The organism is Allobosea sp. P1_B10 (assembly GCF_056406735.1).
The window spans coordinates 888,501-945,186 of the sequence record NZ_JBFTZP010000001.1 but is presented as its reverse complement, the minus strand read 5'-3'; the positions used below and the strand labels follow the sequence as shown (position 1 = coordinate 945,186).

Below are 56,686 nucleotides of genomic sequence, written 5' to 3'. Positions count from 1 at the left end.
CGTAGCGAGCCGGCACATCCGCCCAGGGCGCACCCGACCGCAGCACCCAGAAGATGCCGTTCAGAACCCGGCGGTCATCGACACCGGGCACGCCGCGCGGCTTGTTGGGAAGATGCGGCTCGATCGCAGTCCATTCGAAATCACTGAGTTCGTAGCGTCCCATCGCCAAGCTCCCCTTTCAGAGCTTGAATCACGAAATCGCCGCCGCTGGAATCGGCCGGACGCGCTTATGGGTTTACGGCCTAGGTCATCCTGCACATGCTGCGGCTCGGCGCTACGCAGGCCTATGTCGATCCGTTGGCCGCCGGCATTAACGATCTCCAAGAGTTGTCGAAGACGCACGAGACGATCTCAAAGGCCAAGACGCAGACCTGGCACCGCATCCTGACGCATTACCTGCCGCTGTATTTCCCGGAGATCGGCCGCTTCGCTGGCAATGGCCGCTCCGATTGGTTCCTGGCACTGATCGAGCGTTTCCCGACGCCCGGCAGCATCACCGCACTGGGGCGGGAAGCGTTCGTGGCCGAGGCATGGCCTTTGGTCGGCCGCAAGGTCTCCAAGGCGCGGCTGATCAACGACATCTACGACACGGCCTGCAGCTCGATCGCCTTGCCGGTGCCGGAGGAGAGTGTGGCAATCACAACGTTCCGCATGATCATTGCCCAGGCGCGAGGGCTGATCTGGGAGCGCAACCGGATCGAGGAGATCGCACAGGCCACATTGGCAGATCATCACGATTGCCAGTTGCTCCGACGGATTCCGGGTCTCGGACCAATCAACGCCCTGACAATCTTTGCTGAAGCTGGCGATCTGCGGCGGTTCGGCCACCATCGCCAGTTCCTGAAGTTCTGCGGCCTCGACCTCGCTACCTGCCAGTCTGACACACCCGCGGCCGGACCAAGCCGTCGAAGTACGGCAATGCCCGCCTGCGCCGGACGTTCTGGATGGCGGCGCGGGCACACGGTCTAGTTCGCGAGCGACCCGAAGCCCCGATAGTGAGGTATCGGCAACGAGCGCGAGGTTCTCGTGCGTGGAGTCATCCACGATGGTTAGTATCCGGAAGCGGCGGCCATCGGTGAACTGGTCGGAGACAAAGTCGAGCGACCCGCGCTCGTTGGGCCCGAGTGGCACCAGCATCGGCACTCTGATGCGGATGGCCCGTTTACGCCCACCGCGCCGACGCACCGTCAGCTTTCCCACGCGATAGAGCCGGAAGAGCCGCTTGTGATTCACGACATGGCCTTCGCGTTTGAGCAAAACATGCGGACGCCGGTAGCGGGCTCATCCCGCTAGTCGCGCGCAGGCGCTGACCAGGCCGGAACGATTCAACGCGCCGCCCGTTCGCGACTCCAGTTGCGTTCGGAGCTGCGTCGTGTGTGCGTCGCTTGTTGCGGTCCGGCCCTGCGGCCGAGACGATTGCCAGCCCAGTGGTGTCCCGCCGCGTCAACCGGCGTCAGCGCGGGCTCCAGCTGGAGGCATCGCGGACTTCAGAGACAGTCTCTGTTGATACGCTAGCGCTAGCATATTCCTTTGCATGCGCAAGAAGTTGATTCGATTTATACATCGATAAAATCGCAGAGCCGCTTTCACTGCTGCGGATTATAATAGTAAGAATTATATTTTCGAGGTGAAATATTCCTTCATTATATATAATGATTTCAAATAAGAAAGTTACTCGTGTGCGCCATTCAGGATTAAATCAGATTAGAAAATTATAAAGTTATCGATTAAAATATATATTGATTTAACTTACTGCTCATGGCGATGTCGATCAGCGTAATTTGTAGGAATAAAATAATTAGGCGACGCCTTGACGAATTGAGAAATATGTATCCGCTTTTGTCTGTATTGATTGAAGGGCTGAGAGAGAAATTTAGACCGATGTATTATTTTAAATTCATTGACATTAAGGGTAGGTCGCGATTTGTATGGTGGATTGTTTAGGAATATCAGATTGTTGGAGTTGCGGTAAGCGTTATCAAGCCGTTTTTGCCTAGAAACGCTCCGCTATGCCTCAGGACTAAGACGAGGTCGTCAATATGCGTGCTGCGCGCACGTTTCCCGCGCGCATGCCCCCCCGAGTGCCCGAACGGGAGGCAGGGTCACCGAGCGCATACGCGCACAGGGTGGCGCAATTAGATTTCTGAACCAGAAATGGGACAGCGTCCTCGCACAGAACGGTATGTCGCCCGCCAAATACTACCGAAGCTGCGCGGCCGTCTGCTTCCCAGAGGGCGCTAAGTTATTCGCAGATGCCAAATGCGGCTCCGTCGAGGCCCCCTGGCGTTCTGCGCCCTCCTCGCGCCGATGATCTGCCCATGATTGGCACGAACCTTTGCGTAACGTGTGCGGAATGTTCGTGGCAAAAGTGCCGATGGCTATGGAGGTTTCGGCCGCAGCACTTCGCTTACACTGATAGCGTCGTCGAATCATTTCTTCGTAAGCGCTGAGCCAGAGGCATGCCGCTTGCTCCAGATGCGGGGGAACGGCGGAACTTGACTTCAATGGCTTAACACCGCTTCCCAAGCTGACGTTCGCGGGTTCGATTCCCACTTCCGGACCCAAAGAGGGTGTGCCGAAGTGGGAAAGCTACCCGTCGAATCCGGAACAAAACGACGGAGTGTTTTCGTTTCCCACTAGGTGCTAAGGCATTGATTCCGCCTGCTTGAGGTTCCCGGGGAGAAGGTTGCGTGACCAGGCATCGTGACCTGGCGCGGCGAACGCCCTGGGCCGCTGAACTCTCAGGCAACAAGTACCTTGAGCGCTTCGCCGCTCGTGGCGCTTGCCGTCATGAAGAGGCCTCGTCGGGGGAGGTGGGTAAGGGCGGCGTCGAGCCATTAACCGTTTTGCACTGGCTACGGATCGTTTCGCTTTCGTCCCGTTCTGTTCCCGGTGGGACGTGCAAAACACAATCATGTGCCTGTCTGGCTTTTCGCGGGAACCGCATTAGCGGCGCTTAAGCGCAACAGCCTTCCGCAAATCAAAGACGCCGGCAGTCGCGGCGTTGATCGCGGGCTCCGCTCCGCGCATATGAGGGGACACGCCCGTTTCGACTGCCGATGCCGTCCCACGAAGAGGTGATCCCGACCATGATCCGTGCTTTCGACGCAAACGTCCTGCCGGCCACGGCGACCCATATTGCGGCCGATACTGCCGCGGCGACGGCCAGGGCGTTGGGAGCACTTCCGGAATGGGACCTCAGTCACCTCTATCCCGCGATGGATTCGCCGGTCTTCACGGCCGATCTCGACAAGGCGCTGACCGAGGCACAGGGCTTCGCGGCGCTCTATCGCGGCAAGCTCGCCCCCCTCGTCGACCGTCAGGACGCGGCCGTCCAGCTCACCCAGGCAATCAAGGCTTATGAAGCGCTCAGCGATCTGCTCGGGCGTATCGGTGCCTATGCCGGGCTGGTCTACTCCGGCGACACCACCGATCCCAAGCGCGCAAAGTTCTATGGCGACACACAGGACCGCCTGAATGCCGCGGTGACCGAACTGCTGTTCTTCGAGCTCGAACTGAACCGCATCGACCCCGCCATCATGGCCGGCATCGCCTCGCAGGCTCCGCTCTCGCACTGGAAGCCCTGGCTTGACGATCTCGCCAAGGACAAGCCGCACCAGCTCGAGGACAGGATCGAGGAGCTGTTCCACGAGAAGTCCATGACCGGGCAGGCCGCCTGGAACCGCCTTTTCGACGAGACGATCTCCTCGCTCCGCTTCAATGTGAACGGTGAAGAGTTGATCCTCGAACTCACCCTCAACAAGCTGCAGGACCCCGACGGCGCCGTCCGCAAGGCCGCGGCTGAGGCACTCAGCCTGGTCTTCCGGCAGCAGCTGCGCACGTTTGCGCTGATCACCAACACGCTCGCCAAGGACAAGGAGATCTCGGACCGCTGGCGCAAGTTCGAGGATGTCGCCGATTCCCGCCACCTCGCGAACCGTGTCGAGCGCGAGGTCGTGGACGCTCTGGTTTCGGCCGTGCGCGAGGCCTATCCGCGCCTCTCGCACCGCTACTACAAGCTCAAGGCCAAATGGTTCGGCCGCGAGCAGCTCGACTTCTGGGATCGTAACGCGCCGTTGCCGCAGGTCGAGCAGCGCACCATCCCCTGGTCGGAAGCGCGAGACACCGTGCTCGACGCCTACAACGCCTTCTCGCCTGAGATGGCCGGCATCGCCCGTCGCTTCTTCGACGAAAGCTGGATCGATGCGCCGGCGCGTCCGGGCAAGGCGCCGGGTGCGTTTGCTCACCCCACGGTGCCATCCGCGCATCCCTATGTGCTGGTGAATTACCAGGGCAAGCCGCGCGATGTGATGACGCTCGCCCATGAACTGGGACATGGCGTGCACCAGGTGCTGGCCGGGCCCAATGGAGCGCTGATGGCGCCGACGCCGCTGACGCTGGCAGAGACCGCCAGCGTGTTCGGCGAAATGCTGACCTTCCGCCGCCTGCTCGACGGGACCACCGATCGCAAGCAGCGCAAGGCGATGCTGGCGGCCAAGGTCGAGGACATGATCAACACGGTCGTGCGCCAGATCGCGTTCTATAGCTTCGAGCGCAAGGTCCATGAGGCGCGCCGTGCTGGCGAGCTGACCGCGGAGGCGATCTGCGAGCTCTGGATGAGCGTGCAGGCCGAGAGCCTGGGCCCGGCGATACGGCTGTCCTCGGGATATGAGCCCTTCTGGTGCTACATCCCGCACTTCATCCACTCGCCGTTCTACGTCTACGCCTATGCCTTCGGCGATTGCCTGGTGAACTCGCTTTACGGCGTCTACCAGAATGCGCCGGAGGGATTCCAGGATCGCTATTTCGCCCTGCTCTCTGCCGGCGGCACCAAGCATCACGCCGAATTGCTGGCGCCGTTTGGGCTGGATGCGCGCGATCCCGCCTTCTGGCAGATCGGCCTGACGATGATCGAGGGCATGATCATCGAGCTGGAAGGGATGGAGTAGGGCGGGGCACCGACGCACTATCCGTCATTGCGAGCGAAGCGAAGCAATCCAGCCTCGCAGCGCTCGACGTCTTTCTGGCTTGCTTCGCTTCGCTCGCAATGACGGTGAGCGATATCGCCTCGTCCGGCCAGGCGAGCGTCAGAACTGCAGCCGCAACCCGACCTGCGCGATATTCGCGGTGTAGTCGGAGTTCGGCGAGGTCGAGTTCAGGCGCTCATGGGTAAAGCTCGCCCGCACCGAGAACGTCCGGGTCAGCTTGTATTCCACGCGTGCGCCGATATTGGCGAAATCCTCGCGCAGGCCCTGGCCGTCATAATCGGTGCGCGTAAAATTCGCGAAGCCGGTCACGGTCAGGTTGCGCCGCAGCGCATGGGCGATCTCGATCGTGCCGCGACGCACCGTGGTGCCCGACGAGCCGGCGATCGTGGTGTCCCCGAGCTCGGAAGAGCCGCGCAGCGTCACGGTGGTCAGGGGTGTCGGTGACCACAGGATCGCGACATCGCCGACGATGCCACGCAGGTTCTTGAGGCGATCATCCTCGTATTTGCGGTCCTGGTAGCCGACCGAGACCTCGCCGGTGAGCTGCCGGCTGATCTCGACGGTCGAGCCGACGCGTCCAGTCAGCCCGAGCGACGAGCGCTCGTAGCCGTTGCTATCGACCTTCTCGTCAAAACGCCGCGTGTCGACCTCGCCCTGGACGAAGGGCCTGACGCCGGGGGTGAGTTCGTAGGAGGCGCGAAGGCGCAGGCCGTATTGCGTCTGGTTGCGGTCCTGCTGGCTCAGGATGGAACCGCTGCTGAGCCGTGCGTCTTCATATTCGCTGCGGTCGACGGAGCCGCGCAGCGTCAGCTGCAGGCGGTTGATGTCATGCGTCACGCCGGCCGAGGCGCCGTATTGATAGACCAGCGGGCGCCCCTTCACCGGCGCGTTCAGGTCGGGCGAGCCCGGCCGCTGGGTATCGAGGCGCAAGCGTGTCTCGAGCAGAATGCGGGTATCGCGCGTGGCGTCGAGCCGCAGGTCGAGCAAGCCGGTGGCGTCGGGGCGGGAGGCGTCCTTGTTGCGGAAGAACTCGACATAGCCGCCTCGCAGCGAGCCCTTGAGTTCATGCACGTTCCAGTCGGACTGGAGCGTGAATTCGCCTTCGTGGCGGCTGAAGCCCGACGCATCGCGATTGGGTCCGCTGACGCGCTGCGGATTGCTGTCGTGGCCGACTGAATTCTCGATCGACGGCCTCAGCGTCACGCCACCCAGCCGCAGGCCCAGAGCCTCATAGGGGTCGTCCTCGACGCGCACCCGGCGGCGTTGCGGGGGCGGCGGGGTCTGGACCGGCGGCAACCCGGTAACGACGGGCTGGGGCGCCCGGAACTGGCGCTGCGTCACGCCACGCGTCGCGGCAGCCTGGACGGGGCGGCTGGCACGTGGCGGCGGGTTGCGCGACACCACGGATGCTGGATTCTGGGCGAGGGTTGCAGGGTCGGGGATGCCGGTCGTCGCAGCATCCGGGTTGGCGGGCTCTGCGGGCGGCCTTTGCTGAGCGACATAGGCAGGTGTCGCCGTGCGCAGGCCGGACGCGCGAGACTGCTGTGCCTGCGCCTGCGAGGCGGCAAGCGTCATCAGAGCCAGGGCGACGCCGGGTCGCAGCAGAATCGACACGCGTGCGGACACGGGAACGCGCTAGCTCCAAGCAAGAACAGGCGCGCCGGCTGGCGCGCCTGGTTAATGGAGTTAGAACGAAGACGGTTAATGGGCCGTCAATGGCCCGGCAGATCAGCTCAATCGCGCTGATAGAGCAGGCGCGCGCGGATGGTGCCGTCCAGTGCCCGGATCTCGCGAAGCACGTCGATCGCCTCGGCGCCGACGCTGTCGGCCTCCATCACGACGTAGCCGACCTCGCCATCGGTCTGGTAGTTCTGCGCCGAGATGTTGACGTTGCGGTTGGCGAAGACGTCGTTCAGGCGGCGCAGCATGCCCGGCACATTGCGCTGGACATGGATGAAGCGTGTCCCGGCCGGGCGCGGCGTCAGCTGCACCTGCGGGAAATTCACTGCGCCCACAGTCGATCCGATATCCGAGTAGTCGATCAGCTTGCGCGCGACCTCGGCACCGATGCGCTCCTGCGCCTCTTCCGTCGAGCCGCCGACATGAGGGGTGAGGATGACGTTGTCGAGCCCTTGCAACGGAGACACGAAGCGGTCGTTGTTCGAAGCGGGCTCGACTGGGAAGACATCGAATGCCGCCCCGCCGAGATGGCCGCTGCGCAGGGCTGCGGCTGCCGCCTCGATATCGACGACGGTGCCCCGCGAATTGTTGATGAGATAGCTGCCCTTGCGCATCAGCGCGATCTCGTGCGCGCCGATCATGCCGGCCGTTGCCGGGGTCTCGGGCACATGCAGCGTGACGATGTCGCTGGAGGAGAGCAGTTCGCCGAGGCTTCCGACCGACTCGGTGTTGCCGTGGCGCAGGCGGTCGGTCTGATCGAAATAGATCACCCGCATGCCCATCGCCTCGGCGAGGTTCGAGAGCTGGCTGCCGATGTTGCCGTAGCCGACGATGCCAAGCGTCTTGCCGCGCACCTCGAAGGAGCCGATTGCGGACTTGTCCCAGCCGCCGGCATGTGCGGAACGCGAGCGATCCGGAACCCGGCGCAGCAGCATCACGATCTCGCCGAGCGTCAGTTCCGCCACGCTGCGCGTGTTGGAGAACGGCGCGTTGAACACCGGCACGCCGCGCATCCGGGCGGCGTCGAGTTCGACCTGGTTGGTCCCGACGGAGAAGCAGCCGACGGCGAACAGCCGCTTGGCCTGGGCAAAGACCTCGTCGGTGAGGTGCGTGCGCGAGCGGATGCCCAGCACATGCACACCCTCGACGGCCTTGAGCAGGGCCTCATGGTCGAGCGCCTTGGGCAAGCGCACCATGTTGGTGTAGCCGGCCTGGACCATCAGGTCTGCGGCGGAATCGTTGATGCCTTCGAGCAGCAGGACCTTGATACGGTCCTTCGACAAAGACAGGCGTGGAGTGGTGTTCTGCATGGCGATCGGGCTAGTTCCGGAAGGCCTTCGCTATAGACCTGCTGCGGCAGCGCACAAACAAAAAATCCGCGCAATGCCGCACTGCAACCGATCGCACGCGCCGTCATTGCGAGGAGCGGAGCGACGAAGCAATACAGGAACGGCAGAGCGCTACGTCCCCCTGGATTGCTTCGCTACGCTCGCAATGACGCTATGCCTTCTCGACGATCAGCGTCGCACCATCGACCCGCACCACCCGGACCTCGCTGCCCGCGAGCAGCTCCGGCCCGGTGACGCGCCAGGACGAGTCGCCCACACGAATGCGGCCTTCGCCGCCGGTCATGGTCGCGTCGAGGCGAAACACCTTGCCGATGAGCTGGCGGCCGCGATCGTTCAGCCCGGAGGCGGCGTCCGGTTCCTGGTCGCTGCGCCGCGTCAACCTGCGGCCCGCTAGCACGCTGACGACGCACAGGCCGGCGAAGACCAGCGCCGCGCCCTGCCAGCCGATGGCGCTGGCACCGACGATAGCGCCGGTCGCGAGGGCTGCGACCCCGAGCCAGATCAGGAAGATGCCGGGCAGCAGCATCTCGCCGCCGATCAGCAGCAGGCCGACGACGATCCAGGCCCAGCCGCCCAGCGATTGGAGAGCGTCAAGCATCGGGCAACCCTCAGCCGCCGCTGCGGCCGGTGGACGGCACGGAGACGGTTCTGCGCGCCTCGCCTGCGTCGTCCCCGAAGACAGCGCGTGTCAGCTGCGCGATGCCACCGACCGTTCCCGCCAGCGCGGCCGATTCGATCGGCACGATCACGACCTTGCTGTTGGGTGCGCTCGCGATCGCCCTGAGCGCATCGGTGTAGCGTTCCGCGATCAGGAAGTTCGCTGCCTGGATGTCGCCCTTGCCGATCGCCTCGGAAATCATCGCGGTGGCGGCAGCCTCGGCTTGGGCGGAGCGCTCGCGCGCCTCGGCGTCGCGGAAGGCAGCCTCCTTGCGACCTTCCGCTGCGAGAATCTGCGACTGCTTCATGCCCTCGGCCTTGAGGATCTCGGCCTGGCGCATGCCGTCGGCCTCGAGCACGGCGGCCCGCTTCTCGCGCTCGGCCTTCATCTGCCGGTTCATCGCGCCGACGATGTCGGCCGGCGGCAGGATATCGCGGATCTCGATGCGGGTGACTTTTACGCCCCAGGGAGAGGCCGCAGCGTCCATCACGCGCAGCAGCCGCTCGTTGATTTCGTCGCGATGAGACAGCAACTGGTCGAGGTCCATGGAGCCGACGACAGTGCGGATATTGGTCATGGTCAGCGTGATCAAAGCTTCGTCCAGCGCCGAGACCTCGTAGCGCGCCTTGGCGGCGTCGAGGACCTGGTAGAAGGCGGCGGCGTCGATGCGTACGCCGGCATTGTCCTTGGTGATTGCCTCCTGCGAGGGAATGTCGAGCACCTGCTCCATGACATTCACCTTGTGACCGATGCGGTCGATGTAAGGCACGATCAGCCCAAGACCCGCGCCGAGCGTGCGCGAATAGCGGCCGAACCGCTCGACGGTGTAGTTGTAGCCCTGCGGCACCGTGCGGACGCCGAGCGCGATCGTGAGAATGACGAGCGCCACCAGCACCACGACGACGATATCGTAGCCGTACAGACTCATCACATTCTCCCCCATGCGCCCCGACAGCTGGGGCCGCCGGGACCGTAGAGGATGGGGCAGGGCGATGGAAGCGCTGCCGGACGGCCTAGCGCCCCATCACATATTGCGGCAGCCAGGTGGTCAGCGGCGGCCAGAGCGTGATGGCGACAAGGACGGCGAGCAGCGGCACTAGCCAGGGCACGATTGCCCGCGACATCGCCTCGAAGCTGATCTTGGCGATCTTCGAGGTGACGAATAGCACGACGCCGACCGGCGGCGTGATCGTCCCGATCATCAGGTTGAGCACGAAGATCAGCCCGAACTGGATGGGATCGATGCCGAACTGCGCCGCAGCCGGCGTCAGGATCGGGATCAGGATCAGCATCGCCGCGAGCGCTTCCATGAAGCAGCCGACGAAGAGCAGCAGCAGGTTGACGATCAGCAGGAACATCAGCGGACTGCCCGCGAGATCGACAAGCATCGGGCCGACTGTCTGCGGGATGCGAGAGATCGACAGGCACCAGCCGAGCGCCGCAGCCGTCATCACCAGCGCGAGCACGACGCCGGTGGTCTCCACCGTCTGCACCACCAGTTCGGGCAAATCGTCGAGATCGAAGCTGCGATAGACGAAGAGACCGAGCACCAGGGCATAGGCGGTGGCGACGGCAGCCGCCTCCGTCGGGGTGAAGATGCCGAGCATCATCCCGCCGAACAGGATGACCGGTGTCATCAGCGCCCAATGCGCCTCCTTGTAGGCGACCCAGAGCTGCGCCGCGCCGGGGAAGGGGTGGCGCGGCAGGTCGCGCTTCCTGGCGATGTAGACGACCATCGTCATCAACGCGCCGGCCATCAGCAGGCCCGGGATGACGCCCGCGAGGAAGAGCCCGCCGATCGAGACGTCGGCCGAGACGCCGTAGATCACCATGGGCAGGGACGGGGGAATGATCGGCCCGATGGTGGCCGACGCCGCCGTGATCGCGGCAGCCGTCTCCGCGTCGTAGCCCTCGTCCTGCATCGCCTTGATCTCGAGCGTGCCGACGCCGCCGGCATCGGCCACCGCCGAGCCCGACATTCCGGCAAAGATCACGCTGGCGAGGATGTTGGCGTGGCACAGCCCGCCGCGCAGCCAACCGACGCAGGCCGTGGCGAAGGCGAAGATGCGGTCGGTAATCCCCGCCGAGTTCATGATGTTGCCCATCAGGATGAACAGCGGAGCCGCCAGCAGCGGGAAGGAATTGGCCGATTGCGCGATCTTCTGCGGCACGATTCCGAGCGGGAAGCCACCGAAGACGGCGAAGGCGATCGCCGCCAGCCCCATCGAGACGAAGAGCGGCACGCCAATCAGCAGGGAGGCAAACCAGACCGGCAGGATCTGGAACATCAGGGTGCTCATAGCGGCTGCGTCCCCGGTTCGGGAGCCTCGAAGCGGCGGCCGGCCAGCACGTCGGCGATCTCCGCCAACGCCTGCACGATCAATGCCAGGCCCGCGAGCGGCATGACGATGTAGAGCGCGGCGGCAGAGACCGGCAGCGCGATCGACTCGACGTCCCAGTTCCTGTCGATCAGTCCGATCGAGTAGCGCATCAGCATTGCGGCGAAGACGATGATGGCAACCTGCGTCAAGATCTCGAGCACGCGCCCGGCACCGGCCGGCAGGCGCTCGGCGAAGACCGTGATGCGGATATGCGAGCGCCGGCGCGCCGCGATGATCCAGCCGACGAAGCCGGTCCAGACCAGCAGGTATTGCGCGAGCTCGTCGGTCCAGGCGAGCGGTGCGTTCAACTGCCGCGAGAGCACGCCCAGCAGCACGGCCGCGAGCAACGTCAGCAGCAGCGTCACGGCCGCGTAGCGCACCAGACGGTCACAGAGTTGGAGAAGGGATTTCACGGTATCAGGACCATTTCGAATGACTCCGATGAAACACGCGGGTCATCCCGGGCGCAGCGAAGCGGAGACCCGGGATCCATTCCGGAGTGCCTTCCAGCAAGGCCCCGGAATGGATCCCGGATCGGCGCCGCTAAGCGGCTTGTCGGGGATGCCCCTTCAACTGGACAGCGCTTGCTGCCGCCTCACAGCGCCGCGAGCGCGTCCCAGGTGCCCTTGCCCCATTTGCTCTCGAACTGCTTGGGCAGTGTCGCGAGCACCGGCTTGCTGAAGCTCTCCAGATCCGGCTCGGTCACGGTCATGCCGGCCGCCTTCAGCGTGGCGACGAGGCTGCCTTCCTGGTTGGTGAGTTCGGCATCCTGCCAGGTCACGCCGTTGGCGATCGCGGCTTCGAGCACCGTGCGGTCGGCCTCCTTCAGCCCCTTCCAGAAATCGCTGTTCACGATGACGAGGCGCGGCGTGATGATGTGCCCGGTCAGGATCAGGTGCTTCTGCACCTCGTGGAGCTTGGCCGAGTGGATGGTGGGCAGCGGGTTCTCCTGCCCGTCGACCGCGCCCTGGCTCAGCGCGAGGTAGAGCTCGTTGAAGTTGACCGGCGTGGCCTTGCCGCCCCAGGCCTCGACCATGGCGCGGAAGGTGTCGACAGGTGGCACGCGCAGCTTGAGGCCGGCGACATCGGCGGCGCTCTTGACGGCCTTCGAGCCGGTGGTGAGGTGGCGCTTGCCGTAATAGGTCACGGCAGCCATGCGCATGCCGCGCTTCTTTTCCAGCTCGGCGTTCATCTGCGTGAAGACCGGCGCCTTGGCGACCTTCGACATATGCGCGGCGTCGCGCCAGAGATAGGGCGCCTCGACCACGGAGAGCTGGGGCAGGAATGAGCCGAGCGCGGCGGCGCCGTCGGTGGTCATGGTCAGAGCGCCGGAGGCGACCGATTCCATCATGTCCTTGCCCGAGCCGAGCTGGCCCGCCGGGAAGGTCTGGATGTCGACGCGACCTGATGTCTTCTCCTTCACCTCCTTGGCGATGCGTTCCACCATCTGGACCTGCGGATGGGTGGCAGGCAGCATTTCGCCCCAGCGCAGCACGGTCGCCTGGGCGCGTGCGATCGCGGGCATGAAGACGGTGGCTCCCAGCGCCGCAGAACCGGCCAGGAACTCTCGTTTCGTGATGACTGTCATGGTATTCTCCCTCCCTGATGCGGCCGGTTTCCGGCTCGGTATGGTCAGTGCAAGCTGTGTCGCAAATGTCGTCCTAGTAGGTCATGGCCCGGTTGCGGGCATTGCCGATATGCACGCTCATCTCTTCCGCGGCCCGCTGCGGGTCGCGGCTCTCGATGGCGGTGATGATCTTGAGGTGGTCCTGCATCACCGGCACCAGGATGTGGTTCTGGATGCGGGTCTCGTATTGCCGGATCAGCCTGATTTTCAGCCAGGTGACGCGGAAGGCCTGGCTGACGATCTCGTTGTCGAGATGGTCGATGATGGCCTCGTGCAGCATCCGGTCGACGTCCTCGGCATCCTCGATGATGCCCTCATCCCCGCCGGCTTCTGCGCGGGCGATGATCGCCTCGTGCCGCGCGCGCTGCTCGGCGATCTCCTCGTCGGTGGCGTGCTCGGTGTAGAGCGCGGTCGCCTCGCGCTCGAGGAAGAGCCGGAACTGGAAGGCGTTGCGGATCAGGTTGAGGTCGACATGGGCGATCTGCATGCCGCGTTGCGGCACCGTCTTGATCAGCCCCTCCGCCTCTAGACGGGGCACGAGCTCGCGGATCGCGCCGAGCGGAAACCCGGTCATCGCCACGAGTTCGCGCTGGGTGACGAACTGGCCCGGCTTGATGTCGCGCGCGAGAAGACGCTCGGTGAAGCTGGCATAGGCCCGCTCCCGCAGTTTCAGCGGTTCACCTTCGCGCTCCGGCTCGGACTGGGTCAACGCCTTCTCCCTTTATGGTTTCGGGATCACGCCGCCTTGGCGCGGGTGATCGTGTCGTAGGACGCAAAGAGCCGATTGCGCTGCGATTCGTCGAGCGCCAGCAGCGGTGCGCGCATCGCCCCATAGCCGGCATCGCCGTGGATGTGCCCGACCAGCGCCTTCACGGCCGCCATTACCGGATAGGAGCAGATCTCGTCGACGAGCGCGTTCACGAGGGGGTTGTCCTTGCCCTCATAAACCATCGGCCGCAGCAGGCCCGGCACGAGATTGGCGACGCCGCAGATCGAGCCCTGCGCGCCGGCACGAACCGCCTTTGCGAGCTGGCGTTCATCGCCGACCAGGATCGCGAGTTCGCCATGGGCCTTCAGCAGGGCTTCGGTATTGGCGTAGCTGCCAGAGGAATCCTTCACGCCGGCGATCAGGCCGGGAAACGCGGTCTTCAGCCGCTGCACCAGCCCGACGCTGATGTCGACGGCGGTCACCGAGGGGATGTGGTAGAGGATGACATTGCGGGCGCTGCCGCCGAGCTTGTCGAGGAACTGCGAGAACCAGGCGAACAGGCCCTCGTCGCTGACGCCCTTGAAGTAGAAGGGCGGCGCCACGAGCAGGCCCTTCGCGCCGGCATCGAGCGCGACCCGCGCCTGCTCGACCGCTTCGTGCAGGGAGGAGGCGGCGATGCCGGCATAGATCTGCTTCGCGGGATCGATGCCGTCTCCGATCAGCGCGCCCATCATCGCGGTGCGCGCCGGCAAGCCCAGCGCCGCGCCTTCGCCTGTGGTGCCGAACAGGGTGACGGAGTCGCAGCCTTGGGCGAGGACGTGGCGCGCGTGTTTGACGAGGCGGGGCAGGTCGACGCCACCGCCTTCTCGCATCGGCGTGGTGATCGCGCAGGAAAGGCCGAAGCGGTTGGGGTCGATGCTCATGGAAGCCTTCTTTCAGAACACTCTGCTGACTGACATGTTAGGATGAGGTCACTCGCCCCGCAAGCGGTGGCACGGCCCCGGTCTTCGCGAAGGTCACCCGTCCTTGAGGCCGCCCGCCGATAATCCGGCGACGATCTGGCGCTGGGCCAGCACGGTCACCAGCAGCACCGGCAACGTGACTAGCAGGGCCGCCGCGGCCAGAGGGCCCCAGGAAATTTGCTCGAAGGTCAGGGAGTTGTAGACCGCCGAGGGCAGGGTCCGGCTGTTCTTGCCGCCCAGCACCACCGAGAAGATGAAGTTGTTCCAGGAGAAGATGAAGGCGAGGATGCCGCCGATGACGATGCCGGGCTTGGCGAGCGGCAGCGCGACGTGGCGAAAGGCCTGCCAGGTCGTGGCGCCGTCGATCCGCGCCGCGTCCTCGAGTTCCATCGGGACGTTCTCGAAGTACCCGATCATGATCCAGACGATGATCGGGATCGTGATGACGAGATGGGTGATGACCAGCGCCGTGATGGTGCCCACCAACCCGGTGATCTGGAACAGCAGGAACAGCGGGATCAGGTAGGACAGGGCCGGTGTCATCCGCGCGACCAAGATCAGGATGGCGAATTTCGCCGCCTTGCCGCGCGCGATCCCGTATCCGGCCGGCACGCCGACCAGGAGTCCGACCAGCACGGCGCCGCCGGTGACGAGGATCGAGTTCCAGAGATACAGCGCGAAATTGTTCTGCGCGAAGACGTCGACATAGTTCTTCAGCGTCGGCGGGTCCGGGATGAAGACCGGCGGGAAGGCGGTATTGTCGAGCTCGTTCTTGAACGACAGCGAGATCATCCAGAGGAAAACCAGGATCGCCGGCGAGACCAGCACGAAGACCGAGGCGTAGAAGCCGAGCTTCTTCAGGAGGCGGATCATCGCGTGGCCCTCGCCGTCATTGCGAGGAGGCGCAGCCCACGAAGCAATCCAGGGACAACACGCAATCCTGTCGGATTGCTTCGCTGCGCTCGCAATGGCGGAGACAGGCTCATCACGCGTTCCACTTCGACTTCTGCCGCGCATAGAGCAGCAGCAGCGAGAGCATGATGACGATGATGAAGAAGATCACCACGACGGCCGAGGCGTAGCCGATCTTGTAGAATTGGAACGCCTGCAGATAGAGGAAGATGTTCAGCGTCTCCGACGCCGTGCCGGGGCCGCCCTGCGTGATCACGAAGATCGTGTCGAAGGCCTTCAGCGCATCGATGGTGCGGATCACGATCGCTACCATGATGAAGGGCCAGACCAGCGGCAGCGTGATGTGGCGGAACATGTGCCAGTCGCTGGCGCCGTCGATCAGCGCGGATTCATAGGGCTCGCGCGGCAGGCCAGCGAGCCCGCCGAGCACGATCAGCATGACCAGCGGCGTCCAGTGCCAGACCTCGACCAGGATCAGCGTCGGAATGACGGTGTTGGGGTCGTAGACCCAGCTCTGCGGGCCGATGCCAACCAGCGAGAGCAGGTAGTTGAGCACGCCGAGCTGCGGATGGAACATCATCGTCCAGACCAGCGCGACCGCCACCGGCGTCGCCATCATCGGCATGATGAAGACCGTGCGCAGGATGCCCCGGAACGGGAACTCGCGGTGGAAGACGAGCGCAGCGGCCGTGCCGAACAGGATTGGCAGCACAACGGCCAGCACCGTGAAATACAGCGTGTGCCCCATCGACTCGATGAAGCGCGCATCCTTGAAGAGCTCGGCGAAATTCTGCAGGCCGACGAATTCCGGCCCGCCGCCGATCTTCCAGTCCTGCGTCGACATGTAGAGCGTGAACAGCCAGGGGAAGACGATGACCGCCGCGATCACGAACACCGCCGGCACCGCGAACAGCCAGTAGCGCGGCGTGAAATCCGCCGAGTGCTGGAACGGAGCCGGGTGGAGCGGGGCCGCCGTGGTCGCTGAAGGCAAGGTCGTGGCTGTCATTGGGTCATAGACGATCTGTTGCAAACTCGACGCCTCTATCCTTCTCCCGGATGGGAGAAGGTGGCGTGGAGCGCCGGATGAGGGTGTGCCCGAACACCAGCCGAGCCGAACCGTCGCGCTCTCATCGGCGAGGGCGGTCCCTCATCCCTACCCTTCTCCCACCCGGGAGAAGGGTTCCCCGCGCACATCTTCCGACAGGAGCAGTCTTCAGCCCTGCTCGCTCTTGGCCAGGACCGGAGCAAACGTCTCCGTCGCTTTCTTAAGTTCCGTAGCGACATCGGTGCCGCCGAGCGCGTTGGTCAGCGCCACGCCGAAGACATCGCGGAACTCGGTGACCGGGATGATCTGGGGCAGGGCGGCGCGCGCCACCTTGGCCGAGCCGAGCAGGCAGTCGAAATACTGCTTGCCGAACTTCGACTGGGTGATGGTCTCGGTGTCGAGATAGGCCGACGAACGGGCCGGCGCGCCGGCGCCCGCCTTCAGCATGGCGAGCTGCTGCGCCTTGTTGGTGATGAACTGGATATAGAGCCAGGCCGCTTCCTTCTTGGCAGAGCCGCGCGAGATGCCCATGCCGTCCCCGAACATGCCGGCGTGATGCGCCTTCGGGCCGGGCGGCGTGATGCCGTAGCCGACCTTGCCGACGATCCGCGACTTGGTGGGGTCCTCCAGCGGCGTGGCGAAGCCGATGCCGTCGAGCCACATCGCGGCGCGGCCCTGCATGAAGGTGGTCTGGCACTCGTTCCAGTTGAACCCGACCTGGCCGGCGGGACCGGAGTCCTTGTTGAGCTTCTTGTAGAGTTCGGCTGCCCAGATCGCTTCCGGCGTATCCGTCAGCAGCTTGCCTTCCGCCGAGGTGAGCTCCATGCCCTGGCCGAGTTGCAGGCAGGCCCAGACGGGGACGTTGGCGTTCTTCAGGCCGCGCGAGACGAAGCCGGCTATGCCCTTGGCCGGATCGTGCAGCTTGGCGGCTGCCACGGCCATTTCGTCCATCGTCTTGGGGTACTCGACGCCCTTCGCCGCGAACAGCTCCTTGTTGTAGTAGACCATCCAGTAGTCGACGAAGTAGGGCAGGGTGTCGAGCGCGCCATCGCTCTGGCGGGCGTAGGCTACGGCGCCGGCGCCGAAATCATCGAACTGGAAGTCCGGCGAGGTCAGCGAGGCGTCCTTGATGAAGGGCGTCAGGTCGGCGAACCATTTGCCCTTTGCCGCCATGCGCTTCTGGACGTGCAGCGAAATGGCGCTGACGTCGAAGCTCGGCTTGCCCGAGGCGAATTCGATCACGGCCTTCTGGCGCTGCTGCTGTTCGGGAACCTGCTCGGCCGAGACCTTGATGCCGGTGAGCTCCGTGAACTCCTTCTCCGCCGCTTGCATCAGGTCGGAGCGCGGGTTCTTGACCAGCAGCACGTCGATCGTCGTGCCGGCGAAGCGTTTCCAGTTGAAAGCCGCCTGAGCGTGCGACTCGCGCAGCACCAGCGGCGAGACGATCGTGCCGGCGGCGCCGAGCGCTGCGGCGCCACGCATCAGGCTACGGCGGGTCGGCTTGAGGATGTCGTCGGTCATCAGTGTTCCCCTCCCTTGGGATATGCCTCGACCGGTTTTCCGGCCTGTCTGTTGACGAGCGCCGCGATGATGGCGAGGCTCGATCTTGATCGGGAGGCTATTCCACTTCAAATGCGGTTGCAAGCTAACATGTTGGCGTGCACATAGGTCGGGATGCCTCACGGAGCGCGCGCGATGACGGTTGCCAATCTGCCCTCCAGCACCCGCAAGCTCGGCCGTTCGGGACTGGATGTCTCGCCGCTGGGCTTCGGCGGTGCGCCCCTCGGCGATCTCTATGGCCTGCTCGATGAAGCGCAGGCGGTTTCCGCCGTGGAGACTGCCATCAACGGTGGCGTCACGCTCATCGACACCTCGCCGCTTTACGGTCACGGGCTCTCCGAGCACCGCATCGGCGCGGCCCTGCGCCGCGTGCCGGGCAGGGCTGTGGTGCTCTCGACCAAGGTCGGCCGCGTCGCGGAACCTTTTGGCCCGCGCGGGGATGGATCGGGCTATCGCGGCGGCCTGCCGCATGCCTTGCGCTTCGACTATTCCTATGACGGCGCGATGCGCTCGCTGGAGCAATCGGCGCTGCGGCTCGGGGTCGATCATATCGACATCGTCCTCATCCATGACGTGGACGTCTGGACGCATGGCCGGGACGCGATCGAGGCGCGCTTTGGCGAGGCCATGGATGGCGCCTACCGCGCGCTGGAGAGCCTGCGCGCGGCAGGGGCGGTCAAGGCGATCGGGGTTGGCGTCAACGAGGCCGACATGTGCGAGCGCTTCGCCCGGGCCGGGGATTTCGACACGATGCTGCTGGCCGGCCGCTATTCGCTGCTGGAGCAGCCGGCGCTTGAGCGCTTCATGCCGCTGGCGCTGGACAAAGGCATAGGCCTGATGCTCGGCGGCGTCTTCAACTCCGGCATCCTCGCTACCGGGCCGGTCGAGGGCGCCAAGTACAACTACCAGCCGGCACCGCCCGGCATCAGGGCGCGGGTCGGTGCGCTCGAGTCCGTCTGCCGGCATCACGGCGTACCCTTGAAGCGCGCGGCGCTGCATTTCGCGCTTGGCCATCCCGCCGTCGCCAGCCTCGTCATGGGCGCGGTTTCCAGCGCGGAGGTCAGCGACCAGATCGCCGAGTTGGCTACGCCTGTGCCGGCCGCGCTCTGGGCCGACCTCAAGGCGCAGGGACTGCTCGACGCCGACGTGCCGGTGCCCGCGTGAGCGGCGCGCGCATCGATGCCCACCAGCATTTCTGGACGCTTGCGCGGGGCGACTATGATTGGCTGACGCCGGAGTTGGGGCCGATCCATCGCGATTTCGGGCCTGCGGACCTGGCGCCGCTACTCGCCCGCCACGGCATCGGCCGCACCATCCTGGTCCAGGCCGCGCCGACGCCGGCAGAAACCGCGTTCATGCTCGACATCGCCGCCGCGACCCCGTTCATTGCGGGGGTTGTCGGCTGGAGCGACTTCGAGGCGCCCGACGCCCCCGCTGCGATTGCGAAGCTGGCAGCGAACCCGCTGCTCGTCGGGCTCAGGCCGATGGTGCATGACATTCCCGACAGCGACTGGCTGGCGATGCCCTCGCTGGCTCCTGCCTTCGAGGCGATGATCTCCAATGATCTGGTCTTCGACGCCCTGCTCAGGCCGCCGCATATCGCGCCCATGCTGAGCATGCTTGAACGTCATCCCGGCCTCAGCGTCGTGATCGACCACGCGGCCAAGCCCGACCTCACGAGCGGCGACCTCGCATCCTGGCGCGAGGGTCTCGCGGCGCTGGCGGCGCACCCCAACACGGTCTGCAAGCTCTCGGGGCTCGTGACCGAGGCTGCGCCCGGCTGGACGATTGCGACCCTGCGCCCGGTCGTGGAACACCTGCTCGAAACTTTTGGGCCGGAGCGCCTGCTCTGGGGCAGCGACTGGCCCGTAGTCACTCTGCGTGCCGACTATGCGCGGTGGTTCGATACCGCCGAGAACCTGCTTGCGGGACTGTCGGCCGTGCAGCGCGAAGCGGTGTTCGGCGGCAATGCGAGGCGCATCTACCTCGCTCACAGGGGGCGTGACTGACATGCTGGAGCGACCATGCTGAAGGGGATCGATCCCGTCCTGAGCGCCGATCTGCTCTGGCTGCTCGCGGCAATGGGCCATGGCGACGACCTCGCTCTGGTCGACGCCAACCACCCGGCCGAGACGATCGCGCGGGCGACGACCAGTGGCCGGCTGATCCGGCTGCCGGGCCTGACCCTGGAGCGCGCCGCGCGCGCCATCCTGTCGGTGCTGCCGATCGACGATTTCGAGCCATCGCCGGTGCGGCGGATGCAGGTGGTCGGCGACCCCGCCGCGATTCCCGACGTCCAACTGGCGGTCCAGCGCGAACTCGACCGCGCTGCCGGGGCGCCGCTGCCGCTCGTCGGCATCGAGCGCTTCGCCTTCTACGACGCGGCGCGGGCGGCGTTCGCCGTCGTCCAGGTCGGCGACCCCCGGCCCTATGGCTGCTTCCTGCTGCGCAAAGGCGTCATCGCCGGCGAGCCGGGTTGAGGCTCGCCCGGGATCAGGGCGCCGCGCCGACGAGCCCGAGGTTTTCGCGCGCGTGCCAGCGCCAGAGCATCAGCACGGCGACGATGGCGAGCGCCACCGCCAGTCCGATCCAGATGCCGATGCCGGCGAGCGGCGTCCAGAAGCCGAGCGCGGCGGCCAGCGGCAGGCCGATGACCCAATAGCCCAGCCCGGCATAGATCATCGGTATGCGGGTATCGCCGAGGCCTCGCAGGATGCTGGAGCCCACGACCTGGGCCCCGTCGGCGATCTGGAAGATCGCGGCGTAGAGCAGGAAGGACATGGCCAGCGCGGCGACCTCGGCGGCCCCGGGCTTGGCGATGTCGAGGAAAGGGCCGACCAGGACCTGCGGCGCAAACAGCATCACCAGCGCCGTCAGCGCCATGAAGCCCAGTCCCAGCGCTATCGCCGTGCCGCCGGCCCGCGCGATGCCGTCCCTGTCTCCCGCGCCAAAGGCCCGGCCGACCCTGACGGTCGCTGCCTGGCCGATCCCCATCGGCACCATGAAGGTGAGCGAGGCGATCTGGATGGCGATCGCATGCGCTGCCAGCGAGGTCGGGCCAATCAGCCCCATCAGCATGGCGGCGCCGTTGAAGATCACGACCTCGAAGGCCAGCGTCGTGCCGATCGGCAGCCCGAGCTTCCAGAAGGCGCGGAAACGCTGCCAGTCCGGCACCCAGAACCGGCCAAACAGCCGGAACCGCCGGAACCGCCGATCGCGCATCACGACCACGGCCATGCCGACGAACATGAACAGCGAGGACAGGCTCGTCGCCAGCCCCGACCCTGGCAGGCCCAGCGCAGGGAATCCGAGCGCGCCGAACATCAGACACCAGTTGGCAAGAGCGTTGAATGCAACCGCGATCAGAACCACGACCGACGCAGTGAACGGCCGCTGCAGCGCAGCCACGAAGCCGCGCAGCACGAGGTAGAAGAAGAACGGCAGCAGGCCCCATTGCAGCGTGTGCACATAGGAGGCAGCGGCGCGCGAGAGCGCCGGGTCCTGGCCCATCGCGCGCAGGATCGCCTCCGCCTGCCAGAGGAACAGCCACATCGGGCCGACGATGGCGACCGCTGCCCACAGGCCCTGCCGGACGGTGCGGCGGACATCGCGCACCGCATGCCGGTTGCGTCCGAGCTCGATCGAGATCATCGGGGGAACTGCTGCCATAACGCCGATCCCGAAGATCAGCACAGCCATGTAGAGATTGGCGCCGAGCGCCCCCGCTGCCAGCGCCTCGGGGCTGAGATGGCCCATCATCACGACATCGGTCGCCGTCATGGCGGTCTGGGCGATGTTCGTCAGCACCATCGGCCAGCTCAGTGCGAGCATGGCCTTGGCCTCGGTGAACCAGGGGTTCACCTCTCGGGTCGTGGGTGCGAAATCGGACATGGGGAGCCGCTTCTAGCGGCATTGCTCCGGTAACGACAGCCGTCTGCGCGCCTGTCCGACTTGCGTGCGATGCGTTCTGAGAACGAGGCCCTGCCAGGAACAGGCTGGCGGAGAGGCGATGCTGCGGCCATCATCGTCGCAATCCGAAGGCTGGGAAGACCATGACGAACCCGACACAACGCAGCGGCGTCAGCGCCACCGATATCGCGGCGCTCGACGCGCTCGACCTCTCGCGAACGATCCATGATCGCAAGCTGTCCTGCGTCGAGGTGATGGCGGCGTTCCTCGACCAGATGGATCGCTACAATCCGATCGTCAATGCCATCGTGGCGCTGCGGGAGCGTGCCGACCTGCTGAAGGAAGCCGCCACGCTGGACACGGAACTGGCGGCCGGCCGGTCTCGTGGCTGGATGCATGGCTTCCCCCAGGCCATCAAGGATCTCACCGCCACCAAGGGCTTTGCCACGACGCAGGGCTCACCGCTGTTCAAGGATGCGATCTCCGAGACGGACGCGATCTTCGTCGAGCGGATGAAGGCGGCCGGGTCGATCATCATCGGCAAGACCAACACGCCGGAGTTCGGCCTGGGCTCGCATACCTTCAACCCGGTCTATGGCGCGACGCGCAACGCCTATGACCAGAGCCGCACGGCCGGCGGCTCCAGCGGCGGCGCGGCGGTCGCGCTCGCGCTGCGCATGCTCCCGGTGGCCGATGGCAGCGACCATGGCGGTTCGCTGCGCAATCCTGCTGCCTTCAACAATGTGCTGGGCCTGCGCCCGAGCTATGGCCGCGTTCCCGCCAACAGCGACGAGGTTTTCATCCCGCAGATGGGCGTTGCCGGGCCGATGGCCCGCAAGACGCGCGATCTCGCGGCGCTGCTTGCTGTCCAGTCGGGCTACGATCCGCGCGTGCCGCTGTCGATCCATCAGGATCCGGCCGGGTTTCTCTCGCCGCTCGAACGCGATGTCGCCGGCCTGCGCATCGGCTGGCTCGGCGACCTCGAGGGCCATCTGCCGATGCAGGACGGCGTTCTGGCCCTCTGCCGCGAGGCGCTGAAGGCGTTCGAGGGACTCGGCGCGGTCGTCGAGGATGCGAAGCTCGGCTTCGACCCCGAGTCGATCTGGCAGAGCTGGATCAAGCTTCGGGCCTTCCAGGCCGGCGGCAATCTCGCTGCGCTCTATGCCGATCCCGCCAAGCGCCCCCTGCTGAAGCCGGAGGCACAGTTCGAGGTCGAGCAGGGCCAGAATCTCTCGGCCTATGATGTGATGAAGGCCTCGAACCTGCGCTCGCGCTGGTACCAGCATGTCCGGGGCCTGTTCGACCGCTACGACATCCTGGTGCTGCCCAGCGCGCAGGTCTTCCCCTTCGATGTCGAGATGCGCTGGCCGCAGGAGATCTCCGGCCGCGCCATGGACACCTATCACCGCTGGATGCAGGTGGTCATTCCGGTGACCATGTCAGGCTGCCCGGCGATCAGCGTGCCGGCTGGCTTCAATGCGGCGGGATTGCCGATGGGGATGCAGCTCTGGGGCCCCAACCACTCCGAGCGCCTGCTGCTGGAAGTCGCACAGGCTTACGAGGATGCGACCGGCTGGGTGGACAGGCGCCCGCCCGGCTTGCTCGCGGGCTGAGTGGCCTGCATCCTGCTTACCTGGCTGAGCCTCTGGAGACCTGACCTATGAGTTCCAACCTGCGGATCGATGGCGCGAGGCTCGTCTCCCGCCTGGCCGACCTCTCCAGGATCGGCGCGACGCCCGAAGGCGGCTGCCGGCGCCTTGCGCTGACCGACGAGGACAAGCAGGGCCGCGACTGGCTGGTCGGGCAGATGCAGGCGCTAGGGCTCGACGTCAGGGTGGATGCGATCGGCAATATCGTCGGCATCCTCAAGGGGCAGGAGGACGGGCCGGCTGTCGTGCTCGGCTCGCATATCGATACCGTCGGCACCGGCGGGCGCTTCGATGGCGCGCTTGGCGTCGTCGCCGGCGTCGAGGTGCTGGCCGCGCTGCGCGACGCCGGCCTCAAGCCCAAGCGCGACATGGCCGTGATCGCCTTCACCAATGAGGAAGGCGCCCGCTTCCACCCCGACATGCTGGGCTCCTATGTCTGGGCGGGCGGGATGAGCGTCGCTGCCGCCCATGCAGAGGTGGATTCCGACGGCGTCGGCCTCGGCGCGGAGCTGAAGCGCATCGGTTATGAGGGCGCCGAGCAGCCGGGCTTCCTCAAGGCGCATGCCTATCTCGAACTCCATATCGAGCAGGGACCGGTGCTGGAAGGCGAGGGCGGGGGGCTTGGCGCCGTCACCGGCATCCAGGCGATCACCTGGCTCGAACTGACCCTGAAGGGCCGGCCCAGTCATGCCGGCACGACCCCGATGGCCTATCGTCGGGACCCCGGTCTCGCCGCCGCGCGGATCAACATTTTTGCCAATGAGCTGACCAAGACCATTCCCGCGCAGCTCGCCAATTGCGGCGTGATCCGGGTCCAGCCGGCCAACGTCAATGTCGTGCCCGAGACGGTGGTGATGACGCTCGACCTGCGCAATCCGCAGGATGCGCCGCTGGCGCAGGCCGAGGCTGCCCTGCGGACATTCTGCGCCGAGCTTGCCGAGCGGGACTCGATCTCGATCGCTTTCCGCGACCTCGCCCGCTTCCCGGCGACGCCCTTCACCGAGGAGCTGATCGCCGCCGTCGAGCAGAGCGCTGGGGATCTCGGCCTGCCGATCCGACGCATGATCTCCGGCGCCGGGCATGACGCACAGATGATGGCGCGGCTGTGCCCGACAGCGATGGTCTTCATCCCCTCGATCGGTGGTCTCTCGCACAACCCGGCGGAGTTCTCGACCGACGAGGACATGGTGGCGGGCGCCAACGTCCTGCTCGGCGCCGCCTGGCGCGCGGCAAACGCCTGAGCCATGCCACCCCGGCTGACCATTTGACTTCGCTTCGGAGACTCTCATGACGACGATCGCCTCGCTCTCCGCTGCCGAACTCGGCCCGCTTTTCGCGAGCGGCGAGCTCTCCCCGGTAGAGGTCGCCAGGGACGCGCTTGCGCGCATCGAACGCTTCGAGCCCGAGATCAACGCCTTCATTGTCCGCGACCCTAACGTCACGCTGGCCATGGCCGAGGCCGCGCAGGCGCGCTGGCTCAAGGGGGAGCCGTTGGGACCGCTCGACGGCGTGCCGGTCACCATCAAGGACAACATCGCGGTCGCGGGCTGGCCGATGCGGCGCGGCTCCGCGCTGGCATCCGATGCGCCATCAACGGAGGACGGCCCTGCCGCTGCCCGGCTGCGCGAGGCAGGGACCGTGTTTCTCGGCAAGACCACCATGCCGGAATATGGCTGGAAGGGCGTCGGCGATTCACCTCTCTCGGGTATCACCCGCAACCCCTGGGACACGGCCACCGGCCCCGGTGGTTCCTCGGCTGGCGCCGCCGCCTGTGCGGCGCTCAATCTCGGCTGCATCCACATCGGCACCGATGGCGCGGGCTCGGTGCGCATTCCGGCTGCCTTTACAGGCGTGGTCGGCCTGAAGCCGACCTATGGCCGCGTGCCGGCCTATCCGATCTCGACGATGGGTTTCCTTGCCCATCTGGGACCGCTGACCCGCACGGTCGCCGACACCGCGCTGGCGATGAACGTCATCGGCCAGCCCGACAACCGCGACATGACGGCGATGACCGACCAGCCGCCGGACTATCTCGAGGCGCTGACAGGCGGCGTGAAGGGCCTGCGGCTCGCCTGGTCGCCGCGCATGGGCGTCGACATAGCGGTCGATCCTGAGATCGCGGCACTGACCCGCGCGGCGGCGATGGCCTTTCGCGAGCTGGGGGCGACCGTCGAGGAGGTCGATCCGGGCTTCGCCGATCCGATCGAGACCCTGATGACGATCTGGTCTGCCGGGGCGGCTCTGGCGCTGTCCAGCACCGACGCCCAGGGACGCTCGCAGATGGACCCCGGCCTCGTCGCGGTCGCGGAAGCCGGCGAGCGCGTGGCGGGGTCGGCCTATGTCGAGGCGCTGCTCAACCAGCGCAATACGCTGGCCCTGCATATGGCCCGGTTTCACGAGCGCTTCGACCTGCTGCTGACGCCGACCCTGCCGCTGCCGGCTTTCGCCGTGGGTGCGAACACGCCCGCCCATGGCGCGTATGGCGATGACTGGACGCGCTGGACGCCGTTCACCTACCCCTTCAACATCACCCAGGCGCCGGCGATCTCGCTGCCTTGCGGCCTGACCAAAGCCGGCTTGCCGGCGGGCCTCCAGCTTGTCGGCGCATTCGGCCGAGACGATCTCGTTTTGCGCGCCGCTGCAGCGTTCGAGGCGGCACGTCCGTTCGCGCGCGTCGATGCCCCCGTGAAGTCGATCTAGGGATCATCTGTTCGCATCTTTCTGCGTTGTTGCCCGCGAACGACGCAGAGAGTGCGGAAATCCTCCGTCTCCTCGCCTGCTTCTACGCCTTGGCACGAAGCGTGCACCCTCCCTTACGGCAAGTGCCGGCCGATCATGCGAGTTGTCAGGGCTGAAATTTCTGCCCAAACTCGCGCCAAGGTCGCCCGCTCAGAGGTTGCCGCTACAGGGGAGAGAATGATGGATCGCAGGACATTTCTGAAATCCGCCGCCGGAACCGGCATCGTTGCGGCCTCGAGCGGGCTCGCAATGCCGGCGCTGTCTCAAGGCGCGGCGGCAAAGACCCTGCGCTTCGTGCCGCAGGCCAATCTCGCCAATTTCGATCCCATCTGGGGCACGCAATATGTCGTCCGCAACGCGGCGGCACTGGTCTGGGACACGCTTTACGGCATCGATTCGAAGTTCCAGCCGCAGCGCCAGATGGTCGAGGGCGAGGAGGTTTCGTCCGACGGGCTGGTCTGGACCTTCAAGCTACGCTCCGGCCTGAAATTCCATGACGGCACGCCCGTGCTCGCCAAGGACGTGGTGCAGAGCCTGAAGCGCTGGCAGGCCCGCGACCCGATGGGCCTGATGATTAAGGCGATCGAGAACGAGTTGGTGGCGGTTGATGATCGCACTTGGAAGTGGTCGCTGAAGCAGCCCTATCCCAAGATGCTGCTGGCGCTCGCCAAGAACAACGCGCCGTGCTCGTTCATCATGCCCGAGCGCATCGCCAAGACCGATCCGTTCACGCAGATCACCGAATATGTCGGCTCCGGCCCGATGAAGTTCGCCCGCTCTGAGTGGGTGCCCGGCGCCAAGGCGGTGTTCGAGAAGTTCGCGGATTATGTGCCGCGTTCCGAGAAGGCTGACTGGCTCGCTGGCGGCAAGAGGATGCTGATCGACCGGATCGAGTGGGTCATCATTCCCGATGCTGCGACGGCGTCCGCCGCGCTCCAGAACGGCGAGGTCGACTGGTGGGAGACGCCGCTTTCGGACCTTGTGCCGACGCTGCGCGCCAACAAGAACCTCAACGTCGACATCGGCGATCCCCTCGGCAATATCGGCGCCTTCCGCATGAACCACATGCACCCGCCCTTCGACAACGTGAAGGTGCGCCGCGCGGTGCTGACCGCGCTGAACCAGGAAGACTACATGAGGGCCATCGTCGGCGACGACGACAAGCTCTGGAAGCCGCTTCCGAGCTTCTTCACGCCCGGCACCCCGCTCTATACCGAGGAGGGCGGCGAGGTCCTGAAGCAGCGCAATGTCGAGGCGGCCAAGAAGCTGCTGGCGGAGTCCGGCTACAAGGGCGAGCCGGTCGTCTGCGTCGTGGCGCAGGACATGTCCGCGACCAAGGCGATGGGCGACGTCACCGCCGAACTGCTCAAGAGCATCGGCATGAAGGTCGATTTTGTCGCCACCGACTGGGGTTCGGTCGGTTCGCGCCGCGCCTCTAAGTCTCCTCCCGGGCAGGGCGGCTGGAGCATGTTCCACACCTGGCATGCCGGCGCCGACTGCATCAATCCGTCCTCCTACACGGCCGTGCGCGCCAATGGCGACAAGGCCTGGTTCGGCTGGCCGAATGTCCCGGCGGTCGAGGAGCAGGTCACCAACTGGTTCAACGCCAAGGATATCGGCGAGGAGAAGGTCGCCATGGCCAAGCTCAACAAGGCGGCCATGGAAGAGGTCGTCTACGCACCGACTGGCTTCTATCTGGGCTACCAGGCCTGGCGGAAGAATGTGACCGGTGTCGTCAGCGGGCCGCTGCCGTTCTTCTGGGACGTGGCCAAGAGCTGAGTACTGCTACGCCGGGTGTTCGCACCCGCCGTCATTGCGAGCGCAAGCGAAGCAATCCAGCATCGTAGGGTTCTACGTCGCCCTGGATTGCTTCGTCGCTTTCGCTCCTCGCAATGGCGAAGAGACGCTCGTCCGACTTGTCGTCACCTGTAAGGATTGTCGCGCCAGGATGCTCGCTTTCATCGTCAGACGGATATTCACCACCATCCCGGTGATGATCTTCGTCGCACTCTTCGTCTTCTCTCTGCTCTACATCGCTCCCGGTGACCCCGCCGCGGTGATCGCGGGAGATCAGGCCTCTCCGGCCGATGTCGAGAAGATCCGCCAGAGCCTCGGCCTCGACCGCCCCTATCTCGTGCGTTTCGGCGAGTGGTTCTTCCGCGTGCTCCAGGGCGATCTCGGCACCTCGATCTTCACCTCGCTGCCGGTGACGCAGTTGATCGGCCAACGCATCGAGCCGACCGTCTCGCTGATGGTCCTGACGCTGATCCTCGCGGTCGTCGTCGCGGTCCCGATGGGCGTGGTCGCCGCCTGGAAGGCCGGAACCTGGGTCGACCGCTGCGTCGTCGGCTTTGCCGTCTTCGGCTTCTCCGTGCCGGTCTTCGTGATCGGGTATCTCCTGGCCTATGCGTTCGCGCTGAAGCTCGATTGGCTGCCGGTGCAGGGCTACACGCCGCTGTCGGAGGGCTTGTGGCCGTGGCTGCGCAACCTGATCCTGCCGGCGATCACGCTCGGCTCTGTCTATATCGCGCTGATCGCCCGCATCACCCGGGCGACAATGCTGGAGGTGCTGCAGCAGGACTACGTCCGCACCGCCAGCGCCAAGGGCGTCGAACAGCGCAATGTCCTCTTCGTCCACGCCCTGAAAAACGCGGCGGTGCCGATCGTCACGGTGATCGGCATCGGTGTCGCGCTGCTGATCGGCGGCGCCGTCGTCACCGAGAGCGTCTTCGCGATTCCCGGCCTGGGACGGCTCACGCTCGATGCGATCCTGCGGCGCGATTATCCGGTGATCCAGGGCGTCGTGCTGATCTTCTCCTTTGTCTATGTGCTCGTGAACTTGGCGGTGGATCTAATCTACACGCTGGTCGATCCGAGGATCCGGTATTGACAGTCCAGTCCAACCCCTTCGCCGGCCCGCTTGCCTCCGAGCCCGTGCTCCCGCTGCGCAAGCGCTCCTATCTGCGCCGGCACCCCGCTGTCGCCGTCGGCGGCTTCCTGATGATCCTGATGATCCTGGTCGCCGTGTTCGCGCCCTGGCTCGGCACCGTGGACCCGACCGCGATCGCGCCGGCCCGGCGCACCCGCATGCCCTCGGAGCTCTACTGGTTCGGCACCGACATGCTCGGCCGCGACATCTATTCGCGTGTCATCTATGGCACGCGGGTCTCGCTCACGGTCGGCTTCAGCGTGGCGATCCTGGCCTCGGTGATCGGGCTGGCGATCGGCCTATTTGCCGGCTTTGTGCGCTGGGCCGACGGCATCGTCATGCGCATCATCGACGGCATGATGTCGATCCCGCCGATCCTGCTCGCCATCGCCCTGATGGCGCTGACGCGCGGCTCTGTCGGCAATGTCATCGTCGCGATCACGCTGGCCGAGATCCCGCGCGTCGCGCGCCTCGTGCGTAGCGTCGTGCTCAGCCTGCGCGAGCAGCCCTATGTCGAGGCGGCAGTGTCGCAAGGCGCGCGTATCCCGCGCATCATCTTCCGGCACATCCTGCCCAACACGGTGGCCCCGATGATGGTGCAGGCGACCTATATCTGCGCCAGCGCCATGATCGTCGAGGCGATCCTGTCCTTTATCGGCGCGGGCGTGCCGCCCGCGACGCCGTCCTGGGGCAACATCATGGCCGAGGGCAGGGCGCTCTGGCAGATCAGGCCGCACATCATCTTCTTCCCGGCGCTGTTCCTGTCGGTGACGGTGCTGGCGGTGAACCTGCTGGGCGACGGCCTGCGCGATTCCCTCGACCCGCGTCTCGCCAAGAGTCTGTGAGGTCCCGTCTGCGAGGTTCTGCCGGGCCCGCCCCGGCAGGCTTTTTCAGCAACCCTCACCCTTCTCCAACGACGCTTGACGGGTAGCCTCCGTCAAGCCGAGCATCGCCACCATGACTGAGCATTCGACCATGCCGACCTCTGCCGCGCGCGACTTCATCGCCAATCCCCATCTCGACCGCGCAAGGCCCTATGACGGGCCGCTGAAGGCGATCCTTTCGCGGGACGCGGCGCAGGTTGCTCACAAGGCGATCTCTGGCTGGGACGGCTATGCGCCGACCCCGCTGCGGGATCTGGCCGCGCTGGCCGGCCAGCTCGATCTCGGCCAGATCCTCTACAAGGACGAAGGACTCCGCTTCGGGCTGAAAAGCTTCAAGGCGCTCGGCGGCGCCTATGCTGTTGATCGCCTCGTTGCCACCAGAGGCGCTACCGGGCTGACGGTCGCATGCGCGACCGACGGCAACCATGGCCGCTCCGTCGCCTGGGGTGCGCGCCGCGCCGGCGTCAAGGCCGTGATCTACGTGCATGAAACCGTCAGCGAGGGGCGCGCCGAGGCGATCCGCTCCTATGGCGCGACCGTGGTCCGCGAGGGCCGGACCTATGATGACAGCGTGCGCGCCTGCACGCAGGCCGCCAACGAGAATGGCTGGCAGATCGTCTCCGACACCTCCTGGCCGGGCTACGAGGATGTGCCAAAGGACGTGATGCAGGGCTATGCCGTGCTCGCCATGGAAGCCGAGGCTCAAGGTGCGCATCCGACCCATGTCTTCGTGCAGGGTGGCGTCGGCGGCCTGGCCGCTGGGGTGCTGTCGTACCCCTGGGAGGCCATGGGTGCCGCGCGGCCGATCTTCGTCGTGGTCGAGCCCGAGAACGCCGCCTGCCTGTTTGAATCCGCAAAGGCGGGGACGGTGACCGCCGTCGGCGGCGATCTCGACACCATCATGGCGGGCCTTGCCTGCGGCGAGCCCTCGATCCTGGCCTGGCGCATCCTGCAGCCGGGTGCCGATGCCTTCATGACCATCCCCGACACGGCTGCTGCCGACGCGATGCGCCTGCTCGCGACGCTTGGTGTGGTCGGTGGCGAATCGGGCGTGGCCGGCCTCGCCGGGTTGATCAAGGCGGCCGGCGATCCCTCCCTTCGCAAGGCGCTGAACCTCGACGCGGCTTCGCGCGTGCTCTGCTACGGAACCGAAGGCGCGACCGATGCCGAGGTCTATGCCGGCATCGTCGGCCGCACCCATGAGGACGTCGCACAATGAGCCGTATCATGACAGTCGGCGCGGCCCAGATGGGGCCGATCCAGCGCGACGAAAGCCGCAGTTCTGCGGTCGCACGCATGATCGCGCTGATGCGCCAGGCCAAGGGCCATGGCTGCGATCTCGTGGTCTTCCCCGAAGCGGCGCTGACCGCCTTCTTCCCGCATTGGTGGATGGACGACGAGGACGAGATCGACAGCTATTTCGAAAGCGCGATGCCTTCCAATGAGACGGCTCCGCTTTTCGCCGAGGCCAAGCGCCTCGAGATCGGCTTTCATCTCGGCTATCCCGAACTCGCCTCCGAGGATGGCCGCAAACGCCGCTTCAACACCGCGATCCTGGTGGACAAGGCCGGCAACATCGTCGGCAAGTACCGCAAGGTCCATCTGCCGGGCCATCCCGACCACAAGCCCGACAATCTCTTCCAGAACCTGGAGAAGCGCTATTTCGAGACCGGCAATCTCGGCTGGCCGGTCTGGCGGACGATGGATGCCAATATCGGCATGATGATCTGCAACGACCGGCGCTGGCCCGAGAGCTACCGCGCCATGGGCCTGCAGGACGTCGAGATGATCGTGCTCGGCTACAACACCCCGAAGCACAACCCGCCGGCGCCCGATCATGACCGGCTCGGAAACTTCCATAACCAGCTCGTGATGCAGGCCGGCGCCTACCAGAACGCGACCTGGGTCGTGGGCGTCGCCAAGGCGGGCCTCGAGGCCGGCGTCGACCAGATCGGCGGCACCTGCATCATCGCGCCGACCGGCGAGGTCGTGGCGCAGGCGGTGACCGAGGGCGACGAGCTTGTCTTCGCGCGTTGCGACCTCGATCTCGGCAAGAGCTACAAGGCTTCGACCTTCAACTTCGCCAGGCATCGCGAGCCGCAGGCCTATGGCCTGATCGTCGAGCGCAAGGGAGCGGTCGCGCCGGTGTGAGCGTGGCCGACCAGAATCCGTCGTCCGGCCGATTCGGTTCACTCAGGCCGCGGCGACGGCTTACCATTTTGCAGACTTCCATATTGAGGCGGGGAAACGAAAATGACGCATGATCTCATTCTCAAGGGCGGCCGGGTCATCGACCCCTCGCAGAAGCAGGACGGTATCCTCGATGTCGCCTTCACGAACGGCAAGGTCTCCGGCTTCGGCAAGGACCTGAAAGGCGCCAAGGAGATCCGCGACGTCTCCGGCTACATCGTCACGCCGGGCCTGATCGACCTGCACACCCATGTCTATTGGGGCGGCACCTCCCTCGGCATCGACGCTGATGAATTCTGCCGCGTCTCGGGCGTCACCACATCGGTCGACACCGGCTCGGCAGGCCCCGGCAACTGGCCGGGCTTCCGCAAGCACGTCATCGAGCAGAGCCAGGCCCGCATCCTGGCCTATCTCCACGTCTCGCATGCCGGTATCTACGGCTTCGACCATCGCGTCATGGTCGGCGAGAGCGGCGACCTGCGCATGATGAACCCGATCGACGCGGTCAAGGTCGCCGATGCGAACCGTGACCTGATCGTCGGCATCAAGGTCCGCGTCGGGCTGCACGCCTCGGGCAATTCCGGCACCGTGCCGCTCAACATCGCGTTGCAGGTCGCCGAAGAGGTCGGCATGCCACTGATGTGCCATATCGACCATCCGCCTCCGTCCTATGAGGAGGTCATCAACATGCTGCGCCCGGGCGACGTGCTGACCCACGCCTTCCGCCCCTTCCCCAACGCGCCGTGCACGGCTCAGGGCACGATCAAGCCGGAGGTGCTCGCGGCGCGGAAGCGCGGCGTGATCTTCGACATCGGCCACGGCAAGGGCTCGTTCTCCTTCAAGACGACGCGCGCCATGCTCGCCAACGGCTTCGAGCCCGACGTGATCTCGTCCGACGTCCACAAGCTCTGCATCGATGGCCCGGCCTATGATCAGGTCACCACCATGTCGAAATTCCTGGTCATGGGCATGACCCTGAACAATGTCGTTGCAGCCTCGACCGTGAACGCGGCCATGGCGCTGAAGCGCCCCGAATACGGCTCGCTGAAGGTCGGTTCCCTTGGCGATGCCACGATCCTGACGGTGAAGGAAGGCAAGTTCGACTATGCCGACGTCACCGGCGAGCACCTGATCGGCGATCGCAAGATCGCCTCCGAAGGCGTCGTCCTGAAGGGCAAGTGGTGGCATCCCAAGCGCACCAACAAGTTCAAGAAGGTCAACGCGTAACGCGTATCTTGGGCGTCATTGCGCGCCAGCGAAGCGATCCAGGGGTGCCCAGCGCGTCATTCTGGATTGTTTCGCTACGCTCGCCATGACGAGATGACCTGATGACTGTCGCAGCAAAATCCGTCTGGCGCCCCATGACAGAGGCCGATCTGCCGGAGGTCATGGCCATCGCCGCCGTGGTGCATCCCGACTATCCCGAGGACCTCGCGGTGTTCGAGGAGCGCCTGCGGCTCTCTCCGGATGGCTGTCTGCTCCTGGAGATCGAGGGTGCGGCGGAGGGCTATCTCGTCAGCCATCGCTGGCATCACGGCCAACTACCTGCGCTGAACAGCCTGCTCGGCGCAATTCCGGACGGGGCCACGGACTGGTACATCCACGACATCGCACTCCTGCCGCAGGCACGCGGCAGCGGTGCAGCACGACAGGCCGTCGTCCATCTGGTCGCGCGCGCGACGCAAGCGGGCTGCAAGCGTGTCGCGCTGGTGGCGGTCAACGCCTCGGCCGGCTTCTGGGAGCATCACGGCTTTCGCGCAGTGCATGACGCTGCGCTTGCCCGAAAGCTCGCAAGCTATGACGATGCGGCGCGCTACATGGTGCGCCACCTTCATTCCTGACGCGAAGCAGCGTCGCAATCACCGATCCTGGGAGAGAATACCAATGAGCGCCGAACAGAAGCTGACCGACCTCGGGCTGACGCTGCCCACGCTCGGCTCGCCGGTGGCGAACTATGTCCGCTTCAAGCGGGTCGGCGATGTCGTCTATCTTTCCGGCCAGGGCCCGAAGAACCCCGATGGCTCGACACCTGCCGGCAAGGTCGGCAAGGAGTTCACGACCCAGCAGGGCTATGAGTTCGCCAAGATCACGGCTCTGGGCCTGCTCGCCGCGATGAAGGAAGCAGCCGGCTCGCTCGACAAGGTCGAGGTGATCAAGCTGCTCGGCATGGTCAACGGCGTGCCGGAATATGGCGAGCAGCCGCAGGTCATCAATGGCTGCTCCGACCTGCTCGTCGCGGTGCTCGGCGAGAACGGCCGTCATGCCCGCTCGGCCGTCGGCATGGGCTCGCTGCCCAACAACATGCCGGTCGAGATCGAAGCGATCATCCGGGTGCTGCCGTGAGCGCCCCCGTCGGCGAGAGCCTGAAGGAGCAGATCGCACGCGTCTACGGCACGCCCGCTGTTGTCATCGACCTCGACAAGGTCGAGGCCAACATCGCGCGCCTCCAGGCGGCCTGCGATGCGGCCGGCGTCGCCAACCGCCCGCATATCAAGACGCACAAATCGCCCGAACTCGCGCGGCTCCAGCGCGAGGCCGGCGCGCGCGGCATCACCTGCCAGAAGCTCGGCGAGGCCGAGGTCATGGCAGATGGCGGGATGGACGACATCCTGATCAGCTACAATATCCTTGGCGAGGAGAAGCTCGGCCGCCTCGGCGCGCTGCAACGCCGCGTCCGCATGATCGTTGCCGCCGACAATCCCGTCACGATCGCTGGGCTGCCAAGCGCAGCCGCGATCGCCGGGCGCGACCTCGAGGTCGTCATCGAATGCGACACAGGCCGCAAGCGCGCCGGTGTCGAGACGCCAGCCGAAGCTGTGGAACTCGCCAAGATGATCGCGGCCTCGCCGGGGCTCACCTTCGCGGGCTTCCTGATGTATCCGCCGGAGGATGGCTGGGAGCGCACGCAGATCTTCCTCGACACCGCCAATGCCGGCCTGCGCGATGCTGGCCTGGAGGCGGGCATCGTCTCGACCGGCGGCTCGCCCAACATCCCGAACATGGGCAAGCTTAAGGGCTCGACCGAGCATCGCTCGGGCACCTCGATCTTCAACGATCGCATGCAGATCGCAGCCGGCGTCGCGACGCTGGAGGACTGCGCCCTGTCGGTCTACGCGACGGTCGTGAGCCGGGCAGGGCCCGAGCGCGGCATCCTCGATTCCGGCTCCAAGACGCTGACCAGCGACAAGGGCGGCCTCGACGGCCACGGCTACATCCTGGAGTACCCCTCGGCCCGCATCGCCCAGTTCGCCGAGGAGCACGGCTTCCTGGACCTCTCGGGCTCCAACGAGCGGCCCAATGTCGGGGAGGTCGTGCGCATCATCCCCAACCATGTCTGCGTCGTCGTCAACATGGTCGATCGCCTGATCACCGTGCGTGGCGACAAGCTGATCGGGGAACTGCCTGTCGCGGCGCGCGGGCGCCTGACCTGAAGAGGCCCTGACTGGCGGCTAGGGAGAAGACGGCGGCGCTATATGCCGCTGCCTTCTTGCCCGCCTGGAGCCGAATTGTCGGGGTGCCGCGCGTTCCATGTCTCGGCATGAGCCGCGCAGAGCCGGTCGAGCTCGGCGCGGTCTGTCACGCCCGCGGGCCGTGCGCGCGAGGGCGAGGCCGCCTGGAACGGCACATAGCGCTGGTGCGCCACACGCCAGAGTCGGCGCAACTCGGCGAGCGGATCGGCGTGGTCGTCGACGCGGATATCGAAGCTCGGAACCGGCTCCCCGGCCCAGATCCGGATCGCGCAGGACTGGCGCCCGCGCTTGTCGCCGCCCGCCTTCTCGCCAGCTTCAAGCGCGACCAGCAGGCGCTCGTCGAAGTCGAGACCGGACGATGCGATATAGGCCTTCAGCGTCTCCTGGATCACCTCTGGCCCCGCCAGCATGTTGCCAGCGACCGAGACCTGCGGGCCATCGACAGCGCCGCACCAGTCGATGCAGGCCGAGCCCGTATAGGACGCGGTCTTGCCCTCGCGATCGATCAGGTGAAGCTGGCGATGCGCGCGGCCTTCGTCGGCAGCCGTCAGGGTCGCGATGATCTCGACGGCCGAGCGGCCTTCCTTGAGCAGGTTCATCCCGTCCACCCCGTAGAGCGGATTGACGAAGGCCTGCGTGGCGATGGCGCCGACGCGCCCGCCGCCATAGGGCACGCGCGAACCGACGGCGAAGGCGCAGGTCGAGACCGCGACGCCAAAGGCGCCGGTCGCGGCGTCACGCGCGACGATGGACCATGTCATGAATGCAAACCTTTTAGCGACCGGCGGCGTAGGCCTGCATCAGACGCGGGGTCGCGGCTGCGCGCAAGAGGCCGTCGGCGCTCTTCTCCGCGGCAGTGAGTCGCCCCACCGTCCAGGCCGGCGCACGCTCGACGAGGTGGCCGCGCCGCTCCAGTTCAAGCAAGGCGGCCTCGCCGATGCTCTCCTCGACGGTCAGATGGCCGGGCCGAGCTTCGCGCGGATAGAAGGAGGACGGGAAGGCCTGCGTGTGGAAGAGCGGCAGGTCGATCGCCTCCTGCAGGTTCAGGCCATGATGGACGCGGCGCAGGAACATGCCCAGCTGCCACTGCTCCTGCTGGTCGCCGCCCGGCGTGCCGAAGACGAGTCGCGGCTCGCCGTCCTCGAAGGCCAGCGAGGGCGTCAACGTGGTGCGCGGGCGCTTGCCGGGAGCGATCGCCGCTGGTGCGCCCTCGTCGAGCCAGAAGCTCTGGGCGCGCGTGTTGAGCGGGAAGCCGAGCTCTGGGATGACGGGCGAGGATTGCAGCCAGCCGCCCGAGGGCGTCGCCGCGATCATGTTGCCCCATTTGTCGATCACGTCGATATGGACGGTGTCTCCCTTGCGCGACGCCGCGACCATAGAGCCCATGGTCGGCTCGCCCACCGTTGCGCCGCCCTTGGCCCCGCCGCCCGCGATGCGGACGCCTGCCAGCATGCGCGCGACCTGGTCCTCGAACCCGGGGATCAGGCCGGGCCGCAATTCGTGCGAGGCCTCGGGACCGATCAGTGCGCGCCGCCCGCGGGCGTAGTCATCCGAAAGCAGCGTCGCCAGCGGCACCGTCACGAAATCCGGGTCGCCGTAATAGGCCTCGCGATCGGCGAAGGCGAGCTTCATCGCCTCGACGACATGATGCACGAATTCGGGGCTGGCCGGCCCCATCGCGGAGAGGTCGAACCCCTCGAGGATCTTGAGCGTCTGCAGGAAGACAGGTCCCTGGCCCCAGGGGCCTGTCTTGAACACCTGCCAGTTGTGGTAGGTCACGCTTGCCGGCGTCTCGTAGCTCGGCTGCCAGCCCGCCATGTCCTCGCGGGTCAGCAGGCCCTTGTGGCGCCCGCCCGTCGAATCCAGCACCTCCTTGCGGCAGAAGTCGTCGATCGCGTCGGCGACGAAGCCCTTGTACCAGCAATCGCAGGCCGTCTGGATCTGGGTCCTGCGGTCGCTGCCGGAGGCTTCAGCCTCGCGCAGGATGCGCTTGTAGGTCTCGGCAGCTGCCGGGTTTGCGAACAGCTTCTTGCCTTCCGGCACGGCGCCGCCCGGCAGGTAGACGTCGCCGGAGCTCGGCCAGTCGGCGGTGAAGAGGTCGGTCAATCCGGCGATGGTGTCGGAGACACGCGGCAGCATCGGATGCCCGTTCTCGAAATAGCCGATTGCGGGCTCGAGCACCTCGCGCAGCGAGAGCAGGCCATGGTCGCGCAACAGGGTCATCCAGCCACCAAAGGCGCCAGGCACGACCGCGGCGAGCAGTCCGTCGCCGGGGACGAGGTCGAGCCCCAGACTCTTGAAGACGTCGATCGTGGCGGCCTGCGGCGCGGTGCCCTGGGCGCACAGGACCTCGACCTTTTTCGTGTCGGCCGAATAGAACACGGCGGGCATCTCACCTGCGGGCCCGACCAGATGCGGTTCGACGACCTGCAACACGAAGGCCGCTGCCGCGCAGGCATCAAAGGCGTTGCCGCCCTTTTCCAGCATGGCCATGCCGGAGGCCGTGGCGAGCCAATGCGTCGAGGTGACGACACCGAAGGTGCCAAGGATTTCGGGGCGGGTGGTGAACATCGGCATATCCCTGGATGTCAGTTTTCTTTTGGATCGAGCGCATCGCGCAGGCCGTCGCCGAGCAGGTTGAAGCCGAGTACCGCGACGAAGATCGCCACGCCCGGCGCAACCGACATCCACGGTGCCTGCTCCATGAAATTCTTGGCGACGTTGAGCATTTGGCCCCAGGACGGGGAGGGTGGCTGCTGCCCCAGTCCGAGAAAGGACAGCGAGGCTTCGAGGATGATCGCCTGCGCCATGAACAGCGTCGACTGAACCACGATGGGCGACAGCGTGTTGGGCAGCACATGGACCAGCATGATGCGCAGGTTTCCCGCGCCGACCGCGCGCGCGCCCTCGACGAAATCCTCCGCCTTGACGCTCATCACCTGCCCGCGCACCAGCCGGATGAAGATCGGCACCGCCGATAGGCCGATCGCGATCATCGCATTGGTCAGCGACGGCCCGAGAATTGCGGCAAAAGCAATCGCCAGGATCAGGAAGGGGCAGGCCAGCATCGCATCGGTAACGCGCGAGATCGCGGCATCGGTCCAGCCGCCGAACCAGCCGGCGAGCAGCCCGAACGGGACCCCGACCGCGAGCGCGATCAGCACCGAGATGATGCCCGCCAGCAGCGAGGTCTGCGCTCCGAAGAACAGGCGCGAGACCTGGTCGCGGCCGAGTTCGTCGGTGCCGAACCAGTAGATCTCTGAAGGCGGCTTACGGATGGCCAGGAAGTTGGACTTGAGCGGGTCCGCCAGCGGCAGGATCGGCGCCAGCAGCGCCATCAGCACCAGCACGAGCACGATGGTACCGCCGATCAGCGCCGAGCGATTGCGCAGCAGCTTGCCGATGACCGTCAAGCGTTTTGGCAGGGGCGGTTCGCTTGCGGTGGCGCTTGGGGTGAGGGAGGTCGCCGTCATCAGCCCGTCCTCAGGCGCGGATTGGCCACGACATAGAGCACGTCCGCCAGCAGGTTCATCAGGATGAAGCCGATGGCTGTGCACAGCACCACGCCCTGCACCACGCCATAGTCACGGTTGAACACGGCATCGACGATCAGCTTGCCGAAGCCGGGAATGGTGAAGACCTGCTCGGTCAGCACGGCACCGGCCAGAAGTTCGCCGAAGAGCAGCGTCGACAGCGTGATGATCGGCATAAGCGCGTTGCGCAGCGCGTGGCGGTTCACCACCGTGTCCTCGTCCAGCCCCTTGGCGCGGGCGGTGCGGACATAGTCCGAGCGCAGCACCTCGAGCATGGCCGAGCGGGTGTGGCGCATGATGACGGCCGCCAGTCCCGAGCCCAGCACCAAAGCTGGCAGGATCAGGCGTTCGATGGCGGCCCTGGGGTCGACGAAGATCGATTCATAGCCCGAGGCCGGCAGCCATTTCAGATGCACGGCGACGACGAGGATCAGCATGATCCCGAGCCAGAAGTTCGGGATTGAGAGGCCCGTCAGCGCCACTGCGCTGACGGAATAGTCGGCCACGCTGCCCTTGCGCCGGGCGGCGATGATGCCCGACGGAATGCCGACGGCGAGCGCGACGAGGATCGCCGCCGTGGCGAGCTGGATCGTCACCGGCAGCTTTTGCAGGATCAGCCCGAGAACGGGTTCGCCGGTCCGCAGCGAACGCCCGAAATCGCCCTGCAACACCTGTCCGAGCCAGGCGAAGAACTGCACGAACACGGGATCGTCGAGGCGATAGAGCTCCCGCAATCGCGCGATCACCTCGGGGTCGCGTTCCTCGCCGGCCAGGACGAGGAACGGATCACCCGGCAGCGCGCGCTGCAGGGCGAACACGAACAGCGACACCAGGAACAGCGTCGGTATTGCGATCAGGATACGGCGGACGATCAGCGTGAACATGGCGTCAGGCCGCTCCCGTCATCGCGAGCGTAGCGAAGCGATCCAGCGACAGGTTCACGTGCTGGATTGCTTCATAGGCTAGGCCTCCTCGCAATGACGGCATCGCGTCTCGCAAACGGCGCGACAGCGTCACTGCCGCTTCAACCCCGCGAGCCGGATCATCCCGTCGGGATTGATCACAAAACCCTGGATGTTGGAGCGTAGCGCGAAGAAGACCGTCTGGTTGTAGAGATAGACGATCGGCAGTTCGTCCTGGAGGATCTTCTGCGCGGCGTCGTAGCGCTTCTTGCGCTCGGCCACGTCATAGACGGTGCGCGCCTCGTCCAGCAGCCTGTCGACCTCGGCGCTGGAGTATTTGCCGTCGTTCTGGTTGCCCTTGGTCGTGACGAACTGGTGGATGTTGCCGTCGGGGTCGATGCGGCCGGACCAGCCGATGCGGCTCATCTGGAACTTGCCCTGCTGCTGGTCGCGCAGCTGGCTGGCGAACTCCGTCGAGCGGATCTGCACGTCGATTCCAGCTTCCTGCGCCATGGCCTGGATGACCTGTCCCAGCTGGGCGTCGACCGGGTTATTGGTGACGAAGAGTTCGACCGAAACCTTCTCCGCGCCTGCCGCCTTGAGCAAGGCCTTTGCCTTGGCGACGTCGCGCGCCGGCACGGGGAATTCGGCGCTCAGATAGGGATTGCCGGGATTGAAGGGCTGGATCATCGGCTCATAGAGCCCCTCGAACACCACCTGGCTCAGCACCTTGCGGTCGATCGAGAGCGACAGGGCCTGCCGGACGCGCTTGTCCAGGCCCATCGGCTGCTTGGCGGCCTCGCCATTGGCGGTGTTGATGGTGATGCCCTGATAGCCGAGATTGGCCGTGCTCGCGACCATGAGGCTCTTGTCGGCTTGCGCCGATTTCACGTCGGTCGGCGCCAGGCGCTCCAGCATGTCGAGTTCGCCGGCGCGCAAATTGGCCAACCGCACGGTGGTGTCGGGAATGGAGCGATAGAGGATCCGGTCGAAATGGTAGTTCGCGGCCTCCCAATGCTCCTTGAACCGCTCCAGCACGATCCTGTCGTTCTGGACACGCTCGACGAACTTGTAGGGGCCCGAGCAGACCGGCTTGGCGGTGACGTCGCCGGCGAGGCTCTTGGGGGCCAGCATCATGCCGGCGCGGTCGGTCAGCTGGGCGAGCAGGGTCGCATCTGGGCGCTTCAGCTTCAGCACCAGCGTCGAGGCGTCGGGCGTTTCGATACTGTCGACCGAGGCCAGCTCCGACTTGCGCAGCGAATCCGGCAGGGTCCGGGCGCGTTCCAGATTGACCTTGGCGGCTTCCGCGTTGAACGCCTCGCCATCATGGAATTTCGCATCGGTGCGCAGCTTCATGGTCAGCGTCAGGCCGTCGGGGGAAAAGCTCCACTCCGTCGCCAGACGCGGAATCAGCTTCAGCTCCGGGGTGATGTCGAGCAGCTTGTCGCACAGCCCCTTGAAGACGATGCGGCCGACGAAGGTGCGGGCCTTGTGCGGGTCGAGCATGTCGGGGTCTTCCTGCAGGCCGATGCGCAGGGTCGAAGGCGTCTGTGCTGCTGCGGGCAGAGCCGCGAGCACGAGAAGGCTGGCCGAGGCCAGGGCGGTCAAAAGCTTCATCAGTCATCCCCTTTTTTTATGTGGTCGCGAGTGCCTGGTGCCGAAGTGCCATTGCGGCGTGCCGACCGGCGCAAAATCTCTCCCCCTGCGCCGGGCGCTTTGCGTGTCACCTGCAGAATTCGTTCCACCCGGTACCAAGCTGGATCAAAAATTCGCGCGCGTCGATCCCGCCCTGCCGTTGCGTCCTGCTTTTCGACAACCTCCCGCTCGGTGGTAACGCATGCAAGCCGAGAGCCATGCGTTACGTCAAGGCAGGGTTCGCGCAGCGCCGTGTGTCGCGCGCCCCGCAAACTCTGGTAACAAGCGTGATTGACCGGGCCCTGGAGGTCCGCGTGTCCCGCGACGAGGGGTTGCCAATGCTTCTGGGTGTGATTGCCGACGACATGACGGGGGCGACCGACGTCGCCTTGATGCTGAACCGTGCCGGCATGCGCACGGTGCAGGTTATCGGCGCGCCGTCGCCCGGCGCCAGCCTGCCCGATGCCGATGCGGTTGTCGTGGCGCTGAAATCACGCACCAATCCGGTGGCGCAGGCGGTCGCGGACTCGCTGGCGGCCTGCGAGGCGCTGCTGGCGGCGGGCGCGCGCCAGATCCTGTTCAAATACTGCTCCACCTTCGATTCGACGCCCACCGGCAATATCGGCCCGGTCGCAGATGCATTGGCCGAGCGTCTCGGCGCCGAGTTAGCTATCGTCTGCCCGGCTTTCCCGGCCAATGGCCGCTCGATCTACCAGGGTTATCTCTTCGTCGGGGCAGTGCCGCTGCATGAGAGCTCGATGAAGGACCATCCGCTGACGCCGATGCGCGACTCGAATCTGATGCGCCTGATGGGCGCGCAGACGCCGGCGCCCGTGGGTCTCGTGGACTACGCCACGGTCCTGGCAGGTCCCGAGGCGGTCAGGGCGCGCTTCGCCAAGCTTGGCGGGGAGGGCGCGCGCTATGTCGTCACCGACGCGTTGACCAATGACGATTTGATGGTGCTGGGCGCGGCCGTCGACGGCCATGTCCTTCTCACCGGCGGCTCCGGCATCGCGATGGGCCTGCCGCAGAATTTCATCAAGGCGGGCCTTCTGGAGAAGCGGCCTGCATCGACCAGCCTGAGTGCGCCGCCGGGCCGGGCCGGCATCATCTCTGGCAGTTGCTCGACGGCGACGCGCGGTCAGATCAAGGCGGCGGTGGCGGCAGGCTATCCCGCCCTGAAGGTCGACCCGATCGCGCTGGCGTCAGGCGCGCAAACCGCCGGCGCGCTTGCCGAATGGGCTCTGGCTCAGCCGCGGGACAAGCCCTTCCTGATCTATTCGAGCGATGATCCAGCAGAGGTCTCGGCCATACAGGACAAGCTCGGCCGCGAGCGGGCGGGAGAGATCGTCGAGCACGCCTTCGCGGAAACCGCGCAACGGCTCGCGCAGGGCGGCGTTTCGAAACTGCTCGTCGCGGGCGGCGAGACCTCCGGCGCCGTGGTCCAGGGGCTCGGCATCAAGACGTTGGAGATCGGCCCCGAGATCGATCCGGGTGTGCCCTGGACGCGTGCTGGCGATGGACCCGATCTGGTGATCGCCCTGAAATCCGGCAATTTCGGCGCGAACGACTTCTTCGTGAAGGCCTGGGCACTGCTGGATTGAGGAACTCGGCGCTGCCCCACGGGCGCGGTTCCCTCGTCACAAGACTTGTATAGGATTGCTCCAGCGAAAGAGGGCAGGCATGGACATGGCGTTTCTGGGCGATCTTTTGAGCAGCGTGGCCGACCGTGGCCGGGCGCTGATCGGGCTCGATCGCCTGGCAGGCGGGCGCAACCGGCCGATCGCGCAGCTCTGCGAGGACCTGCTCTCGGGCCGTGGCGAAGCCTCGGGCATGGCGCTGGCGCAGGCCGTGCTCGATGCCTTCGAACGCCTCGACAAGCCCGGCCGCCAGAACTTCTTCGCCGTGCTGCAGGAGCGCTTCGGGCCCGATCACGAGCGTCTTGGCAAGGCGATCGAGGCCTATCGGGCCGACCCCAACGGCGCCAATATCGCGGCGCTCCATCTCGCCTCGGAGCCGCGCCGGCAGGAATTGCTGCGCCGCCTCAATCTCGCGCCCGGCGGCACCCATGTGCTGGTCGAGATGCGCGAGGCGCTGTTCGAGGCGATCGAGGCCGATTCCGGCCTGAAATCCGTCGACAGCGACTTTCGCCATCTCTTCGGCTCCTGGTTCAATCGCGGCTTCCTGGTGCTGCGCCGCATCGACTGGCGCACGCCGGCAAATGTGCTGGAAAAGATCATCCGCTATGAGGCGGTGCACGAGATCCAGGGCTGGGACGATCTGCGCCGCCGCCTCGAGCCGGCCGACCGGCGCTGCTTCGCCTTCTTCCACCCTCAACTCATCGACGACCCCCTGATCTTCGTCGAGGTCGCCCTGACCGGCGCGATCCCGCACAGCATCGGCGAGGTCCTGAGCGGCGAGCGCGAGGTCTTGCCGGCGCAGGCTGCGACCACGGCGGTGTTCTATTCCATCTCGAACTGCCAGGAGGGTTTGCGCGGCATCTCCTTCGGCAACTTCCTGATCAAGCAGGTCGCGGAGGATCTGAAACGCGAACTTCCGGGGCTCGACACCTTCGTGACGCTCTCGCCGGTGCCGGGCTTTGCGCGCTGGCTGGAGGGCATCGTCGCCGAGCCCGGCGAGTTCCACCTCACCAATGAGGAGCGCACAGAGCTCTCACGCACGCCGGGCGAGACGATCTCGCTCGACGAGCCCACCAGGGCACGGCGTGACAAGCTGCTCGGCCAGATGACGGCGCAATATCTGTTTCGCGCCCGCACCAACTCCGGCCGGGTGATCGATCCCGTCGCGCGCTTCCATCTTGGCAACGGCGCGAGGCTCGAGCGCATCAATGTGGGCGGCAACCTCTCCGCCCGTGGCCTGCGGGAATCCCATGGCGTCATGGTCAATTATCGCTATGAACTCGGCGATATCGAAACCAATCACGAGGCCTTCGCCACCCGCAACACGGTGGTCGCCTCCAACAGCGTGCGCAAGATGCTGCGGGCCGTCGCGAATTGACCCGGACGCTGCTTGCCGCCTTTCAACTGAATATCTGACCGGAAACGCCTGAAAAGGACCCGAAATCATGGGCAACCACCTGTTCGACCTCGTCCGTGCGCGCATGCCTGCGCCCGACGCGCCTTTCGCACTGCTCGATGACGGCCGCCGCTTCGCCTACGCCGACATGGTCGCCGCATCGGGCCGCTTCGCCAATGTGCTCGTCGGGCTCGGCGTGAAGCCGGGCGACCGCGTCGCGGCGCAGGTCGAAAAGAGCTTCGAGTCGCTGATGCTCTATCTCGGCACGGTGCGCGCGGGCGCGATCTTCCTGCCGCTGAACAGCGCCTATACCCCCGCCGAGATCGAGTATTTCCTGGGCGACGCTCAGCCCGCCGTCTTCGTCTGCGACCCTGCCAAGGCCGAGGCGCTGAAGCCCTATGCCGACAAGGACGGCGTGAAACTGGAGACGCTGGGCGTCTCCGCCGGCACGCTGTTCAATGGGCAGGCCGCAGCAGTTTCCGAGTTCACCGATGTCGCGCGTGGCCCCGACGACCTTGCCGCGATCCTCTACACCTCGGGCACGACGGGGCGATCGAAGGGCGCCATGCTCTCCCACGACAACCTCGCATCGAACGCGCTGGCGTTGGTCGACTACTGGCGCTTCAACAAGGACGACGTGCTGCTGCACGCGCTGCCGATCTTCCACACGCACGGCCTCTTCGTCGCTACAAACACGATCCTGTTCTCCGGCGCCTCGATGATCCTGTTGCCGAAATTCGATCCTGAGCAGGTCTTCAAGTACCTGCCGCAGGCGACCTGCATGATGGGCGTGCCGACCTTCTATGTGCGCCTGTTGCAGGACAAGCGCCTGAGCAAGGAGACGACCGCCCATATGCGCCTTTTCGTCTCCGGCTCGGCGCCGCTGCTGGCCGAGACCCATCGCGAATGGCGCGACCGCACCGGCCACGCCATCCTCGAGCGCTACGGCATGACCGAGACGAACATGAGCACCTCGAACCCCTATGAGGGCGAGCGCGTCGCCGGCACCGTCGGCTATCCGCTGCCGGGCGTCGAGGCGCGCGTGGTCGATCCCGAGACCGGCAAGCTGCTCGCCGCCGACGAGATCGGCATGATCGAGGTCAAGGGGCCGAACGTCTTCAAGGGCTATTGGCGCAACCCGGAGAAGACCGCGGCCGAGTTCAAGGTCGACGGCTTCTTCATCACTGGCGACCTCGGCAAGATCGATCCGGCCGGCTACGTCCACATCGTCGGGCGCGGCAAGGACCTGATCATCACCGGCGGCTACAACGTCTATCCGAAGGAAGTTGAGACCGAGATCGACGAGATGCCGGGCGTGATCGAAAGCGCGGTCTTCGGCTGCCCGCACCCGGACTTCGGCGAGGGTGTGACGGCGGTGGTCGTGGTCAAGCCCGGCGCCGACATCACCGCGGCCTCGATCGCCAGGACGCTCGAGCAGCGCCTGGCCAAGTTCAAGCTGCCCAAGCAGGTATTCATCGTGCCCGAACTGCCGCGCAACACCATGGGCAAGGTCCAGAAGAACCTGCTCCGCGACGAGCACAAGGACATCTACGCCCGCCAAGGGGTGGCGGGGGAGTAGCGACTGCTACCCCGTCATTGCGAGCAAAGCGAAGCAATCCAGTCATCGCAGAGTTCTACGTCACCCTGGATTGCTTCGCTTTACTCGCAATGACGGCCGACCCTTCAGGCCGCAGCGCTGGCGGCGCGCAGCGCGATGCTCTCGCCATCGCGTGGGATGTGCAGCCGCCCGGGCCCGATCCCGCGTGCCTCGGCCGCCTGCCGCAAAGCCTCGCGGCTGACCGTGGCGTGGTCGAGCGCCTCCATATGCGTCGCGATCACGGTTGCCCGCGGCGCGGCTTCGCAGAGGTCGAGCGTCTGCTGCACATCCATCACGATCAGCGTGCCGTCCCACATGGCGCCGCAGGAATGGCTCACGATCACGTCCGGATCGGTCACGCCAATCGCGTGGCGCAGCGGCGGGTAGAGCACGCTGTCGCCGCACCAGTACAGGCAGGGTTCGCCCGGCGCCTCCAGGCTGAAGCCCATCACCGGCCCCATCGTCTCGACGACGGCGCCGGTCCCGTGCTGCGCGGGTTGCGCGCGCAAAATGATCGAGCCGAGCCGCATATAGCAGTCGAGAGGCGTCACATCGGTGAAACCGGCCTTGACGATGGCATCCTCATCTCCCGCTCGGCAGATCACCGGCAGGTGCTTCGGGATCGCCGCTTTCGCGACCTCGTCGAAATGGTCGGCATGCAGATGCGAGACGATGACGAGATCGACGCCGCTGAGGATATCCTCGATCGGCAGCGGCAGGGGGACCATCGGGTTCTGCGAGCGCCCCGTGAAGGAGCGGCGGCTATGGGGGTGGCCGAAATCGGGATCGACCAGGATGGTCCTGCCCGCATAGCTCAGCTTGAGCGTGGCGTTGCGGAGAAGTTGAAGCTGCATCGTCGATCTGGCTCCCGGCAAGGACGGCATTGTCCCGTCCCTGCCGGCCGGGCTCCAGTTCGAATTTGTGAAGCACTGCGCACGTCGGCGTGACGAGTTGCGCGCGTCGCCCGGCCCCTCAGCCCGCCTTGTGCAGGCTGGCGAGCGGGAACTTTGCGACATCCGCCAGGAGTTCGGAAAAACCCTTGGCCTGGAAGGCGGCGGTCGCCTTGCCCTTGTCGGCCGTGGCGAGGCTGGCGTCTCCGGCTGCGCCCGAGTGGTTCACATCCTGCGCCATCCAGGCCATCGCGTGGAGCCCGGTGGGGCGAAGCCACTTGTACTCGTCGGCCATCGCGACCGTCAGCGGATCGAAGCGACCGGCTTGGCTCATATCGACGAGGTCGGGCCGGAAATGCAGCATCAGGGAGGTTTCGATGTCGCCGGCATGAATGCCGTGATTGGCGTCGAGCTCGGCATAGGTGCCCTGCGGCAGGCCAAACGCGCGCCAGGCGGTGGTCACTGCGAGCATGCCGTGCCGCACGCGCAGCTCGCGTGCCACGACCTTCATCGGGTCGATGTTGCCGCCGTGGGAGGTGACGATGACGAGCTTGCGGATGCCCGCGCGGCGCACGCTCTCACCGATCTCGATCCAGGCGCTGGTTGCGGTCTCCCAGGTCAGGGTCAGGGTGCCGGGCGAATGCAGATGCTCGTTCGACTTGCAGATCGCCATGGTCGGCAGCACGAGAACGTCGAGATCGGCCGGCACGAGCGGCATCGCTTCGGCCAGCATCGCATTCATGATTGTGGTGTCGACCGAGACCGGGAGGTGCGGGCCGTGCTGCTCGATGGCTGCAAGCGGCAGCACTGCTACAGTCCGGTCGGCGGAAAGCCCGGCGAAATCGGTGGTCTTCAGGTCGCCCCAGAAGCGTGCGGTCATGATGGTCTCGTCCTCGATACAGCCGATGGTCTCATAGGCGATTGATGTCCGCGCACTCAAGGATAGGCCTGGGCGCGCCCCCGCGGACGACCTTCAGCATCGCCTTGCCGATGGTCTCCGTCGAGGTCACGTAGCCCGGCAACAAGCTTTGCAGCGGGGCGAGCAGCGGGCGCAAGGCCTTGTAGAAGACACGATACAGCGTCGTGCGCGACTCGATGCCATGCAGCGGGCGGACGATGAGCGGGCGGAAGACATAGACGCCCTTGAACGGCATTCGCAGCAGCGCGTTCTCCGCCCGTCCCTTGACGCGCGCCCACATGATGCGGCCCTGCTCGCTGCTGTCGGCGCCGGCAGCGGAGGTGTGAACGAAGACCATGCCGGGGCTGAGCCGCGACAGCGCGCGCGCGGCGGCGACAGGTATCTCGTAGGTGATGCGGCTGTAATCGGCCTCGCTCATGCCCGACGAGGCGATACCGAGGCAGAACAGGCAGGCATCGAAGCCTGACAGTTCGCTCTCGACCGCGCCGTAGTCGAGCAGATCGTCATGGATGATCTCGCGCAGCTTGGCATGGCTCTGCCCCGTAGCGCGCCGGCCGATCGTGACGACAGCGTCCACGCCGGGGTCGAGCAGGCATTCGCGCAGGGCTGCCTGCCCGATCATGCCGGTCGCGCCGAAGATCAGCACCCTCACGGCGCGGACGCCTCCGCCTGCGAAATCGCTTCGGTCTCGAAGCGAACTCCGGTGAGGCGCTCGGCGTCCTGCCAGAGTCTGGCCGCGATGGCGGGATCATCGGCCTCGCCGGTCGCCTTCGCGAGGGCAGGCGCACCGCGTATTTCGTAGAAGCCGTCGGGTCCGTAATAACCGCCCTTGACGACACCCGGGGCGGTCGCCGCATAGAGCGTCGGCAGAGCACCATCCCTGGCCGATTGGCCCAGGAGCGGCAGCAGCGCCTCGACCACGCGTGCGCCGCGCGCCATGATGCCCGTCGTCGAGGCCGGCCCGTTCCCGATGAGTTCCGTCGCTGCCCAGCCTGGATGCGCGGCGAGGCTGGTCAGCCCCCAGCCATGGCTGTCGCTGCGCCGCTGCAACTCCAGAGCGAAGATCAGCATGGCGAGCTTGGACTGGCTGTAGGCCTTCCACGGCTTGTAGAGCCGCTCACCCCCGAGATCGTCGAAGTCGATGAAGCCGCGGCGATGGGCGAGGCTGCTGAGTTGCACCGTCCTTGCCGCCGGGCTTCGCTGCAGCATCGGCAGCAGATGCGCCGTCAGTGCGAAAGCCCCGAGAAAGTTGGTGCCGAACTGCATCTCAAAACCGTCGCGCGTGGTCTTGCGCTCAGGCAGCGCCATGACGCCAGCGTTGTTCACGAGGATATCGAGCCTCTCATGGCCCGCCATGAACCCCTCTGCGAAAGCGCGGATCGAGGCGAGGTCGGCGAGATCGACCGTCGCAAACGTGATCCGCGCAGCGGGCAGGACGGCCGCGATGAGAGATGCCGCTGCGTGCCCCTTGGCGGGATTGCGTCCGGCCAGCACGACCTGCGCGCCCGCTCTTGCCAGCTCCAGGGCCGTCTCGTAGGCGAGCCCGCCCGTCCCGGTGACGATCGCGATCCGGCCTGCCTGGGACGGGATGTCGGCCGTCGTCCAGCGCGGTCTCACTCCGCAGACTCGGCTGCCTTGGCTTCCCAGCCCAGCAGCTTGCCGGGGTTCATCAGTCCTTGCGGGTCCGCCAGCCGCTTGAACTCCGGCTGCGGCGCGTCGATCTGCTTCCATCCGGCATTGTTGAGCACCCAGCTATGCGGGTTCGAGGCCTGGATGCCGGCAGCTTCCGCCTCGCGCATGATCTCGTGCAGGCGCTCGGGGGTCGAATAGCGCACCAGCGGCAGGCTCGAATGATAGACCTTGCCCTGCCGGCGCTGGAACTCGATGTGGAACAGCACCTCGTCGCCGAAATGCTTCTCGGCCCAGGCCAGGAGTTCCAGATTTCGATCGGGCGGGAAGCGCAGCTGGAGATAGGTGATCTCTGGATCGACCTTCAGGGCGTGCAGCGTGGTGTGGTTCCAGGTGTATTCGTAGAGCGGCCCGGGCGCGCCCTTTTCGCGGTGCTCGCCGAAGGCGGCGGCGCGGGCCGCATCCGCGCCGCGCGAGAAGGTGACGGTGCCCCCCATGCCTGCGATCAGCCGGTCGAGTTCGTCGGCTTGCGGCTCCGAGACCATCAGGATCGCAAAAGCCTTGTTATCGCCGAGATAGGGGCCGAGCCGGCGCAGATAGGGCGCGATGCGCGGATCGTGGACGCTGACGAGCTTCTTGGCGATGCCGTCGCATTCGGTGAAGGCCTGGCCGAAGGCGGCGGCCTGCGTCAGCGTGTCGAAGAGCGCGATCTTCTCGGCCCAGGCATGGGCCGGCGCCAGCGGCACCTCGACCTCCGTGATGATGCCGTTGACGCCATAGGCGTGCATCACCTTGAGGATCTCGCGGCCGCGCAGCTCGATCAGCTTCGGCTCGGACTCGACCGTCATGACCTCGACCGCGATCACTGCGCCGAGATTGTCGATCTGGCCCCAGGTACAGGAACCGGCGCCGGCCGCACCACCCGCCACGAATCCACCCAGCGTCGCCTGCGCGCGGGTCGAGGGATGCATGCGTAGTTCCTGCCCGAGCGGGGCCAGTGCCTTGTCGATGTCGAGCATGTTGGCGCCGGATTCGAAACGGCCTGCACCGAGCACGGTCGAGACCACGCGATTGAGCCGCGTCATATTCAGCACCACGCCGCCTTCGAGCGGCACCGCCTGCCCGTAATTGCCGGTGCCGCCGCCGCGCACGGTGAGCTTCACGCCATGCCGCGCGCAGGCGGATGCGACACGGCGCACCTCCGCCTTGTCGCGCGGCAGGATGATCAGTTCGGCATGCTTGTTCTCGAGGTCGGGCTTGAGCACCGGCGAAAACCAGAAGAAGTCCCGGCTGTGCATCCGCAGGCTCGGCGCATCGTCATAGATCGTCAGGTTGGACAGTTCGGCGCGGAGCGCGGCGAGGGCAGGGTTGGTCATCTCGGGTCACCGGTCATGAAACTTGGCCGTCACCTTACCCGGCCAGGCCGCCGATGGAAGCGCATCGCGACGAATGCTGGGCACAGTGACTTGCCTAACTCATGCGCAACTGCGCGTTCTCTGTGCGAAAGCTGCCGATCGGACATTCCCAGTATCGCCCACTCCATGGCATATAAGTTGCTCATCGGCGATTGATTGCGGCGCTTGCCGAGCCTGTTCAGGAGTCTCCAGCATGATGATGAAGTACCGCTTGAGCCGCCGCGCCGCGCTGGGACTGATCGGCGGATCGGCCGCTGCCGCGCTGGTTCCGGTCCCAGGAGCGCGGGTCAATGCGCAGACCCTGGACAAGGTCAGCTATCTCACCAATTGGCGCGCCCAGGCCGAGCATGGCGGCTTCTATCTCGCCGCCGCCAACGGCATCTACAAGAAGTACGGCATCGACGCCGACATCCGCATGGGCGGGCCGCAGCAAAACCCGTCGCAGCTCCTGCTCGGCGGCCGCGTCGACATGATCATGTCGAACTCCTTCGAGGCGATCCGCTATGCGCAGGAGGGCATCCCCTTCCTCTGCATCGCGTCGATCTTCCAGAAGGACCCGCAGGTCATCATCTCGCATCCCGGCCAGGGCAACGACTCGTTGGCGGCCCTGAAGGGCAAGCCGATCCTCGTCGGTGCCGCGGGCCGCAACAGCTACTGGCCTTTCCTGAGGGCGAAGTTCGGTTTCACCGACGAGCAGATCCGCCCCTACACCTTCAACATGGCGCCGTTCCTCGCCGACAAGACCATCTCCCAGCAGGGGTTCATCTCGTCGGAACCCTTCGCGATCCAGAAGCAGGGCGGGGTGACGCCGGTCGTGCATCTCATCGCCGATGCCGGCTTCGAGAACTACAACACCACGATCAACATCTCGAAGAAGATGGTCGACGAGAAGAAGGACCTGGTCCAGCGCTTCGTCACCGCAACGCTCGAGGGCTGGGCGGAATACCTGAAGGGCGGACCTGCGGTCGCGGCGGCCAACGCCCAGATCCTGAAGGATAACCCCGACATGGATCAGGAGAAGATCGACTACGCCACCAAGGTCATGATCTCGAACGGCATCGTGCTCTCCGGCGATGCGCTGACGATGGGCATCGGCGCCATGACGGACGCGCGCTGGGCCAACTTCTACAAGACGATGACGGAGGCCGGCGTGTTTCCCGCTGGCGTCGACATCAAGAAGGCCTATAGCCTCGAATTCATCAACAAGGGCGTCGGCAAGGCTTGAGTTTTCGCGTGTAAACGCAGCCGCGTCGTCACCCCGGAGAAGCCGCGCAGCGGCGTGGATCCGGGAGCCATCGGAGCTCGACGAGCTCTACGATGGATCCCGGCGCTCCGGCCAGGATAACGGCGCGGGTGTTGGTCTCGCCGAGCAAGAATGGATCATCAGGCTTTGGACACAGCCTATCTGAGCACACCCCTGACCCGGCGTCCCGACGGCACCAAGCCGCTTGTCTCGATCCGCCATGTCTCGAAGCAGTTCGCCAACGGCACGCTCGCCGTACGAGACGTGAACCTCGATCTCGGCGCTGGCCAGTTCATCAGCCTGCTCGGCCCGTCGGGCTGCGGCAAGTCGACCCTGCTGCGCATGGTGGCGGGGCTCGGCGCTCCCTCCACCGGCACGATCGACTGGCCGACCACGGGTCATGACGCGTCCGGCACGCCCGAGCGCGACCTCGGTTTCGTCTTCCAGGACCCGACCCTGATGCCCTGGGCCAACGCCCTGAGCAACGTGATGATGCCGCTCGTGCTGAAGCATGTACCCAGGCGCGAAGCCGAGGGCCGGGCTGTCGAGATGCTCGCCCTGGTCGGGCTAAAAGGGTTCGAGAAGTCCTATCCGCGCGAACTCTCCGGCGGCATGAAGATGCGGGTCTCGATTGCCCGCGCGCTGGTGATGAAGCCGAAAATCCTGCTCATGGACGAGCCCTTTGCGGCGCTCGACGAGATCACCCGCCACCGCCTCAACGACGATCTGCTCGAACTCTGGTGGCGCGAGAAATTCACCGCGGTCTTCGTCACGCACTCGGTGTTCGAGTCCGTGTACCTGTCGAAGCGCATCGTCGTGATGGCGGCACGGCCCGGCCGTGTCATGGCCGACCTCGATGTCGACGCGCCCTATCCGCGCGACGAACTGTTCCGGACCTCGAGCGACTATGCTCATCTCTGCCGCGTCGTTTCGGCCAAGCTCAAGGAAGCGATCGGCTCATGAGCGCGCCCACCATCGAAGTCGCCCATGACGGCACTGACGCAGAAGCCCGGCCGATCTTCGCCACCGAACCGCGCGTCCTGGGACTGCCGGCCAGCACGTGGCCGCGCATCCTGGCGCCGATCGTCATCGGCGTCCTGGCGCTGGGCGCCTGGGAAGCGCTCGTCCGCTGGAACAACATCCCGCCCTACATCCTGCCGGGGCCGTTGCTGATCGGCCAGACCCTCGTCGCCGATTGGGGCACGCTGTCGGGCTCGCTTCTGATCACGCTGCGCATCACATTCATGGCGCTGGCGGCGGCGGTCATCGTCGGCGTGACGCTGGCGGTGCTGTTCACCCAGTCGAAATGGCTGGAAATGTCGCTTCTGCCCTATGCCGTGATCCTGCAGGTGACGCCGATCGTGGCGATCGCGCCGCTGATCATCATCTGGGCGGGCGACATCAACCTGTCGCTGCTGATCTGCGCCTGGATCGTCGCCTTCTTCCCGATCCTGTCCAACACGATCTTGGGGCTGAACTCGGCCGACCATAACCTGGTCAACCTGTTTCAGCTCTATGGCGCCACGCGCTGGCAGACGATGCGCTATCTCAAGCTGCCCGCCGCGCTGCCCTATTTCCTCGCCGGGCTGAAGATCTCGGGCGGGCTTGCGCTGATCGGCGCAGTCGTCGCCGAATTCGTCGCCGGTACGGGTGGCACGGCCTCGGGCCTCGCCTACCGCATCCTGGAAGCAGGCTACCAGCTCAAGATCCCGCGCGTCTTTGCCGCCCTGATCATGATCTCGCTGTCAGGCATCGCGATCTTCCTGGTCACGAGCTGGATTTCCCATGTTCTGCTGCGGCGCTGGCATGAAAGCGCGCTGAAGCGGGAGAACTGACGCCGCCGTCATTGCGAGCGCAGCGAAGCAGTCCAGGCTCGTCGGGCTTTGCCTCCGCTGGATTGCTTCATCGCTGCGCTCATCGCAATGAGGAGAGGTCTTCCCGATAGGATTGAGCCGACCATGAGTGCGATATCCGAGACAAGCGCGAAGGCCTCGATGCCGTCCCGCTACGACATCGCCGCGCTGAAGGCCGATCTCGCCGGCGTGCCGGTGATCGATGAGCCGCAGGTCGTTCGCAAGCGCTCGCGCGACTTCTTCTGGTATTCGCCGATCCTCAATACCGAACTGGCCGGCAAGTCCGCCGACATCATCGTCAGTCCTCGCGACGAGGCGGAGGTCGTGTGGGTCGCGGCTGCATGCGCGAAGCGCAGGATCCCACTCACCGTCCGCGCTGCCGGCACCGGCAATTATGGCCAGGCGGTCCCGCTGGAAGGCGGTGTACTGCTCGACATCACGGCTCTGACCGGCATCGAATGGCTGAGGACCGGCGCGGTCCGCGTCGGTGCGGGCTCGCGCATCCTCGACATTGACATTGCGACGCGTGCCTCGGGCTTCGAGCTGCGCATGCACCCCTCGACCAAGCGCTCTGCAACGATCGGCGGCTTCGTTGCCGGCGGCTCGGGCGGCGTCGGCTCGGTGACCTATGGCGGGCTGCGCGAACCCGGCAACATTCTCGCGGCGCGGGTCGTCACGGTCGAAGAGACGCCCCGCATACTGGAACTGCGCGACGATGCCGCCCAGAAGGTCAATCGCGCCTACGGCACGACGGGCATCATCACCGCGCTGGAAATGCCGCTGGCGCCGGCCTGGCCCTGGATCGACGTCATCGTGGCCTTCGACGACTATATGGAGGCGTTCAAGGCCGGCTATGACGTCGCGCTGGCCGATGGCGTCGTGAAGAAGCTGGTCACGTCGATCTCGGCTCCGATCCCGTCCTATTTCGGGGCGCTGAAGCAACATTGCCCTGAAGGCAAGAGCATCCTGATATGCATGATCGCGGAAGCCTCGCTGGGCCCGTTCAAGGCGATCATCGGCGATCGCGGCACGGTGACCTATGAGGCGCCCGCGGAGGAGGGGCCGGGCACGGTGCCGCTCTACGAATACACCTGGAACCACACCACGCTGCAGTGGCTCAAGAGCGATCGCTCGATCACCTATCTCCAGTGCCTGTTTCCGCATGACCGGCTCGTGGCGAGTGCTGCCGAGATTATCGAGCGCTTCCCCGACGAGGTGCTGGCGCATCACGAATTCATCCGCTTCGGCGGGCGCATGACGGCCAGCGCCCTGCCGATCCTGCGCTACACCACGCCGGAGCGCCTGAACGAGATCATCGCCCTGCACGAAGAGGCCGGCGTGATGATCGCCAACCCGCATGTGGTGTCGCTGGAGGCGGGCAGCCGGCACAAGCGCGCCGATGCCGACCAACTCGGCTTCAAGCGCCAGGTCGACCCCTACGGTCTGATGAACCCCGGCAAGATGGCGAGCTTTACGGTCGCCGGTCAGGCGAAATAGGCGAGCTTGGCTTCGGGCGTCAGCGCGTCGAGGGCGCGCAGTTCCGCTTCCGACGTTGCGGCCGCCAGCACATGCGGCGCCTGCAGGGGATCGCTTGGCGCGCCGATCTCCTCGAACACGATGTCGTCGTTGAGCAGCGTGCTCGGATGCTGCTTCAGTTCCGGCATCGGGCGCGCCGAGACCGGGCGCGGCTCGATCAGCACCGATTTCGGAGCTTCGTCGATATCGACGATCTCGATGTCCTCATAGGCGCCCAGCGGCGCGGCATCGCGCATGGCAAAACCGCGGGGTACGCCGGCGCTGGTGCTGGGCTCCTGCGCGGTCTCGCAGAACGCCCGCAGGCTGCTGTCGAGCATGGCAATGGTGTCGGCGATCTTGCCGATCTGCTGCGCGGTGCTCTCGATTACAGCAGTTGCGGCATGGATCTCGGTCGAGCGCCGGTCCAGCACATCGCAGGCGGCTTCATCGGCCCCGGCCTCGCGCAGGCCCCAGGCGGCTTCCTGCATGCCTTCATTGGCGGCCACGAGCGCTCCCGCCGCGCCTTCGATGCGGGCCGCCAGTCCCGACGAGGGCTCGCCACTGCGTCCGCTGATGCGTTCGAGGTCGAGCCGGAGATCGGCGATCAGGGCTGCAGCTTCGTGCAAGTTGGCATCGGGGCTGGGGCGGTCCTGGCTGCCGCCGACCACCCGTTCGATACGGCCGATCGCGGTCAGCAACTGCGCCGTGTCGGACTGCCGGTTGCGCTTGGCGAATTCGGCCATGAACCAGCGTCCGCGCGCCGTTTCCGTAACGGCGTTCGCGATGGCCTCGTAGTCGCTCTCGCTCAGCGCCGTCAGCGAACGTGCTTCGCTCATGACCCAACCTGCTCGTGAAAGACTGCCCGAATCGGCATTCGT

The 56,686-nt window shown here is 65.8% G+C and carries 48 protein-coding genes and 2 pseudogenes; 24 read left to right on the top strand and 26 right to left on the bottom strand.

The window, feature by feature from the left end; all coding sequences use genetic code 11:
- Nucleotides 1–163: transposase (locus AC1D2L_RS04670; protein WP_476844675.1), on the bottom strand; the 163-nt coding region annotated here is incomplete at its 3' end.
- Nucleotides 164–246: 83 nt separating this feature from the next.
- On the opposite strand from AC1D2L_RS04670, the pseudogene AC1D2L_RS04665 reads away from it, so the two are divergent.
- Nucleotides 247–980 (top strand): annotated as a pseudogene (locus AC1D2L_RS04665) (transposase); the annotation flags it as partial.
- Here the strand turns inward: AC1D2L_RS04665 and AC1D2L_RS04660 are convergent.
- A pseudogene (locus AC1D2L_RS04660) lies at nt 958–1,275 on the bottom strand (IS3 family transposase); the annotation flags it as partial. The pseudogenes AC1D2L_RS04665 and AC1D2L_RS04660 overlap by 23 nt on opposite strands.
- 1,814 nt (nt 1,276–3,089) lie before the next feature.
- On the opposite strand from AC1D2L_RS04660, the gene AC1D2L_RS04655 reads away from it, so the two are divergent.
- Entirely contained in the window at nt 3,090–4,949 is a 1,860-nt protein-coding gene (locus AC1D2L_RS04655; protein ID WP_476844633.1) for a M3 family oligoendopeptidase, read from the top strand.
- A gap of 138 nt (nt 4,950–5,087) precedes the next feature.
- Here the strand turns inward: AC1D2L_RS04655 and AC1D2L_RS04650 are convergent, their stop codons facing one another.
- The 12 genes from AC1D2L_RS04650 to AC1D2L_RS04595 form a co-directional block, all read right to left on the bottom strand.
- A complete protein-coding gene (locus tag AC1D2L_RS04650) occupies nt 5,088–6,614 on the bottom strand; it encodes an outer membrane beta-barrel protein (protein ID WP_476844632.1) in 1,527 nt (508 codons plus the stop codon).
- Nucleotides 6,615–6,721: 107 nt separating this feature from the next.
- Nucleotides 6,722–7,978 (bottom strand): phosphoglycerate dehydrogenase, encoded by a 1,257-nt coding sequence (serA, locus tag AC1D2L_RS04645; protein WP_476844631.1) that lies wholly within the window; start codon nt 7,976–7,978, stop codon nt 6,722–6,724.
- A gap of 190 nt (nt 7,979–8,168) precedes the next feature.
- Nucleotides 8,169–8,615 (bottom strand): NfeD family protein, encoded by a 447-nt coding sequence (locus tag AC1D2L_RS04640; protein WP_476844630.1) that lies wholly within the window; start codon nt 8,613–8,615, stop codon nt 8,169–8,171.
- A gap of 10 nt (nt 8,616–8,625) precedes the next feature.
- A complete protein-coding gene (locus tag AC1D2L_RS04635; RefSeq protein ID WP_476844629.1) occupies nt 8,626–9,603 on the bottom strand; it encodes an SPFH domain-containing protein in 978 nt (325 codons plus the stop codon).
- 85 nt (nt 9,604–9,688) lie between these two features.
- Nucleotides 9,689–10,975: a TRAP transporter large permease gene (locus AC1D2L_RS04630; RefSeq protein WP_476844628.1), complete on the bottom strand. Its 1,287-nt coding sequence runs from the start codon at nt 10,973–10,975 to the stop codon at nt 9,689–9,691.
- Entirely contained in the window at nt 10,972–11,469 is a 498-nt protein-coding gene (locus tag AC1D2L_RS04625; protein ID WP_476844627.1) for a TRAP transporter small permease, read from the bottom strand. Before AC1D2L_RS04625 ends, AC1D2L_RS04630 begins: the two co-directional genes overlap by 4 nt.
- Before the next feature lie 182 nt (nt 11,470–11,651).
- Nucleotides 11,652–12,644 (bottom strand): sialic acid TRAP transporter substrate-binding protein SiaP, encoded by a 993-nt coding sequence (locus AC1D2L_RS04620; RefSeq protein ID WP_476844626.1) that lies wholly within the window; start codon nt 12,642–12,644, stop codon nt 11,652–11,654.
- A 73-nt stretch (nt 12,645–12,717) separates the two neighbouring features.
- Nucleotides 12,718–13,392, bottom strand: a complete 675-nt coding sequence (locus tag AC1D2L_RS04615) for a GntR family transcriptional regulator (protein WP_476844625.1) — start codon at nt 13,390–13,392, stop codon at nt 12,718–12,720.
- 26 nt (nt 13,393–13,418) lie between these two features.
- A complete protein-coding gene (locus tag AC1D2L_RS04610) occupies nt 13,419–14,315 on the bottom strand; it encodes a dihydrodipicolinate synthase family protein (RefSeq protein WP_476844624.1) in 897 nt (298 codons plus the stop codon).
- A 93-nt stretch (nt 14,316–14,408) separates the two neighbouring features.
- The gene (locus tag AC1D2L_RS04605) at nt 14,409–15,227 is read right to left on the bottom strand and encodes a carbohydrate ABC transporter permease (RefSeq protein WP_476844623.1); all 819 of its coding nucleotides are present in this window, start codon (nt 15,225–15,227) and stop codon (nt 14,409–14,411) included.
- A gap of 112 nt (nt 15,228–15,339) precedes the next feature.
- A complete protein-coding gene (locus AC1D2L_RS04600) occupies nt 15,340–16,272 on the bottom strand; it encodes a carbohydrate ABC transporter permease (RefSeq protein ID WP_476844622.1) in 933 nt (310 codons plus the stop codon).
- A gap of 207 nt (nt 16,273–16,479) precedes the next feature.
- Complete coding sequence (locus AC1D2L_RS04595; protein ID WP_476844621.1) at nt 16,480–17,832, bottom strand: ABC transporter substrate-binding protein; 1,353 nt, start codon at nt 17,830–17,832, stop codon at nt 16,480–16,482.
- Between the two features lie 174 nt (nt 17,833–18,006).
- Between AC1D2L_RS04595 and AC1D2L_RS04590 the strand changes: the two genes are divergently transcribed.
- The 3 genes from AC1D2L_RS04590 to AC1D2L_RS04580 are packed head-to-tail and all read left to right on the top strand — an operon-like array spanning nt 18,007 to nt 20,351.
- Nucleotides 18,007–19,035: an aldo/keto reductase gene (locus AC1D2L_RS04590; RefSeq protein WP_476844620.1), complete on the top strand. Its 1,029-nt coding sequence runs from the start codon at nt 18,007–18,009 to the stop codon at nt 19,033–19,035.
- Complete coding sequence (locus tag AC1D2L_RS04585; protein ID WP_476844619.1) at nt 19,032–19,880, top strand: amidohydrolase family protein; 849 nt, start codon at nt 19,032–19,034, stop codon at nt 19,878–19,880. The genes AC1D2L_RS04590 and AC1D2L_RS04585 overlap by 4 nt, the downstream gene beginning before the upstream one ends.
- A gap of 15 nt (nt 19,881–19,895) precedes the next feature.
- Complete coding sequence (locus AC1D2L_RS04580) at nt 19,896–20,351, top strand: RbsD/FucU family protein (RefSeq protein ID WP_476844618.1); 456 nt, start codon at nt 19,896–19,898, stop codon at nt 20,349–20,351.
- Nucleotides 20,352–20,364: 13 nt separating this feature from the next.
- Here AC1D2L_RS04580 and AC1D2L_RS04575 read toward each other — a convergent pair whose 3' ends face one another.
- On the bottom strand, nt 20,365–21,762 hold the full coding sequence (locus AC1D2L_RS04575; protein WP_476844617.1) for an MATE family efflux transporter: 1,398 nt from the start codon (nt 21,760–21,762) through the stop codon (nt 20,365–20,367).
- 161 nt (nt 21,763–21,923) lie between these two features.
- On the opposite strand from AC1D2L_RS04575, the gene AC1D2L_RS04570 reads away from it, so the two are divergent.
- The 12 genes from AC1D2L_RS04570 (at nt 21,924) to AC1D2L_RS04515 (ending at nt 35,602) form a co-directional block, all read left to right on the top strand.
- Complete coding sequence (locus AC1D2L_RS04570; RefSeq protein ID WP_476844616.1) at nt 21,924–23,393, top strand: amidase; 1,470 nt, start codon at nt 21,924–21,926, stop codon at nt 23,391–23,393.
- A gap of 47 nt (nt 23,394–23,440) precedes the next feature.
- Entirely contained in the window at nt 23,441–24,670 is a 1,230-nt protein-coding gene (locus AC1D2L_RS04565; protein ID WP_476844615.1) for a M20 family metallo-hydrolase, read from the top strand.
- 46 nt (nt 24,671–24,716) lie between these two features.
- Nucleotides 24,717–26,129 (top strand): amidase, encoded by a 1,413-nt coding sequence (locus tag AC1D2L_RS04560; protein ID WP_476844614.1) that lies wholly within the window; start codon nt 24,717–24,719, stop codon nt 26,127–26,129.
- 219 nt (nt 26,130–26,348) lie between these two features.
- Nucleotides 26,349–27,947, top strand: a complete 1,599-nt coding sequence (locus AC1D2L_RS04555; protein ID WP_476844613.1) for an ABC transporter substrate-binding protein — start codon at nt 26,349–26,351, stop codon at nt 27,945–27,947.
- Nucleotides 27,948–28,116: 169 nt separating this feature from the next.
- On the top strand, nt 28,117–29,058 hold the full coding sequence (locus tag AC1D2L_RS04550; protein WP_476844612.1) for an ABC transporter permease: 942 nt from the start codon (nt 28,117–28,119) through the stop codon (nt 29,056–29,058).
- Between the two features lie 44 nt (nt 29,059–29,102).
- Nucleotides 29,103–29,942 (top strand): ABC transporter permease, encoded by an 840-nt coding sequence (locus AC1D2L_RS04545; protein WP_476844674.1) that lies wholly within the window; start codon nt 29,103–29,105, stop codon nt 29,940–29,942.
- 112 nt (nt 29,943–30,054) lie between these two features.
- Nucleotides 30,055–31,200 carry a diaminopropionate ammonia-lyase gene (locus AC1D2L_RS04540; RefSeq protein WP_476844611.1) on the top strand — a complete coding sequence of 382 codons (1,146 nt, stop codon included), beginning with the start codon at nt 30,055–30,057 and terminating at the stop codon, nt 31,198–31,200.
- On the top strand, nt 31,197–32,132 hold the full coding sequence (locus tag AC1D2L_RS04535; RefSeq protein ID WP_476844610.1) for an N-carbamoyl-D-amino-acid hydrolase: 936 nt from the start codon (nt 31,197–31,199) through the stop codon (nt 32,130–32,132). The genes AC1D2L_RS04540 and AC1D2L_RS04535 overlap by 4 nt, the downstream gene beginning before the upstream one ends.
- Nucleotides 32,133–32,234: 102 nt before the next feature.
- Complete coding sequence (locus AC1D2L_RS04530) at nt 32,235–33,398, top strand: amidohydrolase/deacetylase family metallohydrolase (protein ID WP_476844609.1); 1,164 nt, start codon at nt 32,235–32,237, stop codon at nt 33,396–33,398.
- Between the two features lie 101 nt (nt 33,399–33,499).
- Nucleotides 33,500–34,012 carry a GNAT family N-acetyltransferase gene (locus tag AC1D2L_RS04525; protein ID WP_476844608.1) on the top strand — a complete coding sequence of 171 codons (513 nt, stop codon included), beginning with the start codon at nt 33,500–33,502 and terminating at the stop codon, nt 34,010–34,012.
- Between the two features lie 43 nt (nt 34,013–34,055).
- Nucleotides 34,056–34,514, top strand: coding sequence for a RidA family protein (locus tag AC1D2L_RS04520; protein WP_476844607.1), 459 nt, complete (start codon nt 34,056–34,058; stop codon nt 34,512–34,514).
- Nucleotides 34,511–35,602: a D-TA family PLP-dependent enzyme gene (locus AC1D2L_RS04515; protein ID WP_476844606.1), complete on the top strand. Its 1,092-nt coding sequence runs from the start codon at nt 34,511–34,513 to the stop codon at nt 35,600–35,602. The genes AC1D2L_RS04520 and AC1D2L_RS04515 overlap by 4 nt, the downstream gene beginning before the upstream one ends.
- A 38-nt stretch (nt 35,603–35,640) precedes the next feature.
- Here the strand turns inward: AC1D2L_RS04515 and AC1D2L_RS04510 are convergent, their stop codons facing one another.
- The 5 genes from AC1D2L_RS04510 to AC1D2L_RS04490 form a co-directional block, all read right to left on the bottom strand.
- Complete coding sequence (locus AC1D2L_RS04510) at nt 35,641–36,402, bottom strand: DUF1028 domain-containing protein (RefSeq protein WP_476844605.1); 762 nt, start codon at nt 36,400–36,402, stop codon at nt 35,641–35,643.
- A 13-nt stretch (nt 36,403–36,415) separates the two neighbouring features.
- Complete coding sequence (locus tag AC1D2L_RS04505; RefSeq protein WP_476844604.1) at nt 36,416–38,218, bottom strand: gamma-glutamyltransferase family protein; 1,803 nt, start codon at nt 38,216–38,218, stop codon at nt 36,416–36,418.
- An 11-nt stretch (nt 38,219–38,229) separates the two neighbouring features.
- Nucleotides 38,230–39,114, bottom strand: a complete 885-nt coding sequence (locus AC1D2L_RS04500; protein ID WP_476844603.1) for an ABC transporter permease — start codon at nt 39,112–39,114, stop codon at nt 38,230–38,232.
- The gene (locus AC1D2L_RS04495; RefSeq protein ID WP_476844602.1) at nt 39,114–40,058 is read right to left on the bottom strand and encodes an ABC transporter permease; all 945 of its coding nucleotides are present in this window, start codon (nt 40,056–40,058) and stop codon (nt 39,114–39,116) included. Before AC1D2L_RS04495 ends, AC1D2L_RS04500 begins: the two co-directional genes overlap by 1 nt.
- Nucleotides 40,059–40,187: 129 nt before the next feature.
- Nucleotides 40,188–41,693 carry an ABC transporter substrate-binding protein gene (locus tag AC1D2L_RS04490; RefSeq protein ID WP_476844601.1) on the bottom strand — a complete coding sequence of 502 codons (1,506 nt, stop codon included), beginning with the start codon at nt 41,691–41,693 and terminating at the stop codon, nt 40,188–40,190.
- A 332-nt stretch (nt 41,694–42,025) separates the two neighbouring features.
- Between AC1D2L_RS04490 and otnK the strand changes: the two genes are divergently transcribed.
- From otnK to AC1D2L_RS04475, 3 genes are all read left to right on the top strand, one after another.
- Nucleotides 42,026–43,315 (top strand): 3-oxo-tetronate kinase, encoded by a 1,290-nt coding sequence (otnK, locus tag AC1D2L_RS04485; RefSeq protein ID WP_476844600.1) that lies wholly within the window; start codon nt 42,026–42,028, stop codon nt 43,313–43,315.
- Nucleotides 43,316–43,394: 79 nt separating this feature from the next.
- A complete protein-coding gene (locus AC1D2L_RS04480; RefSeq protein ID WP_476844599.1) occupies nt 43,395–44,729 on the top strand; it encodes a malonyl-CoA decarboxylase in 1,335 nt (444 codons plus the stop codon).
- 103 nt (nt 44,730–44,832) lie between these two features.
- On the top strand, nt 44,833–46,326 hold the full coding sequence (locus AC1D2L_RS04475) for a malonate--CoA ligase (protein WP_476844673.1): 1,494 nt from the start codon (nt 44,833–44,835) through the stop codon (nt 46,324–46,326).
- Nucleotides 46,327–46,430: 104 nt separating this feature from the next.
- Here AC1D2L_RS04475 and AC1D2L_RS04470 read toward each other — a convergent pair whose 3' ends face one another.
- From AC1D2L_RS04470 to AC1D2L_RS04450, 5 genes are all read right to left on the bottom strand, one after another.
- Entirely contained in the window at nt 46,431–47,198 is a 768-nt protein-coding gene (locus AC1D2L_RS04470) for an MBL fold metallo-hydrolase (RefSeq protein ID WP_476844598.1), read from the bottom strand.
- Between the two features lie 118 nt (nt 47,199–47,316).
- Nucleotides 47,317–48,114, bottom strand: a complete 798-nt coding sequence (locus AC1D2L_RS04465; protein ID WP_476844597.1) for a creatininase family protein — start codon at nt 48,112–48,114, stop codon at nt 47,317–47,319.
- A gap of 31 nt (nt 48,115–48,145) precedes the next feature.
- Nucleotides 48,146–48,805, bottom strand: coding sequence for an NAD-dependent epimerase/dehydratase family protein (locus AC1D2L_RS04460; protein WP_476844596.1), 660 nt, complete (start codon nt 48,803–48,805; stop codon nt 48,146–48,148).
- On the bottom strand, nt 48,802–49,770 hold the full coding sequence (locus AC1D2L_RS04455; protein WP_476844595.1) for an oxidoreductase: 969 nt from the start codon (nt 49,768–49,770) through the stop codon (nt 48,802–48,804). Before AC1D2L_RS04455 ends, AC1D2L_RS04460 begins: the two co-directional genes overlap by 4 nt.
- The gene (locus AC1D2L_RS04450) at nt 49,767–51,158 is read right to left on the bottom strand and encodes an FAD-binding oxidoreductase (protein ID WP_476844594.1); all 1,392 of its coding nucleotides are present in this window, start codon (nt 51,156–51,158) and stop codon (nt 49,767–49,769) included. The genes AC1D2L_RS04455 and AC1D2L_RS04450 overlap by 4 nt, the downstream gene beginning before the upstream one ends.
- Before the next feature lie 232 nt (nt 51,159–51,390).
- Between AC1D2L_RS04450 and AC1D2L_RS04445 the strand changes: the two genes are divergently transcribed.
- The 4 genes from AC1D2L_RS04445 (at nt 51,391) to AC1D2L_RS04430 (ending at nt 55,790) form a co-directional block, all read left to right on the top strand.
- Complete coding sequence (locus tag AC1D2L_RS04445) at nt 51,391–52,422, top strand: ABC transporter substrate-binding protein (protein WP_476844593.1); 1,032 nt, start codon at nt 51,391–51,393, stop codon at nt 52,420–52,422.
- Nucleotides 52,423–52,587: 165 nt separating this feature from the next.
- Nucleotides 52,588–53,403, top strand: coding sequence for an ABC transporter ATP-binding protein (locus AC1D2L_RS04440; RefSeq protein WP_476844592.1), 816 nt, complete (start codon nt 52,588–52,590; stop codon nt 53,401–53,403).
- Nucleotides 53,400–54,275, top strand: a complete 876-nt coding sequence (locus tag AC1D2L_RS04435; protein ID WP_476844591.1) for an ABC transporter permease — start codon at nt 53,400–53,402, stop codon at nt 54,273–54,275. The genes AC1D2L_RS04440 and AC1D2L_RS04435 overlap by 4 nt, the downstream gene beginning before the upstream one ends.
- Before the next feature lie 123 nt (nt 54,276–54,398).
- The gene (locus AC1D2L_RS04430; RefSeq protein WP_476844590.1) at nt 54,399–55,790 is read left to right on the top strand and encodes an FAD-binding oxidoreductase; all 1,392 of its coding nucleotides are present in this window, start codon (nt 54,399–54,401) and stop codon (nt 55,788–55,790) included.
- Here the strand turns inward: AC1D2L_RS04430 and AC1D2L_RS04425 are convergent.
- Nucleotides 55,778–56,644, bottom strand: coding sequence for a hypothetical protein (locus AC1D2L_RS04425; RefSeq protein ID WP_476844589.1), 867 nt, complete (start codon nt 56,642–56,644; stop codon nt 55,778–55,780). The genes AC1D2L_RS04430 and AC1D2L_RS04425 overlap by 13 nt on opposite strands.
- Nucleotides 56,645–56,686: the final 42 nt, after the last annotated feature.

Excerpts from the sequence above, each read along its gene's own strand:
- AC1D2L_RS04655 (WP_476844633.1), top strand. The coding sequence starts at position 3,090 with ATGATCCGTGCTTTCGACGCAAACGTCCTGCCGGCCACGGCGACCCAT.
- serA (WP_476844631.1), bottom strand. The coding sequence starts at position 7,978 with ATGCAGAACACCACTCCACGCCTGTCTTTGTCGAAGGACCGTATCAAG.
- AC1D2L_RS04640 (WP_476844630.1), bottom strand. The coding sequence starts at position 8,615 with ATGCTTGACGCTCTCCAATCGCTGGGCGGCTGGGCCTGGATCGTCGTC.
- AC1D2L_RS04635 (WP_476844629.1), bottom strand. The coding sequence starts at position 9,603 with ATGAGTCTGTACGGCTACGATATCGTCGTCGTGGTGCTGGTGGCGCTC.
- AC1D2L_RS04630 (WP_476844628.1), bottom strand. The coding sequence starts at position 10,975 with ATGAGCACCCTGATGTTCCAGATCCTGCCGGTCTGGTTTGCCTCCCTG.
- AC1D2L_RS04620 (WP_476844626.1), bottom strand. The coding sequence starts at position 12,644 with ATGACAGTCATCACGAAACGAGAGTTCCTGGCCGGTTCTGCGGCGCTG.
- AC1D2L_RS04610 (WP_476844624.1), bottom strand. The coding sequence starts at position 14,315 with ATGAGCATCGACCCCAACCGCTTCGGCCTTTCCTGCGCGATCACCACG.
- AC1D2L_RS04605 (WP_476844623.1), bottom strand. The coding sequence starts at position 15,227 with ATGATCCGCCTCCTGAAGAAGCTCGGCTTCTACGCCTCGGTCTTCGTG.
- AC1D2L_RS04600 (WP_476844622.1), bottom strand. The coding sequence starts at position 16,272 with ATGACAGCCACGACCTTGCCTTCAGCGACCACGGCGGCCCCGCTCCAC.
- AC1D2L_RS04595 (WP_476844621.1), bottom strand. The coding sequence starts at position 17,832 with ATGACCGACGACATCCTCAAGCCGACCCGCCGTAGCCTGATGCGTGGC.
- AC1D2L_RS04590 (WP_476844620.1), top strand. The coding sequence starts at position 18,007 with ATGACGGTTGCCAATCTGCCCTCCAGCACCCGCAAGCTCGGCCGTTCG.
- AC1D2L_RS04580 (WP_476844618.1), top strand. The coding sequence starts at position 19,896 with ATGCTGAAGGGGATCGATCCCGTCCTGAGCGCCGATCTGCTCTGGCTG.
- AC1D2L_RS04575 (WP_476844617.1), bottom strand. The coding sequence starts at position 21,762 with ATGTCCGATTTCGCACCCACGACCCGAGAGGTGAACCCCTGGTTCACC.
- AC1D2L_RS04570 (WP_476844616.1), top strand. The coding sequence starts at position 21,924 with ATGACGAACCCGACACAACGCAGCGGCGTCAGCGCCACCGATATCGCG.
- AC1D2L_RS04565 (WP_476844615.1), top strand. The coding sequence starts at position 23,441 with ATGAGTTCCAACCTGCGGATCGATGGCGCGAGGCTCGTCTCCCGCCTG.
- AC1D2L_RS04560 (WP_476844614.1), top strand. The coding sequence starts at position 24,717 with ATGACGACGATCGCCTCGCTCTCCGCTGCCGAACTCGGCCCGCTTTTC.
- AC1D2L_RS04555 (WP_476844613.1), top strand. The coding sequence starts at position 26,349 with ATGGATCGCAGGACATTTCTGAAATCCGCCGCCGGAACCGGCATCGTT.
- AC1D2L_RS04550 (WP_476844612.1), top strand. The coding sequence starts at position 28,117 with ATGCTCGCTTTCATCGTCAGACGGATATTCACCACCATCCCGGTGATG.
- AC1D2L_RS04540 (WP_476844611.1), top strand. The coding sequence starts at position 30,055 with ATGACTGAGCATTCGACCATGCCGACCTCTGCCGCGCGCGACTTCATC.
- AC1D2L_RS04535 (WP_476844610.1), top strand. The coding sequence starts at position 31,197 with ATGAGCCGTATCATGACAGTCGGCGCGGCCCAGATGGGGCCGATCCAG.
- AC1D2L_RS04530 (WP_476844609.1), top strand. The coding sequence starts at position 32,235 with ATGACGCATGATCTCATTCTCAAGGGCGGCCGGGTCATCGACCCCTCG.
- AC1D2L_RS04525 (WP_476844608.1), top strand. The coding sequence starts at position 33,500 with ATGACTGTCGCAGCAAAATCCGTCTGGCGCCCCATGACAGAGGCCGAT.
- AC1D2L_RS04520 (WP_476844607.1), top strand. The coding sequence starts at position 34,056 with ATGAGCGCCGAACAGAAGCTGACCGACCTCGGGCTGACGCTGCCCACG.
- AC1D2L_RS04510 (WP_476844605.1), bottom strand. The coding sequence starts at position 36,402 with ATGACATGGTCCATCGTCGCGCGTGACGCCGCGACCGGCGCCTTTGGC.
- AC1D2L_RS04505 (WP_476844604.1), bottom strand. The coding sequence starts at position 38,218 with ATGCCGATGTTCACCACCCGCCCCGAAATCCTTGGCACCTTCGGTGTC.
- AC1D2L_RS04500 (WP_476844603.1), bottom strand. The coding sequence starts at position 39,114 with ATGACGGCGACCTCCCTCACCCCAAGCGCCACCGCAAGCGAACCGCCC.
- AC1D2L_RS04495 (WP_476844602.1), bottom strand. The coding sequence starts at position 40,058 with ATGTTCACGCTGATCGTCCGCCGTATCCTGATCGCAATACCGACGCTG.
- AC1D2L_RS04490 (WP_476844601.1), bottom strand. The coding sequence starts at position 41,693 with ATGAAGCTTTTGACCGCCCTGGCCTCGGCCAGCCTTCTCGTGCTCGCG.
- AC1D2L_RS04480 (WP_476844599.1), top strand. The coding sequence starts at position 43,395 with ATGGACATGGCGTTTCTGGGCGATCTTTTGAGCAGCGTGGCCGACCGT.
- AC1D2L_RS04475 (WP_476844673.1), top strand. The coding sequence starts at position 44,833 with ATGCCTGCGCCCGACGCGCCTTTCGCACTGCTCGATGACGGCCGCCGC.
- AC1D2L_RS04470 (WP_476844598.1), bottom strand. The coding sequence starts at position 47,198 with ATGCAGCTTCAACTTCTCCGCAACGCCACGCTCAAGCTGAGCTATGCG.
- AC1D2L_RS04465 (WP_476844597.1), bottom strand. The coding sequence starts at position 48,114 with ATGACCGCACGCTTCTGGGGCGACCTGAAGACCACCGATTTCGCCGGG.
- AC1D2L_RS04450 (WP_476844594.1), bottom strand. The coding sequence starts at position 51,158 with ATGACCAACCCTGCCCTCGCCGCGCTCCGCGCCGAACTGTCCAACCTG.
- AC1D2L_RS04445 (WP_476844593.1), top strand. The coding sequence starts at position 51,391 with ATGATGATGAAGTACCGCTTGAGCCGCCGCGCCGCGCTGGGACTGATC.
- AC1D2L_RS04435 (WP_476844591.1), top strand. The coding sequence starts at position 53,400 with ATGAGCGCGCCCACCATCGAAGTCGCCCATGACGGCACTGACGCAGAA.
- AC1D2L_RS04430 (WP_476844590.1), top strand. The coding sequence starts at position 54,399 with ATGAGTGCGATATCCGAGACAAGCGCGAAGGCCTCGATGCCGTCCCGC.
- AC1D2L_RS04425 (WP_476844589.1), bottom strand. The coding sequence starts at position 56,644 with ATGAGCGAAGCACGTTCGCTGACGGCGCTGAGCGAGAGCGACTACGAG.